Below are 55587 nucleotides of genomic sequence, written 5' to 3'. Positions count from 1 at the left end.
TGTCTCGCGAAGCGCTCCGAAGAAGATGGAGAATCAACGATTGGAAACGCGGAACCCGCGGGATCGATCGCACTGTCATTCGCAGCACCGGCGGCAGTATCGCCGACGTGAACCGGGAAGGAGCATGAGGCGGGATCGAACCCGCCCCACCGACCATGGCATTCGACATCGACAAGTACACCGAGACCTCGGTGAGCGTGCACTGGGACGACCTCGATTTCGAGCGTTTCCGCACCGACCCGATACCGGAAGGCTCGCTGCGCACCCTGCGATATATGACGGATGTGGAGTACCACACCGTGTGTTACACCCGTGATCTGCTCACGACGCCCTCGCACAAGGAGCCGGAGGTGAGTGCGTTCATGACGATGTGGAATCGCGAAGAGTTCTGGCACGGTGAAGCGCTCGCTGCCGTGCTCGCGATTCACGGCATCACCGTCGATTTCGATGAGCTGAAGGCGCGCCGACTCAAGCTGGGCTGGAAGGATCGGCTCGATCCGATCAAACAGTCCGTTCTCGGGTCGCTGGTGGGAAACGACTTCGTCGCAGTGCACATGTCATGGGGCGCGGCGAACGAGCTGTCGGCGATCGCCGCGTACAACCGCATGGCCGAGCTGGAAGAGCATCCCGTGCTCGCCGAATTGCTGCGTCGCATCGCGAAGCAAGAGGCGCGGCACGTCGCGTTCTACACCTCTCAGGCGCGCGACCGTCTGGCGGCGAGCCCCAGGGCTCAGAAGCTCACGCGATTGGCACTGCGAAAGTTCTGGGCTCCGGTCGGCTCGAGCATCATGGAGAAGGCCGAGGTAGTCCACGTGATGAATCATCTGATGAGTGGCCCGGATGGCCGTAGAGCGGCAGTCAAGATCGATGACTCCATCGCCCGCATGCCGGGGCTGGCCGGGCTCACCATAGTCGAGGACTCCCTCGACCGGCTGGGCATCCCGGCCTAGGGCATAGGTACTACCGGCACCTGGGCGTGCGGAACTTCAGCTGGCGATCGTGACGACGGGTTTCGTCGTCGGCTGCTTGGACCCGCCCGCGGGTTCCACGGTGAGCCCGACGATGTCACCGGCACGCATGGTGCCGTGCAGAACGTCCCACTGACCCGACAGGAGTCCGGCCGAGCGGGCGTGACCGTCCCTGATGTACCAGAGCTGGTACGTCTTGCCGGACGGCGCGGCCGCCACGCCGTCCACGATCATGGCGGACTCGCCCAGCGACGGGGACCAGACGAGGGTCGCCGTTCCGCCGCCGGTCACCGTGGCAGTGGATCGCTGCGCGTCGGGCGCAGACGTGATCGACGCGAGAGCGTCGGCCTGCGCCGTGCTCTGCCCAGGCTGCGACACGGCGACTCCCACCGCCGTGCCGCCTGCGAAGAGGATGACGGCCGCGGCGGCCGCAGCGGCCACGACGGCCGGACGGCCGTACCAGCGCCGCTGGGCTTTCCGTTCCGCTTTCGTCGGTGCAGGAGAGCCGCCCTGCACTGCCTCCGCCGAAGCATCCGGAGCGAACTCGGGTGCGACCGGTCCGGGGCTGAAGTTGTCGGCGCTGAAGCTGTCGGGCACGACCCCCTCGGGGCTGGGGCGGTGCTGCGGCGTGATAGCGATCTGCGCCATCAGCCGGGCCTTCAGATCCGTGGGCGGTGCGGCCACCGGTGGCGCGTCATCGAGCGCCCCGGCGACCTTCGCGAACGAGGATGCCTCGGCACGGGCTTCGGGCGAGGCCGCCAGAAGCCGCTCGTAGCGTTCGCGCTCTTCAGGCGACAACGACCGCAGGGCGTGTCCGGCGGCGAGGAGACGGGCGTCGTCGTAGTTCGCGTCGTCGTCTCGTGTGTTGTTCATGCCGTCACCCCCAGTTCGTGTCTGAGCCGAATCATCCCATCGCGGAGCCGTGTCTTCACTGTGCCGACGGGAACGCTCAGCAGTTCGGAGATCTCCGTATGTGTGAACCCGCCGTCGTAGGCGAGCGCGATCGCCTGGCGCTGAACATCCGACAACCGTTCCATCGCTCCGGCCACGCGCTCGCCTTCGACACGGATCTCGGCCGTCTCGGCGACGTAGTCTTCCACGCGGTACTCACGGATGCCCACTCGCAGGTCGCGATCATGCGAGGCCTGCGCGGAGCGGATCCGGTCGATGGCCCGTCGCTTCGCCAATGTCATGATCCAACCGATCGCTCGTCCCCTATTCGGATCGAAGACGTGAGCGGATTGCCAGATCTCGAGAAAGACCTCCTGGGTGACCTCTTCCGCTTGCGACCGGTCGATCACCAGGCGCAGCACGGCGCCGAAGACCCTGGAGGCGACGGCGTCGTACAGCTCCCCGAAAGCCGGCTGATCGCCCGACGCGACCCGCACCATGAGACGGTCGACGGCCTGCGACGGATCGACGGCGTCGCCTCTCGTCACGTCGGCCGACTCAGGATGCATCCCTCCAGCATCCCAGTAACTGCGGCCGATCACAGAACGACAGCATCGGCGGACGACTGTCGTGCGGAGAAGTTCGAGGCCGAACCCACCGAACAGTGCGTCGGCTGACGCAAGGGTTGTGGGGCCGGGTGAAGGGGCGAACCGACTGACATCACGTTGCCCCGTGAGTGCTCCCGAGCTCGTCTCGCTCGAGACCTCGCCCGCGGCTCGATCACCGCGACGCGAGGTCGACGCTGTCCACGACCGAGCCGACGTCGTCGAGGAAGTCGCGTGTGTTGCTGAGGCCGAACACCGTCCGCTGCAGGACGAAGCCGTGCAGCAACGCCATTATCACCCTCGTCGCCCGATCGATCTGGACGTCCTCCGCGACTATTCCTGCCTCCTGACCGCGTCGGAGGGACTCGGCCATGCGTTCGCGCATCGCCTGGAAGCCTTCGTTCGCCCGCTCACGGAGGTCGTCGTTGCGGAGCAACTCGGCCCATGCCTGCACGGCGCAGCGCAGGAGTTCGTCAACGGGCACGGTCTGTCCCGCCGCGTCGGTGATCGTCGCCGCGGTAGCGCGTGCGAGGGATGAGCGCACCAGGTCGCCGATGCTCAGGGCATCGCCGTGCTCGACCGCGCGCTCGAGTGGTTCGAAGATGACGCGGAACGCGTCCCCGGCGATCTCGATGATCAGGTCTTCCTTGCCGGCGAAGTACCGATAGGGCGCCCCGGTCGACACGCCGGCCTCCGCCGCAATGTCGGGCATCGAGGCCTGGTGGAAGCCGTCCCGCGAGAAGCACCGCCTCGCGGCTGCGACGATCATCGCGCGTCTCTCGGCGCGGCGCTCCTCGGTGATGCGGGGCATCCGTCCTCCTTCCGTCCACCTACCGGCCAGTGAATGTTCGTTCATCTTGACACAGGGCCGCGTGAAGTGCATCGTGTTAAGCGAATGACCGTTCACTATGACGTTCGGCACGAGAGCGAGGATTGATATGACGCGGGTTTCCCTCACGATCGGCGGATACCGCTACGAACACACTCGCGCGCTGTTCGACGGCGCGATCCCTATCCAGGGGGTCGATGCGACGTTCGCGACATCGGCCCTCATCTCCGACGTGTTCCACCAGATGGCCGTCGGCGAACTCGACGTCGCGGAGTATGGACTCACCTACTTCCTGCGCAGCTGGGACACCGACGAGTCCCCGTTCCTGGCGCTGCCGATCTTTCCCAACCGCAACTTCCGCCACGAGGCGCTTTTCGTCTCGGAGCGCAGCGGGATCGAGCGCCCGGAAGACCTCGCGGGCAAGACCATCGGCGAGTTCGCGCTCTGGGGGCACGATCCCGGAGTGTGGATGAAGGGCGTGCTCGCCGAAGAGTACGGTGTGAGCCCGCAGCAGTGCCGGTGGGTGATCGGTGGCACAGACATCCCGATCCCGTCGTTCGACTGGATCCCCCAGCCCGTCCCCGAAGGTGTCGACGTACGTCATGCGCCCGACGGCGTGACGCTCGCGTCGATGCTGGAGTCGGGCGAGATCGACGCGTTGCTCTCTGTCGACGTGCCGAAGGCCGTGCTGGAAGGCTCGACCACGATCCGGCGGCTGTTCCCCGACTACCCGGCCGTCGAGCGCGACTACTACGAGCGCACCGGCATCTTCCCGATGATGCACGTCGTCGCGATCCGCAAGGAGGTCGTGGCCGAGCACCCCGAGGTCGCCCGCGCGATCTACGACGCCTTCCTCGCCGGCAAGGACCAGACCGAGAAGTGGTACCTCGACCAGGCGTCGAAGCAGCATATGGGCGTCGTCTCCCCATGGTTCAGCTCCCTTTTCGCCGACAACCGTCGGCTGCTCGGCGACGACTGGTGGCCGTACGGCGTGGCACGCAACCGGAAGGCCGTCGACACGTTCCTGCGCTACCACCACGAGCAGGGGCTGTCGCGGAAACTACTGACCAGCGACGACATCTTCGTCCCGTCTCTGCTGGACACCTGATGCGGGTCATCGGACTGGAAGAGCATCTCGTCACCCCCGAGGTCCTCGCGGCGTGGCGGCGCCTTGACCCCGCCGATCGGGATCTCGCCTTCGTGCCAGCATCGACGGGCGACACCGGACGCCGATTGCTCGATGCCGGTGAAGAGCGTCGCGCCGCGATGGCCGCGTCGGGCGTCGACGTGCAGGTGCTTTCGCTCACGACACCGGGGCTGCAGAATCTGCCCCCTGGCGAGGCGGTCGCGTTGCAGGGCCCGACGAACGACCGGATCGCCGAGATCATCAGGAGCGATCCCGGGCACTTCCAGGGACTCGCGGTCCTCGCGACCGGCGCACCCGAAGCGGCCGCCACGGAGCTCGAACGCGCAGTGCGCGGCCTCGGACTGGACGGGGCGATGCTGTACGGCCGCACCGATGGGGTGAGCCTCGACGATCCCGGGCTCGATCCGCTGTGGGCGACGGCCGCGGCGCTGCACGCACCCCTGCATTTGCACCCGCAGTCGCCGCCGCGCGAGGTGCAGGCCGCCTATTACGCGGGCTTCGACGATCCGGTCTCCGATGGCTTCGCCACACACGGGATCGGGTGGCACTACGATTCCGGCATCCAGTTTCTGCGCATGGTGCTGAGCGGAGTGTTCGACCGGCATCCTGGGCTACAGCTCGTGATCGGCCACTGGGGCGAGCTCGTGCTCTTCTATCTGGAGCGCCTGCAGGACCTCGCCGACATCGCCGGGTTGACCAAGCCACTGCAGGAATACGCTCGGAGCAACCTGTACGTCACGCCGAGCGGTATCCTCAGCACGCGTTACCTGAGATGGGCGAGCGAGGTCATCGGCGTCGACCGAATCCTCTTCGCGACCGACTACCCGTTCGAGCGCACGTCGCTCACCGGCGCGCGCGGGTTTCTCGAGGCGGTGCCGATTCCGGATGCCGATCGCGAAGCGATCGCCTCCCGCAACTGGCAGAGACTGCGAGCGGGAATACGGCGATGAGCGGCGGCTTGCGATTCGGCTCTATGCCATACGACCAGTTCCGTGGTCTCATCGACGGCCGAGTGACGATCGACGGTGCGCCCGTCGCCTCCACGACATCCACGCTCGCGACCGAGATCTTCGAGCGGATGATCGAGCACCACGCGTTCGACGTCGCCGAGCTCGGGTTGACCTACTATCTGCGCACCCTCGACGCCGAGGAGCGGCCATTCGTCGCGCTGCCGATCTTCCCCGCACGTGTCTTCCGCCAGTCATCGGTCTTCGTCAACACCGCGAGCGGGATCGAGCACCCGGCCGATCTGGCCGGAGCTCGAGCGGGAGAGTTCGCAACCTATGGGCACGATGCGGGCGTGTGGGTGAAGGGGATCCTGCGCGATGAGCACGGAGTCGACCCGGGATCGATGCGCTGGGTGATTGGCGGACTCGACCGGCCGATGACGCCCCTCGACTACATCCCATTCAGGCATCCCGATGGCGTCGACGTACGCATGGCGCCGCCGGGGGCTGACCTGAGCGCGATGCTCGAGGCCGGTGAGCTCGACGTGCTCTTCTCGGGCAACGTGCCGCGTCCGATCCTGGAACGCTCGCCGCGCGTCCGGCGGCTCTGGCCGGACTACCGCCACGTCGAGGAGGACTACTACCGCCGCACCGGCATCTTCCCGCCGGCGCATGTGCTGGTGATGCGCAGCGAGCTCGTCGAGGAGCGACCGGGCATCGCCCGGCAGGTCTACGACGCCTGTGCGCGCTCGAAGGCGGAGGCATTGCAACGCGGCACGCTCGGGCGCGTGACCAACTTCGCAACCGACATGCTGCCGTGGGCCAACGACCTCGCCGACCGCGACACCGAGCTCCTCGGCGACGACCCGTGGGCGTACGGTGTTGCGCGCAACCGGAAGGCCGTCGACACGTTCCTGCGCTACCACAGCGAGCAGGGGCTGTCGCCGCGCTTCGCCGTCGATGAGCTGTTCGCACCCGAACTGCTGGACACCTGATGCCCACCTCGACGTATCTGGTCGTCACCCCAGGCGGCCCGCCGATCGGGGCATCCGTGCCGTAGCGGGTGACGCGCTTCCGACCCCGCCTTCTGAGGTCCTGGTGTGCGGGTCAGCGGAACAGGGCGGGTCAGCGGAACAGGGCGTCGTTGTCCGCCACCCAGTCGTGGAACGTTCGGGGCGGGCGGCCGGTGATGCGGGTGCATTCGTGGGAGATGGCCGGGGTCGCCCCGACCGCGCCACGCCAGTCCTTGATGATCTGCCGCACCCATACCGCGGGCATGTGGGGCGTGAGCATCGCGGAGGTCTCCGCTTCCGTCTGCTCGACCACCCGCACCTCACGGCCGATCGTCTTGCCGATGATGTCGACCTGCTGCCGAAGGGTCAGCCGGTCCGGTCCGGTCAGGACGGGCTTGTGCCCGACGAGGGTGTCGCCGGTGAGAGCGGCGACGGCGACGTCGGCGATGTCTGCTTCGTGGATCGGGACCTGCACGGCCTCCGGGTGTGGCAGCGGCACCGCGCTCTGGTCCTTGACACCCCAGCTCCACCGCGCCGCGTTGCTGGCGAATCCGCCCGGTCGCAGGAACGTGTACGCAAGCCCCGACCTCTCGACGGCTTGTTCGACGCGGATGAACCGTGACCCGTTGAAGTCCTCCTCCGCGCCGGGGAGGGTTACCGATGAGCTCGACAGCAACACCACATGGCGCACGCCTGCCGCTGCGACAACGGCCATCAGCTCTTCCGGCTCCGCAAGGTCGGCGTACAGGAATACTCGCTCGACGCCGTCGAGGGCGGGCGCGAACGACGCAGGGTCGTTGAGATCCGCGGCGAACGCCGGCACCCGCGCGGGAAGGGCCAGCTTCTCCGGAGTGCGACTGGTCACCCGCACTTCCACACCACGCTCGAGCAGACCGGCGACGACCGCTCCGCCGACTGCGCCGCTCGCGCCCACGACCAGAACCGACATGACATCCTCCAACCATTCGGGACGAACAACGTTCGCGAACATTGTTCGTAAGAAACAATGATCGTACAGAACAATGATCGTGTCAAGCGATATGATGGGAGCATGGCGTTACGAGCAGAGCCGGTCTCCCGGCGTGACCGTCCTGCGAAGCCGCCGCTATCGCGGCAGTCGATCCTCGACGCCGCGAAGAGGTTGATCCGCGAACGTGGCGTCGACGCGGTCGCGCTCCGCCACGTCGCCGAAGCTGTCGAGACCGGGCCGGCGTCGCTGTACGCCTACTTCGGCAGCCGCGAGGTGCTGCTCGAACACGTTCTCGATGCCGCGTACGCCGAGGTGCAACTCGTCGGCGCCGACGACCGGGACTGGCGGCAAGCCCTGGCCGAAACGATCGTCAACACGATTGAGACCCTTGAGGTCTACCCGGGGCTCGGCGCGGTCGCATTGGGTGCCATCCCCACGCTTCCCGGCGCGCTTCGCCTCGCAGAGCACGAACTCGCCGTCATGGAGACGGGCGGTGTAGACGCTCAGGCGGCGGCGCTGGCGGTGGACCTGATCGCACAGTTCGCCGCAGCGACCGCAATCGAACGCACCGCGCGCCGCGACTCGGATCAGGGCGACAGCGAGCGCGGACGGGTCCGAGTCGCGTATGAAGAAGCCGACCCGGTGCTCTTTCCGCATATCGGTCGATCTTCAGCAGCCTTGACCGATCCGGACGAACGCTCCCGACGGGACTTCGCGATCCGTGTCATCATCACGGGAATCGAGCAGACCGCTACGGCGTAAGCGTTGCGTGGCGGGACTTGACCGCCGACGCAGCAACCATCAGCCGCGTGGTGCGAGGGTGGCCGGCCCATTGATATCGGGTCAACTTGATATCGGGTCAACCCCTTCCACCGCCGCCCGCTGAGCGGCAAGGTCGGAACTGTGACCATCACGAACGGCGGGCTCGACATCCGCGGGCTCATGAGCGAACTCGAGGGTCTGGATGCCGAGGTGCGGTTCGATGCGGGCACGCGCGCCGCGTACTCGATGGACTCGTCGAACTACAAGCACGTACCGATCGGGGTGGTGCTGCCTCGCACCGTCGAGGCGGGAGCGGATGCTGTTCTCGCCTGTTCCCGGTTCGACGCGCCGGTGCTGAGCCGTGGCGGGGGCACGAGCCTCGCCGGCCAGACGTGCAACGAGGGCGTGGTGATCGACTGGTCCAAGCACTGCGACCGCCTGATCGAGGTGAACCGGGCATCCCGAACCGCGATCGTCGAGACCGGGATCGTGCTCGACGAACTCAATCGTGCGGTGAACCCGCTCGGCCTCATGTTCGGGCCGAGGCCCGCGACGCACTCGCACTGCACGCTCGGCGGCATGATCGGCAACAACTCGTGCGGCTCATCCGCGCAGAAGTACGGCAAGACGGGCGACAACGTGCTGGCGCTGGAGATCCTCACGTACGACGGCGACCGCATGTGGGTGCGGCGCGACGACGACGTCGAGCAGGTGATTGCGCAGGGCGGCCCGAAGGGCCGGCTGTACGCAGCGCTGCGCGAGCTGATCGACCGATACGGCAGCGACGTGCGCCGGCGCTTTCCGAAGATCCCGCGCCGCGTCTCCGGGTTCAACCTCGACGCGCTGCTGCCGGAGAACGGCTTCGACGTGCCCGGACTGCTCGTCGGCAGCGAATCCACGCTCGTCACGATGCTGCGCGCCGAACTCGAACTCGTCGAGGTGCCGAAGGCGCGCACCCTCGTCGTGCTCGGCTACCCGAGCATCGAGGACGCCGCGGATGCCGCGCCCCACGCTGCTGAATTCGATCCGATCACGGTCGAGGGACTCGACGGCACGCTGATCGGTTTCCAGCGCACGAAGGGCAAGAACCTCGACGCGCTCGACCTGCTGCCCGACGGCGACGGATACCTCATCGTCGAGGTGCCGGGTGAGACGAAAGTCGAAGCGGATGCCACGGCCGAGAAGATGGTGCGTTCGCTCGGCGGGCGGAGCATCCGCCCCGATGTGCGCCGGTTCGACGACGAGGGGCGGCAGGACGCCATCCGCCGCATCCGCGAAGAGGGACTCGGCGCCGCGACGAACGTGCCTGGGCTGCCCGACATGTGGTCCGGGTGGGAGGACTCCGCGGTGCCGCCGGGCGTGTTCGGCGACTATCTGCGCGAGCTGCGCACGCTGCTCGAACGCTACGGGTACGAGCCTGTCGCACGGTACGGGCACTTCGGACACGGATGCCTGCACATGCGCATACCGTTCCCCTTCGCTTCCGGTGCGGCCGGGGTCGACGAGTACCGCCGGTTCACGCACGAGGCGGCGGAGCTCGTGGTGCGTTTCGGCGGGTCGTTCTCGGGGGAGCACGGTGACGGCCAGGCCCGCGCGCACCTGCTGCCGATGCTGTTCGGCGACCGGGTGATCGAGGGGTTCCAGGAGCTGAAGCGCCTGTTCGATCCGCGCGGACGAATGAACCCGGGCAAGATGGTCGATCCGCAGCCGCACACCGAGGGGTTGCGAATGGGCGAGGGCTACGCGCCCCCGCCAACGGGTCGCCCGCAGCCGGTGAAGCTGCACTTCTCGTATCCGAACGACGACGGCAGCTTCGCCGCGGCCGCGCTGCGCTGCGTGGGCGTCGGCGACTGCCGCGCACACGGCGACGGGGTGATGTGCCCGTCTTATCGCGCGACCGGCGACGAGGAGCACTCCACCCGGGGTCGAGCCAGGCTGCTGTTCGAAATGGTCGAGGGCACGTACCGCACCAACCGCGACACGCCGGTCGACAAGGGCTGGCGCTCGCCGGAGGTGAAGGATGCACTCGACCTCTGCCTGTCGTGCAAGGGCTGCAAGAGCGACTGCCCCGTCGATGTCGACATGGCCACGTACAAGGCGGAGTTCCTGTCCCACTTCTACGCGGGAAGGATTCGCCCGCTCGGCCACTACTCGATGGGCTGGCTGACCGTGTGGGCACGGTTGGCACACCTCGCGCCGCCCATCGTGAACGCGATCTCGCATGCGCCGGTGCTCGGCTCGCTCGTCAAGCGGCTCGCGGGCCTCGATCCGCTGCGGCCGGCACCGCGCTTCGTGCGCCGCCGCTTCACGGACGGGGTGTCTCCGGCGAGCTCGACCGACGAGAACGGCGAGCCCTCCCGTGGGTCGAGCGACCTCGATCGCGGGTGGGGCGACCGTCACCGCGGATGGGGCGACCGTCACCGCGGGTTGAGCTTGTCGAAACCCGGAACAGGTTCGGTTTCGACGAGCTCAACCGGCGGTGAGAGTGGTCATGTCCGCTGCGGCGACTCGAAACCCGGAACAGGTTCGGTTTCGACGAGCTCAACCGGCGGTGAGAGTGGTCATGCCCGCTGCGGCGACTCGAAACCCGGAACAGGTTCGGTTTCGACGAGCTCAACCCACGGTGACAGTCGCCATGCCCTCCACGGTGACAGTCGCCATGCGCTCCACGGTGACAGTCGCGATGCCCCCCACGGCGACGTCGTGCTCTTCGCGGACACGTTCGGCGACAATTTCCAGCCCTCGGTGCTCGAGGCGGCTGCGATCGTGCTGACGGATGCCGGCTATCGGGTTCGCGTTCCGCGCCGTCGCTCCTGCTGCGGGCTCACCCTCATTTCGACCGGTCAACTCACTTCCGCGGCCGCGATGCTCAAAGCGACCGCAGCGCGGCTCGCGGAGGAGCTGACGAACGGCGAGAGGCTCGTGGTGCTGGAGCCCAGTTGCCTCGCGGTGTTCCGCTCCGACGGGCCGGACCTTCTGGGAGGGCGCGAGCTTCTGGGAGGGCGCGGGCTCCTGGAGGGCGATCCGAACATCCGTCTCGTGAAGGAGCGTGCCGTCACGCTCGCCGAGCTGCTCGCAGCCACGGATGGCTGGAAGCCGCCGCATGTCGGCGGGCGCGCGATCGTGCAGCAGCACTGTCACCAGCACGCCGTGCTCGGATTCGATGCCGAGCGAGGCATCCTGCGCGATGCCGGTGTCGAGTTCGACGAATTGGATGGATGCTGCGGCCTGGCCGGCAACTTCGGGTTCGAACCCGGACACCTGCCGGTCTCCGTCGCGGTGGCCGACCACGCGATGCTGCCTGCACTGCGGACCGCGTCGCAGGGAACGTGCGTTATCGCAGACGGCTTCAGCTGCCGCACGCAGGCGGACCAGCTGGGCGCGGCGAACTGGCGCGCAGCCGTGTCCGGTGGGGAAGATCGCGCTCGGCCGGTCCGTGGCGGGAAGGTCCGAGGCCGGGAGGGTGGCGCTGGCCAGGTCCGCGTTCGCGAGGGTCGTGCTGGGCAGGGTCGTGCTGGGCAGGGCCGTGCTGGGCGGGGCCATAGCGAGGAGATCCGCAGCGCCTGCGACGTCGCGCCGCGGGCGCTGCACCTGGCGGAAGTGTTGGCAGCCGCTCTGCCCGGTGGCTTCAGGCCGCGCAGAACGCGACGCGACGCGGTGCCGCAGCAGGTGCAGACGCACGCGATGAGTACTCTGACGGGGCGGAAGTCCTGACACCGTACGAGCCGGTGGCCCCGCGAAGCCGCGATGGTTTGCCGTGTGGGGTGTTCACGTGCGCCGCCGACACTCGTCGAGAAGTCGTGCTGACCGAGATGTGCCCACAGAGAAGGTGGCGCTGGCAGAGATGCGCTCGCAGAGATGTGCTCGCTGGGCAAGGTCGCGCTGGCAGAGATGCGCTCAGCGAGAAGGTCGCGCTGGCAGAGAACTGCTCACCGAGATGTGCTCACAGATGAATGCTGACAGAGATGTGCTCACAGGTGAGTGCTCACAGAGAAGTCGTGCTCACCGAGATACAGCAGGAGCAGCCACCGCTTCGGCGGGAGCGGAGCCCTCGACGCGACCGCGCAGTTCCGCGTGGTCTGCGGCGGTGAGCACCTCGTCGCCCTCGAAGGCGTTCGGCCGGCCCTCGCCCGTTTCGATGAACTCCTTGAGGCTCAGGCGCACGTACATCGACCACGCGTTGGAGCACGCGCCGTAGCACTCGCCCTCCGGTCGAAGGCCCTCGTGCGTGAAGACGATCTCGGTGCTCCCGCCGGCATCGCGGATGTCGAACCGCACAGTCGAGCCGTTCCACTCCTGCTGGTCGTCGACGAAGTCGAGGTAGCTGCCGGTCACCAGCCACGCGATGCGTCGGGCCGGCTCCAGTTCCGTGACGCGGAATCCGCTGTAGTGCAACCCGGGCACCACGTACACGAACTCGTCGCCGACCGAGGTGGTGGACCCGGTGATGCGGCCCCACCATCCGCTGACGTGGTTGATCGCGTCGTATGCCTGCTGCGGCGTCGCATTGACGGTGATGGTGGTCGTGAAGTCGGTGGACATGTCGGTGCTCCCTTGCGTGTGGGTTCGGCGTGCGTGTGGGTTTGGTGTGCGTGTGGGTTTGGAGTGCGCGTCGGTCGGCGTGCGTGTGGGTTCGGCGTGCGTGTGGGTTGGCGCTGGAGGTGCAGGTCGACGGAGGTCGATCATCCGCGAACTCGCTAAGCTTGTGTGATGCAAGTTAGACTAGTCGGATAACTTGCATGACGCAAGCGTTAGGATCGCTGCATGCTCGGCAACACGTACAACACGCAGGTCTGCTCGATCGCCAGGTCGCTCGAACTCGTGGGGGAGCGGTGGAGCCTGCTGATCGTTCGTGACGCACTGTTCGCCCGGGTGACACGGTTCGGGGACTTCCAGCACAACTTGGGTATCGCGACGAACGTGCTTGCTTCCCGCCTCGACGCCTTCGTGGCCGGCGGCATCATGGAGCGCACGGATTCGTCCGAGTACCTGCTCACACCGAAAGGGCGGTCGCTCGCGGTCGCGCTCATCGCGCTCACCGAGTGGGGGGATGCCTGGGCATCTGAGATCGAACCGCCGATCCTGTATCGGCACACCGGGTGCGACGGTGCCGTGCACGCCCAGGCGACGTGTGAACAGTGCGGTGCCATTCCGGCGGATGAGGTGGCCGTGCGGATCGGGCCCGGTATGCCGGATGAGTACCTCGCAGGCCGCCGGGGAGGTTCACGCGCGAGCTGACGGCCCGTCAGAGGTCAAGTCCCGTGTCGTCGAGATCCTTAGGTTTCCGAGGGTGAGTCGCCCTCTCATCGAAAGGGCGTTCTCTGTCGCTCGGCGATCCGTCTCTACTCGCTCGAGGACGCGTCTCTGATCGCTTAAGGGTGCGTCTCTGCTTCGCAGGATGATGCGTGTCGGCTCGCTTGAGGGTGCGTCTCTGCTCGCTTGAGGAAGCGTCTCTGCTCGCACAAGAATGTGCCTTGCGTTTGCCCGAGAATGCCGCTCTGCTCGCCCTATAATGCCTCTCAATTCGCCAAGACGGCAGCTCTGTTCGTTCGAGGAGGTACCCGGCTAGACCTGTTTCTCGTCGTCGACCGATGGCGCGACTCGCGAAGCCGCGCGGCTGCCCAGTACTGCCGCGATGACGAGGCCGGCGAGAAGCGCGACGATCACGATGATGGTGCCGCCGGTGAATGCCGGTACGGCCAGGCCGATCACGGTCACGACGATGCAGACGATCGACGCGATCACGGCGGGGGCGATGCCGGCGCGATGTCCGCGCATCCATGCCTCGTCGGACGCGAACATCGCAGGCAGTCGCAGCCCGGCGATCGAGTTGCGGGGGATGACGCCGACAGCGCACAGGATGATCATCACGGTCAAGCCGATAGCGACAATGGTCAAGATCACGGCGCCGATGAGCATGATCGAACGCTAACACCCTGAGCTTCGCCGCCTGAGCGACGATCGAACCCGGCGTCGGGTCTGCGCGTTGGCCTTGTGGCGTGGGCTTGCGGCGTGGGCTTGAGGAGTTGGGCCTGCAGCGGTGGGCTCGCGGCGTCGGGCGGGCGCGTGCTGTTCGGCCGCGCGCCGTGCCGCCGCGCGTGGGGATGCCGCGTGCCGTGATCTCGAGGATCGGGCTGGCCCGTGCTGTGCCGTCGCGCTTCGGGATGCCGCGTGCTGTGCCGTCGCGCTTCGGGATGCCGCGTGCTGTGCCGTTGTGCGTCGGGATGCCGCGCGCCGTGCCCTCGAGGGTCGGGATGCCGGGTGCCGTGTCGCCGCGCGTCGGGCTGGCGCGCACTCAACTGGCGGTATGCACTGCGTCGAGGAGCGGGTTCTTGCGGTGGAGGAGGATGTCGTCGCGACTGTCGGTGCCACCGGGGGGTCGTAGCCAGTACGCGTGGTGGCCGGTACGTCTGTCGGGTCGCCGGTCGATTCTCCAGTGGTCGTTGTGGAGTCGCAGGTGGCAGGAGCGGCAGAGCAGGATGCCGTCGTCGATGTCGGTTTTGCCGTGGTGGGCGCTCCACTCATCGATGTGGTGGGCCTCGCACCAGTCGGGTGGTCGGTCGCAGTCTGGCCACATGCATCCACCGTCCCGGGCGTTGAGGACGTCGCGTTGGTGGGTGGAGAAGGTGCGCTTGGCTCTCCCGTAGTTGAGGGTGTGCCCATTCTCGTCGTGAACGATCTGGTGGTGGCCGTTGCAGAGGTGTCGTTGCACGGTTTCTGCGGAGACCGGGTCGATCTGTCCCAGCAGCACCCCGAACCCGGCGGTGCCGTGCTGTGGTTCGGCTTCGTGCTGCTGCTCGGGTCCGTTCGCCGGCTCGCCTCCGCCTTTTCTGAACGCGTCGCCGGTGCTCGCGGCGCGCTGGGCGTCACGGCTGGTGGCGGTGTGCATGGTGGCGATCAGGCGAACGGTGGGTCGGGTGGTGCCGAAGAGTCGTCCGGTGTCTTTCCGGGTGGCCAGGGTGATGATGTCGACGAGTGTGTCGGCCATGATCTGCTCGGTGCTTCGTGAGTCTTCAAGAAGCCTCTGCGCCCGGTCCCGGTCGGCTTTGCGGGTGAAGCGTGGTCCGCCGCGGCGCGGGCTGACGACGGCATCGAACGCCGTGCACACGATCTGCGCTGATTCGGGGTCCAGGAGCCCGGTGAGGCGGGTCATCCCGTCGGGTTGGGGGAAGAGTTTCAGGTATCGGGCGTCGCGGCGTTGCTTCTCTAGGTCCGCGACCCCGTTCGGGTCCAGCAGGTCGCGTTCGTTGCGGGCTCTGGCCCATACATCGTCAGCGTGCGCACGAGACGCGTACTGGATCAACCGGCCCACCGCGTTCCGCATCGACTCTTCGGGTGCACCCTCGCCGGGTTCGCCGAGCCCGCGACGGATGCCGTCGGCTGCGTCCACTGAGACCAGCCCGTCGGCGACGGCACGGTCCAATTCGGCGTGCCAGACCTCTGGAGGGGCGTTGGTGCGAGTGCTGTCCGCTCCGCCGTCGCCGCTCGACTCCTCGAGGATGTCGGCGGCGAGGGTCTGCGCGACCTGGGTTCCGACGCGGACGAGTTTGCGGGCATCCGCTCCGGTCGTTCCGGTGGCCTGTTGGATCAGCTTCTCCGGGGTTCGGAACCCTGCCCGGTAGGCGAGCCCGTCGTGCCCGAGTTCACGCCGTGACCGGTGTGCGATCTCCGCCGCGAGCAGCGCGCTGATGGCGTGAAGTCGTTTCGTGGCTTCGGCGACACCGGTCTGCAGCTGCAGGAGCTCCGCGTCGTTCTGCGTGCACGGTTCGATCGCACCCCCTGAGGGTTGCAGTGCGGTGATCGCCGCGATCGCTGCATCGAACGTGAATGCCATGCTTTATCTTATCAACGGTTCACTATATTCGAAAGTGTGTGTGAATAAGTTGTCAGACTCTCGACTGGGGACGGAGAGACACTCGCAGGCAGCGCTCGCATCCTTCGTCGGTTTCTGAAGAAGGGGTTTCAGAAGAAGCAGGTTCAGAAGAAGAAGCAGGTTCAGAAGAAGAAGCAGGTTCAGAAGAAGAAGCGGGTTCAGAAGAAGAAGTGGGTTCAGAAGAAGTGGATTCTGAAGAGGTGGGTTCTGAAGAAGTGGTTTCTGAAGAAGTGGCCGACCGGGCTCGCCGTCGCCCTTCGAGGAGGCGAGCGGTCGAGTCGGAGACTCGTCCTCCAGTAGACGGCGCCCGGATGCGTAGCCTGATGGGGTGCTAACCGAAGTCGCGGACGGCGTTCTGGTTCGCCAGAGCTCGTTCTGTGAGAGCAACGCCGTCGTTCTGATCGGCGAGTCGGGCGTGCTGCTGGTCGATGCGGGCGTCCAAGGTTCTGACTTGGCCGATCTCGCAGACGAACTGGACCGTCTGAATCGGCGCGTCGAGGTGGGATTCTCGACCCATCCGCACTGGGATCATCTGATCTGGCACGCCCGCTTCGGCTCGGCCCCGCGATATGGCACGCACCGATGCGCCCTCGCGGCTCAGGCTCGGCTGACGGATGCCCGCACGAAGGCGGCGCGCATCGCCGAGCAGGTGCCGATCGAGCTCCTCGGCCTGATCGAGGGCTTGGCGGTCGGGGCGGCCCGAATCCCATGGGACGGCCCGAGCGTTCGCATAATCGAGCATCAGGCGCACGCGCCCGGCCATGCGGCACTGCTCATCGACGATCGTCGAGTTCTCATCGCAGGCGACATGCTCTCGGATGTCGAAGTCCCGCTGCTCGATCTCGACTCCGAGGCGCCGATCGAGGACTACCTCGAAGCCTTGCGATTGTTCGACGTGGTGGCGGGCGACATCGATGCTGTCATTCCCGGGCACGGATCCATCGGCGACGGCGAAGAACTGCGTCGACGGATCGCACAGGACCGGGCATACGTGCTGGCCCTGCGCGATGGCCGTGATCCGCACGATCCGAGGGTCGACCCGTCGGCGACGTACGGCCGAGACTGGCTCCCCGCCGAACACCGATCCCAACTGGAGTATGCCCAGGAACGGGCGACTCGCCATCCGTCGTAGCAGTGCGACGAGTTCCCGCTCGGTTCCAGCACTGTGACCTTCGGAAGCGTGGCGCCATCGACGGTCCTCACGCCTCCGATGGACTGCGGTCTCCGCCTCCGTCGGCAGGTTGCTCCGGTTCGGTGCGAGCTCGCCCATCGGCGCTCCGTCGCGGCAGGGATCCGGCGCCGAAGACGAGCGCGGCGAGGATCACGGTGCCGAGCACGAGCATCCCGAAGGCCGTCCCGCTGGCGTCCGGACGTCGGGCGACCGCGATCGTGACGAACCACACGAGGCTGATTCCGCTGGAGACAAGGGCGATGCCGGCCAGCCCCAGGCTTCCCTTGATGCGCGGGATGTTGTTGCCGCCGAAGACGACGATCAACGTGACCAGAAGTGCGCCGACGATGCCGGCCGGAAGCGTGGTCCAGAAGACGCCGTCAATCGAACTCCACCCATCGACTGTGCCGCTTGTGCTCCAGTGGCTGGGAACGCGAACGGGAAGCGCGGGAGAAGTGAGTCGGCTGACGAGCACTGCGAGAGGGGCGATCCAGGACAGCACGGCAGCGACGATGAGTCCGGCCGAGTGGTGATCGCTCTCGTCGGGTGCGGCGATCGAACTCACGACCAGGACTCCTTCAGCACAACGCGCACACTATCCGACATCCGCGCAAGACACTGGACGATCGTCTACTCGTGCCATGAAGGCACTAGTAGTACTCACCAAGTACTAGTAATGGGCATGGCCGGTGTCGAGTTCGTCACTCGACCAGCCGTCGACTGCCCGAGCGGCCGCTGCGCGGGCGTGCGCTCTCGTGGAGTCGACGATCGGCAGGATGCCCGCACCGACGTTCGACGGGCCGAAGAGAACGAGGTCGGTGCAGCCCAAGACCGCGCAGTCCGCACCCTCGCCCGCCAGATACTCGACGGCCTCGCGTAGGAGCGCCAGCGATTCCGGTGTGCTGATGCCGCGAATCGCTTCCGCGTCGATCATCGCGTCGATGTCCGCGATCAAGGCAGGCGGCGGAGTGAGGATGTGTGCACCCAGTCGTTCGGCCGCGCGCTGATACCGGCCGGATTCGGCGGTGCGACGAGTCGAGAGCAGACCCAGCCTGTGGAATCCTTGGTGCGTCGCCTCGCGCGTGGCCGTCTCGAAGATGCTCAGAACCGGAAGCGCGACATCCGTTGCCTCTTCCAAGATGATGCTGCCGCTGTTGGATGTGACGACCAGGAAGTCGGCACCGCCCGAGCACAGAGTCCGTGCGGTGGCCGAGATCAGCTCGGACGCCTCTCGCGAATGCCCATCGTCATCCAGCCCGAAGAACTCGTCGGTGTCGAGGGTTGCGTACAACGTGCGTATCGAATTGACCAGGCCGGGTCGGCTCTCGCTTGCGCCGAACCGTTGGATCTCGCGCAGGTACTCATAGTCGGTCGCGGGCGCGAAGCCGATGATTCCGGGGACGAGTTGCTGAAGACGAGGCACAGGCCAAGCCTTCCAGGTGCTCCGGGCCCTGGCATCGGTGAGCTTGCGCAGAACGACATCGACGAGACCGGTCATGCGCGCCTTCCGCCGGGACACCACGACGAATTTCACGCTTCCGTGATGATCAAGTGCCCGCAGTGCTCAAGTGCGCGGAGTAGAGGGATCGGCCCACGTGCTTCTCGAGCGACACCAGCGTGATCACGCGCAGGCGAAGCGTGTCGCCCTCCCGCACTCGCACCGCGGGCCCGAGGGAAGCGTGTGGGCGATATCCGGCATGCCAGAACGGAGGCTCGATCGCATCGAAGCCGGAAAGGCCGGCCAGCGCGGTCGCCAGCGACTCGTGCAGGGCCCGAAGCGACGGATGCGCCGCCAAGAGCACGGGCACATCCTTCGCCGTTCCGAATCGCTCAGGCGGGCCGAGCTTCACGTCGAACGCGACGAAGCTCTGTGCGGCCCTCTCGATCAGCGCCGGAATCGCCTCGACCGGCTTCGTGTCGACATGGAACGTTCCGACGATCGTGACATGTACCGGCCAGCGAGAGCGGTCGACTTCGACGGGTACCGGCTCAGGAGTGGCGACGATGACGAGGAGCATTTCGTCTACCGCTTCACGGGCCAGGGGAGTGCGCCCGAGCGAATGCGCTGGATGGTCGCGTGCAGCCAGGCCCGTTCGTGACGAAGTTGATCGCGGTAGAAGTGGACCTCGATCATGTGCAGCTCGGAAACGCCGGCGACCTGGTCGAGGACGAGCGTGAGGTGTTCTTCCTCGTGTCGGACGCGGTCGACTCTGCTTTGCAGAGCGGCCGAGGCGGCGATCGGCGTGAGGATTCCGAGGTAGGCGAGCGCGGTCATGAATGCCGTGCGGTCGGCGAGGTCGCCTTCCTGAAGCTCGTGCTCGACCCGCGCCGCCAGGGCGGCCCGTCCCGACGGGGCGAGCTGGAACTCCTGCCGATGAGAGCTGGCCGGCCCGGACTGCAACCACCCACTCTCCACGAGGGTGTTCAGCAGTGTGTAGACGGTCGAGTTCCGCACGCCCATAAAGGCGTAGCGCGTGCGCAGTTCGCTGAACAGCGCGTACGCGTGCCGGGGCTGCTCGGCGAGCAGGCCGAGGATCGGCAGCACGAGCGGGTTGGCGAGCGCATTGGTCGGCACCGTTTCACGGTAGCAGCGCTGGCCGTATACGGCTACACTCGGCGAGTACCCGTATACGGCTAGTAGGGAGTTCGTTGTGCGATTTGGAGTGTGGCCGGGTGTGGTCTCCGCTGATCTGGTTGACCTGACGCCGCTCGAGACACCGTCGGAAGACGTGGAGCGCACGTGTGTCGCGCTGGATCGGTTGCAGGGCGGCGCGGAGGAGTTCGTCGTTCGGTGCTACCGGCACTTCCGGGGAGTGGGAGCGCCCGAGCCGGGCGTGGATGCCGCCCCGGCTGATCCCGGACAATATGGCGGGAAGGGCAGACTGATCGACCTCGTCGCGTGTTACCGCTCGCCGGCGCCCGACACGGTCGGTTTCGCGGAGTTCGTGCGCCAGGCGGTCCGGGATGTCGCCGGCTGGGGCGGCGGCACAGTCCAGGTCGGCGAAGAGCTCAACGTAGCAGCGCCGCTGGATGGCGGGTTCCCCGGCTGCTTCGAGGCGGTCGCCGCGGGCGTCGGAGCAGGCCTCGAGGAACGAGACCTGCTCGGTGCGAACATCGGCATCGGTGTGAATGCGGCCGGGCTCGCCGATCCGGTGTTCTGGGCCCGGATGGTCGACGCGCTCGGGCCGAGCTCCGCCTCGCGGCTCGACTACATCGGCTTGGACATGTTCCCCGACGTCTTCCGTCCGCTCCCGGAAGACAAGGTCGGAGCCGGAGCACAGTTCCTCGTTCGCACGCTGCGAGCGGTCACCCGTGAGGCGGGGATCCCTGACAGCACGCCGATCCACATCACCGAGACCGGCTGGCCCACGGGCAGCAACCGCGACGAAGCGAAGCAGGCACGCATCCTGCAGGCCGTCGCCGAGGCCGTGCTCGCGACCGGGGAAGTGAGCGTGTACGAGTTCTTCTCACTTCGCGACGGCCTCAGCGACGGCAGCTGGCAGAACGGATTCGGCCTCCTCCATGACGACTACACGCCGAAACCGGCGTACGACCTCGTTCGGCGGCTGATCGACGCATCGCCCGCGGTGTGACGACGGGAGCACGTCACCCGTATGGTGAGGGCAAAGGTCGGAGACTCCCAGCGTGGACTCGACTTCGGCGCAACCGTCTACGGAGTCGGTCGCGACGTACCGATGAGCGAGCTCATGCGTCGGCAGTCCGCCTACTACGGGGCGCATGCCGACGATGAACCCATCGACTGACCGCTTCGTGGGTCAGCCGACCCCGCGCAGCACCGCCTCGACGGCGAAGTTCAGCTCCGAACGCGCGTCGGCGGCATCCTGGTCTCCGGCACGCGTCAGACGCGGAAACCGTGCCGAGAGAGCCCCGGCGAGCCAAGGTGGCGGAGGCGCATCGCTGAGGTTGCCGGTGAGCGCCATGTACGAGCGCACCAGGCTGTCCAGCAGGAGTGCGAGGCGCAGCGGATCGGCGACCGCGCTGTCACTGTCGGCGCCGCCGTCGCTCCCGGGTGACACGTCTTCGACGGCGCTGAGACGGACGGTGCCGTCCGCGATCGGCCGGCCGCCGACGGCACCGACCAGTGCATCGATCCAGGCGTAGACGCGCGGCTGGCAGGGCATCCGTTCCGGTCTGACGTCGCTCAGCCACGGATGCTCCGCATATCGATCCGCAAGACGATCCACCCAGGTGCGGCAGCGTTGCCGCCAGTCGTCGTCGGCCAGCTCGGGGGGATCGCCGACCGCGGCATCCACCATCAGCTCAACCAGCGCCGTCTTCGAGTCGACATAACGGTAGAGGGCAGTGGTCGTCACCTCCAGGCGCTCGGCGACTCGGGCGAGCGAAACCCCGTCGAGGCCGGCGTCGTCCGCGAGCGCGACGGCCGTCGCGGTGACCTGGTCGAGCGTCCACCGCGGCTTCGGCCCCCGCACCGTCGGCGCCTCCAGGCCCCACAGCTGCCGAAGCGCGCGATCCTCTTGACTGTGCATGACATTCACTGTACCTTTACTTACTGTGAACGTCATTCACTGAAAGGAATGAATCAATGGGAGCCATCCTCATCACCGGCGCATCCTCCGGCATCGGAGCGCGCACGGCCGAACTGCTCGCCGCCCGTGGCGAGACGATCTACGGCGCGGCACGCAATGTCGAGGCGATCGCCGCGATCCCCGGTGTGACGCCGATCGCACTCGATCTCACGAGCGAGGCATCGATCAGTGATGCCGTCGCCGCCGTCGAGGAGCGCGAAGGTGTCGTCGACGTGCTCGTCAACTGCGCCGGCTACGGCGAGTTCGGCAGCATCGAAGAGACTTCGCTGACGGATGCCCGCCTGCAGCTCGAAGTGAACGTTCTGGGCGCCGTCGGGCTGGTGCAGGCGGTGCTGCCGGGAATGCGCCGAGCGGGCCACGGCCGCATCGTCAACGTCTCCTCGCTCGCCGGCGAGTTCGCCTCGCCGCTCGGCGGCTGGTACCACGCGTCGAAGTTCGCTCTCGAGGCGCTCTCCGACTCGCTGCGCGGCGAGGTCTCGCAGTTCGGCATCGACGTGACCATCGTGCAGCCCAGCTACGTCGATACGGACTGGCACGAGGTCGCCATGACCCGCCTGGAGAAGACGTCTGCGCGCGGGCCGTACTCATCCATGGCGTCGGCGATGCGCCGCTATTTCTCGAGCCCGGCTCTCGCGAAGCAGACTTCCAGTGTGGATGCCGTCGCGTCGCTGATCGCCAAGGCTGCGCTGGTACGTCGCCCCAAGACCCGCTATCGCATCGGGCCCGGCGCCAACGTGGCCGTCGCGCTGGCGACCGTCTTGCCCGACCGCACCTTCGACACCATGACGCGCAAGCAGTTCGGGTACGTGTGACCGGCATCCGAGGACAATCGACGACATGAGGCACAGCGCGGTGGCGGCATGAAGCTCGGCGAGGCGGATGCCCGCGAGCTGCTGGCATCCGCCCGCGTCGCGCGACTCGCGACGGTGCGCGCCGACGGGAGTCCGCACATCGTCCCCGTCACATTCGCCGTGGAGCGCGACCTCGTCTACACCGTCGTGGATCACAAGCCGAAGACCACGAATGCGCTGCTGCGCCTCGACAACATCGCGAGGCATCCGCGGATCGCGTTGCTCGCCGACCATTACAGCGACGACTGGAACGAGCTGTGGTGGGTGCGAGCCGACGGGCAGGCGAGCGTCGTCGCGGATGCGGAAGTGATCAGGCATCCGATCGAGGCGCTCGTCGAACGGTACGAGCAGTACCGCGAACGGCGGCCGGATGGGCCGGTGATCGTGATCCGGGTCGAGCGCTGGAGCGGTTGGTCGGGCTCATAGGCGTCGACTCGCGCGACCCGACCGCATTCACGCCGGCCCGTGGTCATCGCATGCCCCGCCCGGAACCCGCCCGTGTCGTCTACGCGATGCGCTCCGGCGGCCGGGCGACGATGCCCGGAGTCTGGCTCGGCTCGCTGCGGGCGACCGTCACGAAGACGGTGAGCGACGCGAAGAACACCTGAGAGCCCAGGTGTTCGAGCCAGCGGACGGCAGCGTCGAGGGGGAGGTGCCGCGCGGCCACTGCTCGACGCGTGACCCGCGCGAAGCCGAAGACCCGATCGGCTTCGAAGGCGTCCGTGTAGACGGCCGTCACGGGCGTCACCGACTCGAGTCCTAGGCCGGCGTTCTGAACCAGCCGTGGCAGCTCACTGCCGATCCGGGCGTTGCGGATGACCTGGCCTACGACGAACTGCCGATATGCGTCGGCGAGATCGGGATCGGGGTGATCGATGAGGAAGGTACGCCAGTCGGGTTCGGCGAGAACGACGCGCCCACCCGGTCGAAGCACTCTTCGCACCTGGTCGAGCGCGGTCGCCGGGGCGGCGAGGTGCTGCATCGTGCGGTCGACGTACACGCGGTCGATCGAAGCGCTGTCCAACTCGAGCGCGTGCGCGTCGCCGACAAGCAGCCGCAGGCGAGGGTCGCCGTACCGCTCGCGGGCGAGGTCGAGCGCCGTGGCGTCGACGTCGACGCCGGTCACCGAGCCGGCCGGCCCGATCGATTTCAGGAGCGGTCCGAGATCGCCGCCGGTCCCGCAGCCGAGATCGAGGACCGCGTCGCCCTCCTCGATGCCGAGTCGCTCGATCGCCAGCGACTTGTACTTCTTTCCCGCAGCCGAGTCTGCGGCTCGCAGCAGGTAGTCCGAAGGTCGCCCGGTCTCGAACGTCAACCCCGGACCGTTGGCAGGGGCGAGTGACCGGCGTGCGCTCGGGGACGACTCGCCGATTCTCGCCGCACGAGAGCGGATTCGGTGCTGGAGGTTGCGGTCCTTGGTCATGCTGCTCCTTCGCGCCTCGGGAGAAGTCCGCGGCTCTTGATACCTAGAACGCCGAGGCCTAGGATACCTACTTATGGCGAACGATCGGATCAAGGGAAACCTCGACCTCCTCCTGCTCGCTGCCCTCGCCGCGGGACCGGCGCACGGCTACGAGCTCGTGGCGAGCATCCGGCAGCGCAGCCACGGCGAGTTCGTGCTGGCCGAGGGCACGGTTTACCCGGCGCTGCACGGCCTCGAGTCGCGAGGGCTCATCACGAGCTCGTGGCAGGTCGTCGCGGGAAGGCGACGCCGCGTCTACGAGCTCAATAGAGCGGGGCGCGAGGCCCGGGATCGGCAGGCCGCCGACTGGCGGCGATTCACCAGCGGCATGAATCGAGTGTTGGGAGACCCGTCATGAACAGCGACCGCATCGACACCTACCTCGACGACATGCTCGACCGGCTCGAGGGTACGGCGGCCGAACGGCGCCGGATGCTCGCCGAAGCGGAGATGCACCTTCGTGACTCCGCCGCCGCGTTCGAGCGCGACGGAATGGATGCCGACGCCGCGCAGGGCGCAGCGATCGCCGCCTTCGGCGAGGTTCCCGCGATCGCACAGGCATCGAATCGCCGCCGGCCCGCCGAGCTGCTGGCTGCCTTCGTGCGAGCAGCGGCACAGTTGGGCGTGTACGGCTTCGCCGCGATCGGCGTTGCCGCACTCCTAGCACGCGGCCTGGCGCTCGTGACGTCGACGCAGTGGGTTTACGGCGCGCCGGCCGGCTACCGGTTCACCGCTGCGCAGTGCGCGCACTGGCTCGCCGTGCAGCCCGGCGCAACGGACTGTCACGCGGCTGCGGCGATGGAGAGCTCCGACGACTCCTTCCTGTTCGTGCTCGCCGCCGCCATCATCGGATTGATCGTCGCCGGAGTGATCCTCGGGGCGATGCGGCTCGCCCGCCGGCGCCCGGTCGGCGCAGCGCCCCGCCTCCCTCGCAACGTCGTCGCCGCCATCGGGGCGACTGCGTTCCTCGGCGCCGGTATCGCCCTCCTCGTTGCGGGCGCTGCCGATGGCGTCTCCCGGATCGCCTGGGGGCGAGGCGTGCTCTACACAGATGCGGTGGTAGCACTGATCTTCGGCATCGTGTTCCTCGTGCGCTTCCTGCTCACCATCCGTCCCGTCTCTGCCGCCGCAGCATGACGCGCACGCTCACCGTCGTCGTCAGTGGCGCCGTCGGTGTCGGGCTCGGAGCCCTCAGCGGCCGAATCCTGTTCGGCGGCACCGCCTGGAACCTGATCCCGTGGGCGATCGCCGCGATCGCGATCGGCCTCATCGTCTACGATCGCCGGACCGCGCTGCTGGCATCCGCGATCTACGGCTACCTGCTGGTGGCCGCGTTTCTCTACGCCGCGAACACCGGCAACTCGACCGTCGCTGGGCGGATCCTGTTCGCGCTCGCGCTGGCCCTCGTCGGACCCGTCTGCTCGATCACGTTGACGTCGATCGTACGTCTGATCCGCTTCCGAGCCAGTCGGCGCCGGCCATCCGGTCGCTGAGTCGGGTCCGGCCGGCCATCCGGTCGCTGAGTCGCAACCGATCGGCCATCCGGTCGCTGAGTCGCAACCGATCGTCCATCCGGTCCCTGCATCGCAACGGGGTGCAGTCTTTCCGTCGCGTCTGCACTTTCTATGCATTCACGCAACTGTTGTATTGATGCAATAGAATCTCGACGCGTCGGATGCCCGTGCGACAGCGACCGCGGACCAGCGGTGGAAGGACGGCCCATGAACTCGAAGCTCGGCGAGCCCGGTGGTGCCCACCGGTCGCCCGTCGACGCACGTGTCGCGCCCCCAGCCGAGCGGCGGCCGCGCGGTGACGCCGAGGTCGTGCTCACGGCATCCAGAGCGCTGCTGGGCGTCGTGGCGCAGTCCGTCGCTCCGGCGCTCGAGGTCGTGTCTCTGCCGCAGTTCCGCGTGCTCGTGCTGTTGTCGTCGCAGGGGGCGACCCGCGTGGGCGCCCTGGCGGACCGCCTTGGTGCGAACGTGTCGACGTTCAGCCGCTCCGTCGACCGCATGGTGGCAGGCGGATGGGTGGTGCGCACCGGCAACCCGGAGAGCCGGCGGGAAGTGCTCCTCGACCTCACGGATGATGGCCGCTGGCTGGTGGAATCCGTGACGGTGCGGCGGCGGCGTGGCATCCAGGGGGTGCTCGATCGCATGGCAGACACCGAGCGCGCCGGGCTGGCCGACTCGCTCGGCGCCTTCGCCGCGGCTGCCGGTGAGACGGCCGTCGAAGACCTGCTGCCGCTGGGGTTGTGACGTGACTGGTCGTATCCGATGAACGGCTCGAACGGGCAGGTCCGATGAACGGCCCGAGCAACATGAACGGGCCGATGTGGATGCCCGACCAGCCGCTCACGCTCTCGCGGCTGTTCGCCTTCCATCTGCAGCCGATCCCGATCCTGCCGCTCATCGGGCTGGCCATGCTCGCGGCGTACCTGGTAGGCGTGGTCGTTCTGCGGCGACGCGGCGACGCGTGGCCGCTCGGCCGAACACTGTGGTGGGTTCTCGGGGTGGCGACCTGGGAGTTGATGACCGCCACGGGCATCGACGGTTACGGTATGGAGCTCTTCAGCGTGCACATGGTGCAGCACATGGTGATCGGAATGCTGACCCCGATACTGCTGATGCTGGGCGCACCCGTCACGCTGCTGCTGCGCGCCTTGCCGGCCCGCCACGGTCGCAGACGCGGCGCGCGGGGAATGCTGCTCGCTGTGCTGCACTCGCGGGTGGCATCCGTGATCGCGAACCCCGCTGTCACTGTCGCGCTCTTCCTCTTCAGCCTCTATGCGCTTTACTTCACGCCGCTGTTCGACTGGCTGATGGGCACCTGGTGGGGTCACAACCTGATGGTCGTGCACTTCCTGCTGATCGGCATGCTCTACTTCTGGGGCATTCTCGGTGTCGATCCGAGTCCGAGGCGCGGGGGCGGACTGATGGGTGCGTTCGCCCGTCCGGTGCTGCGTGTCACCGAACTGGCGGCGACGGTGCCGTTCCACGCGTTCTTCGGCATCGTGTTCATGATGGCCACCACAGTGCTGGTCAAGTACTTCGCCATGGTGCCGGCCTGGTCGCACACGAGCGCCCTCTCCGAACAGCAGACCGCCGGCGGCATCGCGTGGGGCTTCACCGAACTTCCCACATTGCTCGTGTTAGGCGTGCTTTTCGTGCAGTGGCAGCGCACCGACAGTCGACGCGCCGAGCACGCCGACAAGCGCGCGCGACGGTACGGCGACGCCGAACTGGAGGAGTACAATGCCCGACTCGCGGCGCTGGCGAGCCACGACACCCGTGCTCGCCACGGCACTGTTGCGGGCAGTGTCTCTGTTGCCGCCGGCGTTTCGGTCGGCACTGACGTTTTGGCCGGCACTGAGGCCTTGGCCGGCACCGAGGTTCCGGTCGGCACCGACGTTTCGGCCGGCACTGACGTTTTGGCCGGCACCGACGTTTCGGCAAGCACCGACGCGGAGCCCCGGTGACCGGCGCCGCGATCGGCTACGCCTTCACGCTCGGGCTCGTCGGCCTGCTCAACCCGTGCGGCTTCCCGCTGCTGCCGGCCTATCTCACCATGTTCATCGGCACGCCCGCGGACGCCTGGCACGAACGGCTCTGGGCCGCCCTGCGCGCCGGTCTCTGCGTCACCGCCGGGTTCGTGGCGACGTTCGGCGTGCTGGGGCTCCTCGCCGGATCGCTGTCGGCCGCGCTCGATGCCGCGGCACCGTGGCTCATGCTCGCGATCGGCGGCGTCCTCGTCGTGATCGGCGTGCTGGCAGTGCTCGACCGGGTGCTGCGCTGGCAGGTGGCGCGGCTCCCGTTCCCGGCCGGCCGCGGCCCGCTCGCCATGGCCGGCTTCGGCGTCGCATATGCGACCGGGTCGCTCAGCTGCTCGCTGCCGATCTTCCTCGCCGGTGTCGGGGCATCCTTCTCGTCCGGATCCCTGCTGCAGGGGACGGCGTCATTCCTCGCGTACGCGCTCGGCATGGGCCTCTTCGTCACAGCGGCCTCGGTCGCTGCGGCGTTCGCCGGGGCTGCGGTGCTGAAGGGGCTGCGCGGGGCATCCGTCATGCTGCCGCGTATCGCCGGCGCAGTGTGCGTGGTGCTCGGGCTCTACCTGGCGGGTTACGGAATGCACACGCTCGGCCTGCCCGACCCGCTCGCTTGGGCCATCATCGACGTCGACCGGGTGCAGGCGGCGGTGACCGGATGGCTGGATGCCTCGTGGCTGCCCATCGCGGTCGTCTTCTGCGCCGTGGTGTGCGGCGCGTTGCTCGTGCTCGCGTTGCGCGGTACGGCGGCCCAGCGACGCGATGAAGCGGACTCGAGCCGGATGAACCCGAATCGGGTGGACTCGACTCGAACGGACTCGAAGGAGCGACGCGCATGACCCCGAACGACACCACGGGTCGTCGACGGACGCCGAAGCGCGCGGTTCTCGTCGTGGCCGCCATCGTGCTCGCCGCGGCGATCGTCGCCGTGCTGATCGTCGCCGTGACTGCTGCACCCACGAGAGCGAATGCCTCGACCGACTACCTGCGACCTGGCATGAACAAGCCGACGGCCGACCTGCTCGCGTTCGACCCGATGCGCGGGCTCGGCACCGTGCGGCAGCCCGACTACTCGCTGACCGACGAGAACGGCGCCCGGCTCACGCCCAGCAGATTCCTCGGAAAGATCGTCGTGCTCACGTTCAATGACGACCGCTGCACCGATCTGTGCGCGCTGTTCGCGCAAGACGTGATCGCAGCCGACCGCGACCTCAGCCCGGCGGTGCGGGGTCGTGTCGCGTTCGTCTCGGTCAACGCCAACCCGTACTACCCGGCGCCGTCGGACGTGAAGTCGTGGTCGCAGCAGCACGGGCTCACTGCGCTCCCCAACTGGTACTACGGAACGGCCGGTGCCGCGGTGCTCGCCCGCACCGCGCAGGCTTTCGGCGTTCCGGTGCAACTCGATCCGACGACTCGCACGGTGCAGCACGGCACCGAGATCTTCGTGATCGCGCCGAACGGCGACGAGGTGGACCTCGCCCAGTTCGGCACTGAGGATGCCGACACCGCGCCGTTCGCGCACGGTCTCGCGCTGCTGGCGAACGACGCACTGCCGGCATCCGAGCGCGGGCCCGTCGCCGGCTCTGATCTACCGGCGGCCGTCGCCGGAGGAACGAGTGTAGGGGACACGCCCGCGCCGCTGACCGGTCCGGGACTCACGGGCGGATCGGTGTCGACGGCATCCGACCACGGTCATTACACGGCGATCGACTTCTGGTCGAGCACGTGCACCGCGTGCGCGGTTCAGTTGCCCGCAGCCGAGGCGGAGCACCGCGCCGTAGGCGACAGCGTCGACTTCGTCGGCGTGGATGTCGACGACACGACGACCGCGGGCCGCGCAATCGCCGCCCGCTATGGAATGGACTTCCCGCTCATCGCTGACCGCAAGGGAACGGATGCCGCCCGGTTCCGGGTCGACGGGTTGCCGTACACGGTCATCCTGTCGCCGACGGGCAAGGTGCTGGTGCGGCATCCGGGGCTCTTCACCCAGGCCGAGCTGGACTACGTACTGCACGGCCTGGACACTTCGCTGCCTGCCGATTGAGTCGCTATTCCGCATGCCCCCACTGGATCTCTCCGGCGCCGGCGACCTCCAGCTCGTCCAGCACGGCGATCGTCGCCGCGTCGAGCACGAGGTCGGCGGCCGTGTTGTTCTGATCGAGGTGCGCGGTGCTCGCCGTGCCCGGAATGAGCAGCGTGTTCGGCGTGCGCTGCAGCAGCCACGCGAGTCCAACCTGTGAGGGCGTGGCGCCCAGGCGTTCAGCTGCCGCGAGCACCGCAGGCTGCTCGACCACCTTCGCGTGGCCGGGGAAGGCGCTGCCGAGCGGGAAGTACGGCACCCATGCGATGCCGTCGTCCACGGTGAGGTGCAGCATGTCCTCGAACTCACGGTCGACCAGACTGTAGGCGTTCTGCACGGCGGCGATTCCTGCAGGCAATGAGCGCCGGAAGGTGTCGGTCGTCACAGCGCTCACTCCGATCGCGGCGATGTCGCCGGCGTCGCGCAGCTCGAGCAGCACCGCCAGTTGGTCGTCGAGCGGCACGTTCTGGTCGCCCTCGGCGCGCAGCCCGGGGCCGACCTCTGCCCGGCGCAGATAGACCAGGTCGAGGTGATCGCGCCACAGCGTGAGCAGATTGTTCTGGATGCTCGCCCGCAACTGTTCGGGACGCTGCGCCAGCCGCAAAGGAAACGGTCCCTCCGGGTCGCGCTCCGCGCCGATCTTGGTGGCGACGAACACATCATCACGCTTGCCGACGACGCCGCGGATCACGTCGTTGACGAATCCCGGACCGTAGAAGTCGGCGGTGTCGATGTGGTTCACGCCCGCGTCGAGAGCGTGCTGCAGAACGGATGCCGCGGCATCCGGATCGGCGGAGAGCCGCTCCAGCTGCATGGCGCCGTAGCCGACGCGGGCGACCGCCCGGCCGGCGAGATCGTGAGTGCCGCCGAGTGAGGGGCGAACGGATGTGGAGTCGGTCATGATTTCTCCCTGCGTGAGAATCGACGCGACGTGTTCAGGGCATGCAGTCGAGAGCTGCCGCTCGCGCACGGCGTGCCGCGGCTATTAGTGTGGGATGAAACGGAGGATGCTCCGTTTACAGGAAGCGTAACGGAGGGCCCTCCGCTTGTCCAGAGTCGATCGCGCTACCGTCGCGCCGAAGCGCGCGGACGCTGCCGGGCAGCGCGCCGATGCACCCCAGCACACCGATCCACCCCAGCACACCGATCCAGCCCAGCACACCGATGCGCGCGAGCGCGCTGATGCGGCCGACCGCGCCGATGTGCCCAAGCGGACCGACGCGCCCAAGCAGCGCGCCGACGCCGCGCGCAACCGCGCGCTGCTGATCGACGCAGCCCGCGAAACCTTCGCCGACGCCGACGGCGACTCCCCGGTCTCGCTGGAGGCCATCGCACGGGCGGCCGGCGTCGGCATCGGCACCTTGTACCGCAACTTCCCCACCAGGGAGTCGCTCGTGGAGGCGCTGCACGGCAGCGAGCTCGACGAGGTCGTCGCGTCCGCGACGCCGCTGCTCGAGGGGCGCACGGCCTTCGCCGCGCTGCGCCTCTGGATGGATCGCTATGCCCGCTTCGTCGCCACCAAGCAGGGCATGGCCGACGCGTTGCGCACGGCGATCGCCTCGGGCGCCATCCGCAAGAGCGAGACGCGCGAGCGCATCACCGCGTCGGTCGCCACGCTGCTGCATGCCGGTGCCACCGACGGCACGATCCGGGCGGATGTCGACCCCAGCGACCTCACCGCGATGCTGGTCGGCGTCTTCGTCGCGGCGGGCAACGCCAAGGACACCGACCGTGTCGGCCGCATGCTCGACATCCTGATGGACGGTCTGCGCCCCCAGCACTGACCCCCGATCGGCGGCGCTTTCCGCTTCACGTCGCGAAGTAGGCCCTTTCGGAGCTGCATAAGGGCCGACCTCGCGACGTGATCGGCCGGATGCCCTCTGATGGCCGGCGGTCCTCGGGTGGTAGACCTCCGGCAGTCGTCGTCACGCGTCGCTCGTCAGCGCCTCCAGCTCGGCGCGCAGCGAAGCGAGCTCGATGTCGCGGTCGACCGCATCCAGCGGCGCGGGCGCATCCGGCGTGTACTGCAGCGCATGGTCCACCAGCGACGCGCTCACCTCGTGCCAGGCATCCTGTCGCGCCTGCTCGACCAGCTCGAGCAGGTACTCCTCCTCGCCGGCCTTCTGCCGAAGCGCCGACGCCGCCTCGGTGGCGACCATGAGCCGGTGGCGCACGTTCGCCTCGTCGCCGCGGCGGTAGTCGTGCACGTGCTGGGCCCGGCCGGCCCGGCCGATGGTGCGGGCGAGCTCGTCGGTGAGCCGGTCGGAGGCATCCTGCGACTCGGCCGCGAGCTCCTCGAAGGCGGCGGATGCCTGCGGCACGAACTCCCGCGCGTCGTACGCCCGCGGCGACACGACCGCGTCCACCGCGATGGCGTTCTTGATGCGCAGCCGCACCGCGTACTCCGAGATCATGAGACCTTCGACGACCGACTGCTCCACCGTCGCCTGCTCCCGTACGACCACGGCGGCGTCGTCGTACGGCTTGAGGATGCGTCGCTTGCGCCAGCGTGCGAACCAGCCCACGGCGTCTCCTCTCCGAGAGTCAACGCTACCCGGAGGAGGCTGCCGATACGGTGGGCGGATGGCGGGAACGACGGCGATCGAACGACACCTCGAACTGGCGGGCGGCCGCACGGTGCGCTTCTGGGACACCGGCGTTCCGGCCGGCGCCGACAGCAGCCTCACGCTCATCTGGCACCACGGCACCCCGCAGACCGGCCGTCTCATCGAACCGGTCGTCGATCCGGCTCTCGCGCGGGGCATCCGCGTCGTCTCGTGTGCCCGCGCGGGCTACCCGGGAACGACAGTGATCGAGGGACGCACGGTGCTGGACGCCGCTGCCGACGTGGTTGCCGTCGCCGCCGCGCTCGGGCTCGAACGGTACGTGACGGCGGGCGCGTCCGGCGGCGGTCCGCACGCCTTGGCGTGCGCCGCGCTCGACCCGGAACGCGTCGTCGGCGTGGTCACGCTCGCCGGAATCGCGCCGTTCACGGATGCCTACGACTGGTTCGCCGGAATGGCGTCGCCGGCTGCGCTGCAGGTGGCCCTCGGGGGCGGCCGCGACGAGCGGCGGCGACACGGCGAGACGGCGGAGTTCGACATGGAGAGCTTCGTCGACACGGACTGGGCTGCACTCGAGGCGGAGTGGGGTCCGCTCGGGGCCGACGCGAATCGTGCGTCGGTCGAAGCGACCGCGGGCGGGGAGCCGCCATGGGGCGAGATCGACGACGACATGGCATTCACGAATCCGTGGGGCTTCGACCTTTCGGCGGTCGGATGCCCGACCCTCGTCGTGCAGGGCGGTCGCGACCGCGTCGTCCCGCGCGCCCACGGCCAGTGGCAGGCCGAACATCTGCCGCTTGCACAGTTCTGGCTGCGGCCGAACGACGGCCATGTCTCCGTGTTGCGCGCCCTGCCCGTCGCGCTCGACTGGCTGCGCGACCTGTCGGACCGCTGAGCGGATCAGCGCGGCGAGTTCAGCTCCTCCGCCACCCGCGCCGCCTCTCGCCGGCCGACTTCACGCCCGGCGAGCGCCGATGCGGGACGCGTCGACGGGTCGAGCGGGCTCGTGCCGAACGCCTCCTGTGATGCGGCATCCGCCGACACGATCGACACGGCGGAGTCTGCAAGCGCGTCGAGCTCGGCCGCCGGGATGGAGCCGAGGCCGCCGGCGTCCGGAAGCGCCGGAATGATGATCAGCACGCGGTCACGGCCTGCCGCGAGGTCGGCGTTGGCGATCGTGCGAACGCCACCGTCAACGAACCTGCGGTCCCCGATGGTCACGGGCGGCCACACGCCGGGAACGGCGCAACTGGCCGCGACGGCCGGCAACAGGTCGACGCCGGAGTCGCGATCGAACTTCACGAACTCGCCCGTCCGGGCGTCGACGGTGGTGATCGTCAATGGATGTTCCGGCCACTGAAGTCGCGGAAGTCTCGCTCGCACGGCAGCGAGGCGCTCGGGCTCGGTGACGGTCGACGCACCCAGTGCGAATTCCCCGGCCAGGCGCATCCGCTCGGTCTCCGACCGCGTCGGATCGTTCAGCCGGGCGAACGTCGCGAACAGCTCCTCCATGTCGACCTTCGGGTCGATCTCGGCCGTTTCCGACGAGAGTTGAGCGGCATACAACTCGTCGAGGGGCGCGCCGCTGGCCAGCTGCGTCGCCACGACGGAGCCGGCCGAGGTTCCGATGTACCGCGTCCCGGGATCTCGGATGAGCCGCGCCACCTCGTGGCTCGACTCGAGCAGGCCCGCCACGACCCCGAGTTCCCAGGCGATCCCCGCCACTCCGCCTCCGGCGAAGACGACTGCATCCGACACGTGCACCTCTTTCGTTGACCGTCGGGGCGAGCATAAGGCGAGCCCCCGACACCCTGTCCGCCGCTTCGGCCGAGTCCCTGCGCACCCGGTGGCGGCCCCGCATCGCCTATCCCTCAGGGTTTACCGGGATTCCCGTAGTTGAGTCGTCTAGCCTCCATGTACCGGGGCCCTCGTCGTGACGGCCGGCGCGGGGGCACGGCACGCCCGGCTCACCCCGAACCCGACCACACACACTCACCGCGCGAACATCGACGATGCGGGAGCGCGGAACGACCGGACGAAAGGTGGCGCACATGACGGAACGGCGCACCGTCGGCGACGGCATCCGGCGCACCCGCGCTGCAACGCCTTCACCGCGCGGCATCGCCCGGCACGGGCGCCTGCGCTCGAAACCGTGGGCGACGTTCGGCAAGGTCGTGGCATCCATCGCCGCGGTCGCGGTGGTCAGCGTGCTCGGCATCGCCGGCGTGGCAGCCGCGAACCTGGCAAGCGACACGAAGAAGTCGTTCCACCTGCACGGCGCGGGCTCGCAGGACATCCCGAACATCGCGTCGCTCCAAGGCGGGGTCAACATCCTGGTGGCCGCCTCCGACACCCGAACGGGCCAGGGGGCTTCGTGGGGCACGCTCGCCGACAGTTCCGGCGCCGGCAACAATGACGTGACCATGCTGCTGCACCTCTCGTCAGACCATACGCACGCGATCGTGGTGAGCTACCCGCGCGACCTGATGATCCCGATCCCGGCGTGCGGCAGCAACGGCGCACAGGATCAGGCGCAGTTCAACACGACGCTCTCCGAGGGCGGGATGTCGTGCGTGGCCGACACGGTGACGAAGCTGACGGGCATCAAGATCCCGTTCGCGGCCGAGATCACGTTCGAGGGTGTCGTCGCGATGTCGAACGCGGTCGGCGGCGTGCCGGTGTGCATCGGCGGCAGCGGTATCAACGATCCCAACACCAGCCTCAATCTGCCCGCAGGCGAGGTGACTCTCCAGGGGCAGAACGCTGCTGAGTTCCTGCGCACCAGACACGGCGTCGGCGACGGCTCCGACCTTGCCCGCATCAGCAATCAGCAGGTATTCCTCTCCTCGCTCGTGCGCACGATCATGAGCAACGGAACCCTGACGAATCCGGTGAAGGTCTGGGGTCTTGCGAAGGCCACGACCAGCAACGTGCACCTCTCCGACAACCTGAACGTGACCACGCTCTATCAGATCGCCACCGCTTTGAAGGGTCTGAAGTGGGGCAACATCGCGTTCGTGCGATACCCGACCGTGGCCGATCCGGAGAACACGAACCGTGTCATCCCCGACGACGCCGCCGCTCAGACACTCGACGACGCGATCGTCAACGACCAGTACATCCAGATCACCGGGGGCACCGGCGACGGGTCGGTGACGTCGTCCAGTCAGCCCGCGCAGCAGCCGGCGCCGAGCAGCACTCCGTCATCCGGTGACAAGAAGTCGGGCAAGAAGAGCACCGGATCGGCGACCAACGCGCCCTCTCCGAGCACCACCCCGGTGCCGCTGAGCAGCAACGTGCACGGTCAGACCGCGGCGACGCAGACCTGTTCGAACGGCGCCGGGTAGCGCATCCGTTGCTCAGACGGCCAGTCGCTCGGGCATCTCGAACGCCGCGAAAAGTCCGGATGACTGGAATGCGTCGATGCGGGCGACACCACCGGCCGCGAGAGTGACGACCTGCAGGTTGAGCGGCTCGAAGCAGGGCGTGTCGCGCCGACGATACAGGCCGAACGCCGGGCATCCGTTCGCCGCCGTCGGCACCATGCGGAACGTGCCGCCGCGTGCGAATCCCGTCGCGAGGAACGCGGCAACGGGGTCGCGGCCGGCGAACCATTCCTGCTGCGGCGGCATCTGCAGCAGCACGTCGTCGCACAGAATGCGCGTGAGCGCTTGGATGTCGTGGGTTTCGAAGGCGCGCACGTAGCGATCGAGAAACTCGCGCTTCTGCGGCTCCGACAATTCGTTCGCGTCGTCGCCGTTCGGCGCGACCTCCTCGACGCGTGCGCGGGCACGTTGCAGCGCGCTGTTCACGGCTGCGGGCGTCGTGTCGAGCAGCTCCGCGGCGTCCGAGGCAGAGAAGGCCAGCACGTCGCGGAGCACGAGCACGGCCCGCTGCAACGGGGCGAGATGCTGCAACGCGGCGACGAAGGCGAGGCGGATGCTCTCCCGCTGCTCGATCGCGGCCGCCGGGTCGAACTCGCTCCCGCGGCTGTCGGGGAAGGGCTCCAGCCACGCGATTTCCGAGGCCTGTGTCAGATGGCCGACCTCGGCATCGGAGCTCGGACCCGACAGCTCCGCCGGCAGAACCCGACGTCGCGCATCAGCGAGCACCGTCAGGCAGACGTTCGTCGCGATGCGGTACAGCCACGTGCGCACCGAACCACGCTCGCGATCGTAGGTCTCGGCCGAGCGCCAGGCACGAACCATGGTCTCTTGCACGAGGTCCTGCGCATCGTGGAGTGATCCGGTCATGCGATAGCAGTATGCGATCAGCTCGCGACGGTGCGTCTCGGCGGTCTGCGCCATCAGGTCGGCCTGTAGCGACATGCGTACATGAAAGCACCGCGCGGTCGGAGCCGAAAGGTCAGCGCCAGGCACTTTGAGAATTCTGCGCCGCCACCGATGAATTCACGCCGAATGGTCGGTATCCATCTGTGACCGACACCCGTGAACGGAAGGAACGACCGAGATGACTGCAACACAGCGGTGGACACTCACCGTCGCGTCGCTCGCCTCGCTGATGGTGAGCCTGGACGCCCTCGTGGTCGCGACCGCGCTGAACACGATTCGCGTGCAACTGGGCGCGAGCATCGAAGAACTGGAATGGACGGTGAACGCGTACACCCTGGCGTTCGCGACGCTGCTGCTGACGGCATCCGCGATCGGCGACCGGTTCGGCAGACGCCGCATCATGGTCGTCGGGTTGGTGGTGTTCACTGCGGCGTCCGCAGCGTGTGCGCTGGCGCCGACACCCGGCGTGCTCATCGTCGCGCGCGCCGTGCAAGGCGCAGGTGCCGCCATGGTGATGCCCACCGCCCTGGCGCTGGTGAGCGTTGCGTTCCCGTCGGAGCGCCGCGGTGCCGCCATGGGCATCCTTGCCGGAGTGACCGGAATCGCAGTTCTCGGGGGTCCGGTGATCGGCGGAGCGGTCGTGCAGGGCATCGCCTGGCCGTGGATCTTCTGGCTGAACGTGCCGATCGGCGCCTTGCTCGTTCTCCTTTGCCGGGCGCGCGTGGCCGAGAGCGTCGGACGGCGCCGCGGATGGGATGCCGTCGGTCTGGGCACTTCCGCACTCGGAATCTGTGCGCTCGTGTGGGGTGTGGTGCACTCGACGACCGTCGGGTGGGCATCCCCTTCGGTGCTGGTCGCACTCGCGCTCGGCGTTGTTCTCTTGGCGGCCTTCGTGCTGGTCGAGGGGAGGGCCGCCCACCCGATGCTGCCGCTGCGGCTGTTCGCGCGGCACGGATTCGGCGCGGCCAACGTGGGCGGCCTGCTGTTGTCGGCGTCGATCTTCGGGGCGGCGTTCTTCTTGTCGCAGTATCTGCAGGCCGGCCTGCGCCTCAGCCCGCTGTCCGCCGGGATGCACATGCTGCCGTGGACAGCATCGCTGTTCCTCGTCGCACCGATCGCCGGCGCGCAGGTGAACCGATTCGGTGCGCGAATGCTGGTCTTCGGCGGTCTTTTCGCGCAGGCGCTCGGGTTCGCGTGGGTGGCGCTCGCCGTGGCATCCGGCGGCGGATACCCGGCGATGATCGCGCCCATGGTGCTCGCCGGAATCGGCGTGTCCACGGCGATGCCGGCCGTGCAGAACGCGGCCGTGAGCGCAGTAGAGCCCGGCGACATCGGCACGGCATCCGGCGTCTACAACGCGGTGCGACAGCTGGGCGGGGCGGTCGGGATCGCTGTGCTCGCGTCGGTATTCGCGGGCGTCGGCGGAGACTTCGCGATGACGGCGACGTTGGGCAGAGCGTTCGAGGCGACGATGCTCGTGGCTGCGGCGCTGTCAGTTGTGGGCGCAGGGGCAGGAATGTTCGTGGCAGGGCGCCGGGGTCTCGCAGCCGGAGGCGGCCCCGGGCGAGAGCGCTATCCGCTCGGCGCGACCCGGCTCGAACGTCGTGCTCACCAGTCGCGTCCCGTTGCCGGAGTCTCGTCGACGGATGCCGCCAGCGGCCCCCAGAAGTAGTCGAACGTCTCGTGCGGCCCGGCCATGAACCGCTGCGACATGACCACACCGACGAGATCCCGTGACGGATCGACGTACGCACTGGTGCCGGATCCTCCGGTCCAGCCCCAGCGGCCCGGGGCCGACCACGGATGCGGCCTGCCGGTCTCCACAGATGTGCACCAGCCCCAGCCGACCCCTTGCCCGGCGAGCTCGGTGAGACCGAGCTGCTGACCGGCATCCAGTTGCGACGTGGTCGCCTGCTGCACCAGCTCGGCGGGCACGATGTCGCCCTCCGATATGGCGGTGAGGATGCCCACGAACTCCGGCACCGTCGACACCAGCCCGCCGCCCAGGCTCTCGAACCGGGGCGCCGCCGAGAACCCGCGGTCGTATGTCGTTGCGACCACGAATCCTTCCCCGTGCGCGCGGTACTGGGTCGGAAGCCGCTCCTTCGTGAAGAAGCCGGTGCGTGAGAGTCCGAGCGGGCCCGTGATCTCGCCGAGCAGCAGCTCGTGCAGCGGCTTCTCGCTGACGCGGGAGAGCAGGATGCCCAACACATCCGAGCTCGTGTGGTACATCCACCGCTCACCCGGCTGGTGTGCCAGCGGAAGCGCTGCGACGCGCGCGAGGTACTCGTCGACGCCGAACGGCGGCGGGAGCGGACCGACAGCGAACGGGTTCAGTTCGCGCGAGTACGGCGTGCTCTCGAACTGGAGGCCCATTCCGCTGGTGAACGTCAGCAGGTCGCGCACCGTGATCTCCCGCTCGGCGGGCGCGGTGTCCTCGAGCGCGGCGGCGGGGGAGCGGAGCACTCGGCGGTCGGCGAGCTCGGGCATCCATTCCGCGACCTCGTCGTCGAGGTCGAGCAGCCCGTCGCCGATCAGCTGTGCGGCCAGCGCCATGCCGACGATCTTGCTCAGCGAGGCGATGCGGAACGGGGTGTTCTCGGTCATCGGCACGCTGCCGCGTTCGCCGGCGAAGTCGTAGGTGCCGGTCGCGTAGAACTCGGTCCGGCCGCGGTGGCGCACGCCGGCGACGATGCCGGGAGCCCAGCCGGATGCCACGCGCTCGTCGAGCGAGCGCCACACGTTGTCGAGGTTGAGGGGCATTGGTCCACCTTGCCCGCCTCCCAAACGGGGGTCAAGCCTCGGTCGTTCCCCTGCGTGGTCGGAGTACGCTCCGGTGCACTTCTCAGGAGCGGATCGAACCGCTCACGCTCACGCTCGCGTGACAGCGGCCCGGCCTCGGCGAGCGGCGTCATTCTCTCATGAGAAATGCGCAGGCGGTCTGCGTGCCGGAGTGCTCCACACGGTCCGTTATGATGGTCGTCGTGTGTCCGCGTCGCGGGCGCACGAGGAGACGTCGCATAGTCCGGCCTAGTGCACCACCCTGCTAAGGTGGAGACCCCTCACGGGGTCCGAGGGTTCAAATCCCTCCGTCTCCGCCATGGTCTATGGCCCGAGTTCCGCAGAATGACGCGGAAATCGGGTCCTTTCTGTATCCGGATTCGCCCTTGGACGCTTTTGGCCGCAATCGAACTGAGTCAGTGGAGCCCGGCGGCGATCGGCGCGCATTCGCTGCGGTTCAATGGTCTTGGGCCGATCGTGTCGGAGCGCTGTCGCCACGCGGCCGATGCCGTCGTTGATGAAGTCCAAGTACGTTTCGATGGCCACCGGCTGCGGGGTCGTGTCCAAGCACCCGTTGCGGCGGTCTTGATGTCGGCTCCATAGGAGGCCCCGAGGCGCGTCTGTGTGCGGAGGCCAATCAGAGTCCGGGCGTGGAGCCGATGACCGGTCCGCAGGTTCCTTCCATTTATACCGACGCACTATCCATTTTAAGGCGCAGCTTAACGGCTATATTTTCGCCGGTATTTGGGGTACCTTGACCGCAGGTCTTCCACTTCAGTACGAGGGAGTGCGCATGAAGCTGAGCAGATTCGAGCGCCAGATACGCCGGGGATTGGCGTCTCTAGCCGCGATCGTCCTGGCGTCGTCGTTGGCGGTGGTCTCTGCACCGAGCGCCGCGACAGCGGCACCGGTCGTGAAGACGGCCGCGAGTGGGTCGTCGGGCACGCCGACCCTCGGTGATTATGCGACCCCCTTGGTGGGGCCGCCGGATTCGACTGGTGTGAAACACATCGACACGCCTGCGACGATCGCGAAACTGTCGGCGGCTCACGTAAACACGTACGACTATCTGATCTTCGCCTCGGCGTTGTACGGGCTGAGCACCACGGTGAAGGCGAATCAGATCACCGCCGCCGAGTGGGCGGATCTTCCTGGGTTTGCCTCTGCCGCCGCTGCCGCGAACATCGACGTCTACGTCTATCTCGTCCCGCCGACTGAGGCGTACGCGCCGTATTACCAGCCCGATGGATACAACTATGACAAATGGGCGACCGACATCGCCACGCTCATGCTGAGTCATCCCAACGTCAAGGGCATGGTCATCGATGACTTCGTCTACAACACGGCCGAGTACTGGTCGACGCTGACCACGACGCAGAAGCAAGCACTCGAAGCCAAGGGCGTCAACACGTACTTCACGCCTAACACCGATGTGCCCCCGGACCCGAGCAAACCCGACCAGCTTGTTCAGATCTCGGTGACGAAGATGGTTGCGCAGGCCAAGGCGATTGACTCAGCGTTCACCTTCATGCCCGTCCTCTATTACGAAGACTATGTCGGCAATGGGGCGATTCTCCCCGATTACCGCACGATCGTGAATGGCGTGATATTCCCCTACACGGGCGCCAACAACGTCGGCCCTGGCGATAACACCACCGACAGTTCCAAGGCGACCCCGCAGGGCACCGTGGTCGGGGCACTGACTCACTGCCACGGCGGGAACAACTGTCTTCAGATTTCCTTTCCGTTTCGGACCGCTTCGACTGCAGGGCAGTACGGCGGTGTCAGCAGGTCGGTGGCGATCGGTACAGGTGCGACGAAGACTCTCTCGTTCTGGGAAGACGATGACTTCGTCGCGGCGACAAGCGGTTACCACATGATGCAAGCGCTGGTGAACGGCACCGTCGTTTGGCAGAAGGATGTCGCCAACACGGACGGTCTATGGCACCAGCAGACCGTCGATGTGACCAGCGAGATGGCCGGTCAGACGACGGCCAGCCTCACGTTTCGGGTGTATGAGCAGAAGGGTGTGTCGAGCTTTCATGTCGCGGCGTTCATCGATGACATCTCCGGGACGGGATTCACTGTCAACGACCCGGGCTTCGAGAATCCGACGCTGGCGAACTGGACGGCTGTCTCGAATACCTTGAACTTCACGGAGACCGTGGTATCGAACATGCACACCGACTTCATGACGTACACGCAGAAGTTCTCCAACGAGACCTCTCCCACGTCAGCCGCATACGTCACGGCCGTGCTTGACCAGGTCTCCACGATGATCAAGAACGGGGTGATGGACGGATCGGTCACGTACTGTCTCAACCTCACGGGAACGACCTTGAACGGCACGTCCGATCCTGCGACGTACACGAGCGTCCAGACCGCCTACGGTGCACTCGCCGGATGAGGGGCAGCGTCGGTCAGGCCGGGCTTCGTCTGCTGCACGTCAGCGACACTCATCTGTTCGGGGATGGTTCGCTCCACTACGGCGTCGTCGACACGACGGCCGCTCTCGAGCGAGTACTCGAGCGCGCCGCCGAGGTGGAACGACTCGACGCGGTGGTGCTCTCGGGCGATCTGAGCGAGGACGGCACCGCGGCCTCCTATCGCAAGTTGCAGAGCCTCGTGGGGCCGTGGGCAGCAGATCGTCGGGCCGCCGTCGTCTACGCCATGGGCAATCACGACGATCCGGATGCCTTTTTCACGGTGCTCGGATCCCGGACCGCCGTTCACGAAACTGGTGGGTATCGGATCGTCACGTTGGACTCGTCCGTGCGCGGTGCCGCTTACGGATCGGTTGGAGCGGAGCAGCTCGACTGGCTGGCCGGAGTGCTTGAGGCGCCCGCGGAGGGCGGCACCGTGGTCGTCGTTCACCATCCGCCGACAAGCGCGGTAACTCCCGTGCTCAAGATGCTTGAGCTCGACGACGCGTCGGAGTTGCTTGACGTGCTCGAGGGTCGCGATGTGCGCGTCGTGCTCAGCGGGCATTACCACCACGCGCTTACGACGTGCGAGCGCGGCATCCCGGTTGTCGTGGCGCCGGGGGTGACGAACACGTGCGACGTCATGGCCGGGGATGGTGTGGAGCGCGGCATGATGGGTGCGGGGTTCGCGCTCGTCGATCTCCCGCCGTCGGGCGCGCCCCGCGTCTCAGTCGTGTCGGCATCGGATCGCCGCGACGGAGAGATCGTCTTCGAGCTTGACGCTGCCGGCATTCGCGAGATGGGCGAACGGTTCGCTGTGAGGCGCTGACGCGCCAGCTCATCAGCACGGCGACGCGGTCATCGTCGACTACGGATCGCCGGCCTCGCTCCTCGACCCGTGGGGACGACGGCGAAACGCGGGCCTGAAAGCGAAATGATCCCGGTGATCCCGGAACGCACTCGTGTGGTCCATCCGGCGGCAGGCACGGCGAAGGATCTCCTGATTGGGGTGGCGGGCTATTTCCGCACGTCGTCGAGCGCTGCGGCGAAGGCCTCTACGGTCTGCGTGATGTGGTCGTCGTTGTGACTGGTGGACAGGAACCACAGTCCGCGCGGCACTATGCTCACGCCGCGCTCGAGCAGCGCCCGGTGCAAACGCCCGACGAAGGCCCGGTCGGTAGCCGCATAGTCCCGGTAGTCGTTGATGACTCCGTCGGCTCCCACGTAGGTCTGGAACACAGGTCCGGGGCCCGAGACACTCACCGGAACCCCGGCGTCGGTTCCCGCCGAGACGATACCGTCCATGAGGGCGTGCCCGCGGCGGGTGAGCGCGGGGTAGATGTCGTCGCGTTGCTCGTCGAGCATGCGCAAGGTGGCGTTCGCCGCCGCGATGCTCACCGGGTGTGAGTTGAAGGTGCCGGCGTGCGCGACGTGCCCGGCGCTGATGTCGTCCATGATCTCGCCCCGCCCGACGAGTGCTGACAGTTGCATGCCGCCGGCCATCGCCTTGCCGAAGACGGAGAGGTCGGGGGTGACGCCCAGCAGTTCCTGGGCGCCGCCCGCCGCAACCCGGAAGCCGGTGATGATCTCGTCGAAGATCAGCAACGAGCCGTGGCTCCTCGTGAGGTCGCGGAGCAGTTCGAGGTAGCCGGGCAGGGGGAAGATTGCGCCCGTATTGCACAGAATCGGTTCCAGGATGATCGCTGCCACCTCGGAGCCGTGCTCTGCCATGTACGCGGTCGCGGTCGCCGCGTCGTTGAACGGCAGAACGACGAGGTCGTCTTCCACGTGGGGTGTCAGGCCGGGGCTGCCGGGAACAGTGGCGGGATGCTGACGATCGCCTGCCACTGTCAGGTCCGGGTGCACGCTGAACAGTACGGTGTCGAACCAGCCGTGGTAGTGGCCCTCGAACTTGACGATCTTCCGTCTGCCGGTGTGAGCGCGCGCGAGACGTAGCGCAGCGTGTGCAGCCTCGCTGCCTACGCTGTTGAACCGTACCCGCTCTGCCGAGGGGATCATGCGGCAGAGTCGTTCGGCGACCTCGCTCTCGGCCTCGTGTTGAGCGGAATAACCGAGCCCGCGTGAGAGCTGCGCAGTGACTGCCTCGCGCACGACTTCGGGAGCGTGACCCAGGATGTTCGGACCCTGGCCGAGGACGTAGTCAAGGTAGCGGTTGCCGTCGACGTCCCACAGTTCGGCGCCTCGGGCTCGGTCGACGAACAGTGGCACGGGTTCCATGCGTCGGGCGTCGCTGGAGACTCCTCCGGCAATGCTGCGTTGGGCGCGTTCGTAGAGTTCACGGGTACGGGTAAGGGTTCTGGTCATCGGATTCCTCTCTGCGGCGGGATGACGATCAAGGGGTGGGCACGGCTCGTGCTCCGAGTAGGTGACGCGCCGTCCCGCCGAGCACGGCTCGGCGATCGCTTTCGGTGAGGTCAGCGAATGCGACTCGTCCCAATGCGGGCCGTAAGTCGATGAACGGGAAGTCCGATCCGAAGACGACGCGATCGGCACCGATCGCCGCAACCGTGCGAGAGAGCACTGTGCCGGAGTAGCGAGATCCGCAGATCTCCAGGTGGAGCTGCGGATGTTCCAGCGCCAGTTCGAGCGAGAGTTCGAATCCGGCCGGTGAGGCCCCGCTGTGGCCGAGGAGGATGCGCAGATCGGGATGGCGCCGCGCGACCATCGCGAGCATGGCCGGGTCGTCGAAAGGTGAAGTGGCCCAGGTGTGCGTGAGCACGGGAACTCCTCGTTCCACGGCTGCCCGCCACATCGGCTCGTAGCGCATCCCCGTGACGGGATATTCGTGAAGGTCGGGGTGGATCTTCACACCAACGACGCCGGGGTGCGTCAGGCCTCCAAGCAGGTCCGCCCTCGTCGACAACCATGGATTGAATACGACCCAGCCGCGGAACCGGGTCGGCCACCGGTCAAGCACCTCGACCATCTCCGCGTTGCCAGCGCGCGTATCGTCCTCCAATGCACGCAATGCCGAGATCACCGCGACATGCACGCCCGCCCGGTCCATCACCTCGACCATGTGCGCCGGCTCATGGTCGGGGATGAAGAACCGGCTGAATCTGCCCACGTGCGCGTGGGCGTCCCAGATCTCATAGGCTGCCTGCGCACGGCGTTGCAGTATTGCCAGCGCCAGAGGATTCTCGACCGGAAGCGGATTCACGGCTGCCCCTTCCGCGACCACCCGGTCAACCGTGCGATGGTGCCGGTACCTGCAGCGAGCAGCCCGTTCTCGTCGAGACCGGACAGTAGGAGTCGCGTCACCGACTCCGCCAGGTCGTTGTGTGGGCAGCCTGTAGCGAAGATGAGACGGTCGCCCGTGCGCGCGGCGAGCCATTCCAGACCCTGATGGGAGGAGAAGTTCACCGTGTCGACGTAAACGTTCGTGTGCTTGTCCATGAGCGAGACAAGAGGGCGCAACTCGCGATAGCCCAGCGCTGAGATGACGATGTCGAGTGAAGGATGCTCCTGCGCCAGGGCGTCCGCCGATTGCCACGACAACTGTTCGTGCTCGAACCACACGGGGCGTCTCAGTTCTGCAACAGCTTGCATGGCATCGTGTACCGCCTCGTTGCCGAGCGGGTAGCCGTGACGGCATGGGTGTAGTTCGAAGGCGGCGACGTCGTGTTGCTCCGCAGCGAGCATGGTCGCTTCCAGGTCGAACTCGCCGGTCGCGACAGGCAGTAATTCCCATCGCGCACGGAGGCGCGGGTTTCCGTCGATCTGCCTCACGAGTTCTCGGTTGGAGAGCGCCGGGTCGTGCTGTGCCGCCGTGCTGCCGACGATCGCCCTTTCGATGCCGAAGCGATCCATCTGAGCGAGGAGTCGGTCGACGGTGAGTCGGGGCGCATCGCGATCGGATGCGACGCCGAGGCTCGCGTGGGCATCTATCAGCGGTACAGCTCCGACGGGTGATGCCACGACGTCCACGTCGAGGGCTATCGTGTGGTCGGCTGGACGTGCAGGGCATCCGCGCCGTTCCGGTCGATGCCGGTGAGTCCGAACGGTTCGACGAGTTCGGTGTGTCCGGACTTGATCGAGCGATGCGCCGCCTCCAGAACTGCCGTCACATCCCGTGCGCTCTCGACGTCGATGAGCGGCTGCGCCCCAGTGATGCAACAATCGATGAAGTGCCGTAGAGCATCACGGTAGGCGCCGGCGGGCTCACCGTGCATGGTGCGCTGCAGCATGTTCCTGGGGAATCGGAAGCCGTCCGCGGTGGTGAGTGCGATGCTCTCCTTCTGCCGGTCGAGCTGAATCGTTCCGCCCTCCCCGATCACGGCGACGTAACTGTCGACCACGGTCGGGAAGGTGTTGGGGTAGATCCATGCCGACTCGAACGTGGCGATCGCACCGCGCGAGTATCTGGCCTGGATCTGGATCGCATCGGGTGTCTGGATGCCGCGAGAGGCGAGCAATCCCTCACGGGCCAGCGCTGTAACCGAGATCACTCGGTCATCGAACAGCCACGAGACCAGGTCGATGTCGTGGCTGCTGAGGAACCATGCGCATGTGGTCTTGTCCGCCCAGGTCAGCATTTCGGTGGGCACCATGATCGTGTCGTCCTTGCGGGCGTACCCGAGCACCGGATCCCCTAGTTCATCCATGAGCTCCTTCGCCTGCGCGTAGGCCGGAACCCAGCGATGGTTGTACAGGCACATCGCCACGACGCCGGCGACGCGGACCGCGTGGACCGCGCGGTCCGCGTCGGCTGTCGAGGTGGTGAACGGCTTTTCCACGAGGAAATGCTTGCCGCCCTGTGCTGCCGCTACCATCACGTCACCGTGCAGGTGATCAGGGGTCGTGATGACCACGGCATCCACCCGGTCGGAGTCGCACAGTTGCGCGAAGTCGTCGGCGACCCACACGCCACCTGATCGGTCCAGTTGCCATGCGAAGTTCTCCGCCCCTTGTCTGGTTCGGCTCGCGACCGCTGTGATCTCGACGTCCGGCTCTGCGGCGATCGCATTCGCGATGCCGGTGGCCATGATGCCGGACCCGACGATTCCTACCCGGAGCTTCTGCGGCACGTGTTCCTACCCTCTCGTTGCCTTGCTATTGCCGACGAGGTAGATCGTCAGCCACCTACCGCGGCGGTCCCGCCGGGAGCAAGTGCGGTGGTCCATGAATCGGCCGCGTTCTTCAGCGCCTGCTGTGCTGTGACCGAACCGGACATGAAGGCGCGGATGTCGTCGTCGAACGCCTGACGCAGCGAAGCGTCGTTGCCGGACCCTAGTGAGCCGTCGACGAGCTTCGCGAAGCTGGCGAGCGTGGACTTTCTGGCTGCGTCGGCAACCGGATCGCCCGTCGTCTGCTCGAAGAACGGGTCCTTCAGCGTTGCCGGGGTGGAGGGAAGGATGGCCACGAGCTTGCAGAACGCCAACTGATTCGCGGGACTCGTCACGAACTTCAAGAACTCGGCTGCGGCGGCAGCATGCTTCGATGACTTCGGTACTCCGAAGGTCTGCTGCGAGCTCAGGTAGTAGTCCCCGCTGGGACCCACGGCGCCGTCCGTCACTGCCAATTTGCTGTAGATGCTCGGCGACGACGTCTTGATGTGCGCCGGCGCGGACGATTGGTCGGTGCCGGTGAATGCCAGGTTTCCCGCTGCGATGTTCTGCTCGTAGGTGCGCTCGTTCTCTCCGATCGCGCCCTGAGCGATCGCGCCGGACGTGTAGTACGTCTTGAACGTGTCGAGGATCTTTGCGGTCGCCGCGGTGTTGAAGGCCGCCTTCTTGCGGTCGGCGCTGATCAAGGGCACACCCATGGCCTGGAGCGTCGTGCTGTAGGGCATGATCGTCGTGCCCGCCACGCCCGTTGCGCCGTGTACCTTCTGGGCGAACTCGAGCATCTGCTGGAACGTCTTCGGCGGGCTCTTGCGGTCGAAGCCGGCCTTGTCCACGATGGCGGTGTTCCACAGCGCGAGCGCCCTGCCTCCGCCGTTGTACCAGGGAATGGCAGGCAGAGAACCGCTCCTCTGCTTAAGCGGACTGACCAGCTTCGGCGAGTAGACGGAGAGCTCCTTGACCGTGAAGAACTCATTGAGGTCCGTCATCTGGTCCGCGAACAGGCCGACAGTGTCAGAGGTGTAGTTCACGAGGTCAGGAGTCTGGCCGCTGGCGATCGCCGCGAGCAGCTTGGTGGTGATGTCGGTGCCGGGAACGTCGACCCACTCGATCGTCACCTTCGGATACCTGCTCTGGTACGCGTCGATCAGCCCCTGGATGTAACTACCGAAGTTGGTCTTGAGATTGACCGTCCAGAACTGAACGCTCCCCGAGAACTTCGGGCCCGCATCGGTCGCCGTCGGCCGCGGTTTCGCGACACTTGTACCCACGCAGCCCACCAGCCCGAAGGCGGTCGCCGTACCCACCACGGCGACGCCTATCGCCTGTCGGCGTGTCATCGTCTGCGCCATTGCAGTCTCCTCAATCTTGATCGCGATCTTGGTGCTGTCCGAAAACACGCATCCGGACGCTCCCTATGATGACCGGCTCGTTCTGTTCCTGTCAACAATAATCTGTGACAGCTGTGACCGATTATTGGTTCTTGTCGTTGATTGTGATTGACATCACAAGCGTCACATGGTTCTCTGTTGAGCGACGGTTCGGTGTCCGAAATTGGACCCTCTGATGGCCTCACGTACGCCATAGCTACAGGGTTCAGGTCATGCGAGCCAACGGATCAGCGCGAACGCAGGGAGCCAATGGTGGCGTTGACAGTGTCTTCAGCGGCGCGAAGCGCGCGCAGACTGTCGCCGGCGAGGAGCCGCCAACTGCGATCAGGTCGCGTGGTGGGCCAGAAGTGGTTCACGCCTTACCTCTTCATGTTGCCGGGCTTCGCGCTCTTCCTGCTGATGTTCGCGTGGCCGGCGTTCGTCACGTTCCAGCTTTCATTCTCGAGATACGACATCGTGCACCCGGCGGTGTGGATAGGTTTCGGCAACTTCGCGCAGATGGCGGACGATCCCCAGTTCTGGCATGCGCTGCTGAACACCTTCCTGTTCCTGCTCGTGTACCTGCCGTTGGTGGTCATCGTGCCGCTGCTGCTGGCGATGCTGGTGAACCTGAAGGTTCCGGGCATCCACGCATTCCGCATGATCTACTACCTGCCCGTGGTGACCTCCATGATCGCTGTGGCGATCGCGTGGAGGTATCTCTTCAACCAACAGGGCGTGCTGAATTGGATCGTCGGCCTGTTCGTTCCCAGCGGTAAGGGAATCGACTGGCTGCTCGACACCCACTGGGCTCTGCCGTCGATAGCGATCGTCGAAGCCTGGAAGGCGATGGGACTGTACATGATCATCTACCTGGCGGGGCTGCAGTCGGTACCGGCCGACCTGACCGACGCTGCACGAGTGGACGGGGCGAGTGCCGCTCAGCGCTTCTGGCATGTGACGACGCCCTCGATGCTGCCCTACCTCGGCGTGGCTCTAACCCTCGGCATGCTCGGCGCGATGCAGGCCTTCGATTCCATCTACGTGCTGACACAGGGTGGGCCACAGGACACGACTCTCACTCTCGCGTACTACGTGTGGAAGACCGCGTTCCAGAACTACAACATGGGCTACGCCAGCGCCGTCGGTCTCGTGATGTGGGCGATCATGATCGTTCTCGCTCTGCTCAATCAGATGATCACTCGTCGGCGGGATTCCTGAAATGACGAAAGTCTCCGCTCCCCGCGATGCGCGTCGCAATGGGGGAATGCTGCGCGCCGGCACGCTTGTTACCGCGAATCCTACGGTCAGTGATCAGGTGAGTGCCCCGGATGATGCGATACCCCGGGCGTCCCGCACCCGTTTGCCGCGTCGTCGGCGCGGGTGGCTCTCCCGCCGAGCGTTGCTCTATCTGCTGCTGTCCGTCGTCGGGTTGGTCTTCGTCATGCCGTTCGTCATCCTGTTGTCGACGGCACTCAAGCCGTCCACACAGGCGTTGTACACGACGCCGCCGAACATCGTGCCCTGGCCGCCGGTGCTCACGGCGTTCGCTGCAGCGTGGACGACCGTGCCCTTGGTTCTCTATTTCCTGAACTCGGTGCTGCTCGTCGTCATTACTGTCGTGCCGTATCTGGTGGTCTCGGCACTGACCGCCTACCCGCTGGCCAGGATCACGTTCCGAGGCCGCGGAGTCTTCTTCATCATGTTCCTCTCGACGATGTTCCTCCCGGGAGAACTCCTGCTCATCCCCCGCTATCTGGTGCTGTCGCAGCTAGGACTGACGAACACGTTCATCGGCGTCGCCCTGCCGGGAATCCTCAGCGCGCTCGGCATCTTCCTGCTCAGACAGTCATTCGCTCAGATCCCGAACGAGGTCGTCGAGGCTGCGCGCCTTGATGGCTGCAGCGAGTGGCGCATCTTCTGGAACGTGTGCCTGCCACTGGTTCGACCCACGATCGCGGTGCTGACGATTCTCGGGTTCATCTCGGTGTGGAACAGCTTCATCTGGCCGCTTGTCGTCCTGACCTCGCCGACCAAATATCCGTTGTCGCTGGGCATCGCCTACCTGGCGGGATTCGCCGGCAATGACGACCGCACGCTCGCCGCCGGAACCGTGATGTCGTTGATCCCGATCGTGATCGTCTTCCTCACGATGCAGCGGCACATCATGGTCAGCCTGGCCGGCGCGGTCAAGGGCTGACGGCTTGCCACTTCGTGCGGGTCGCCTCGTGTTGTGACGTGCGACCGATCACCGATCGTTCGAGCTGTCCGATTCAGGCGGGATCACCAATCGGAACTGCCTTCGCGGCCTTCCGCGGCCACCTGTGACATTGACCGGGAGACGCCACGCCCGACCGGACTCGGCGAGACGATTGAGCAGCCGACGCGCCGTACGCTCCGAGACCCCAAGAAGATCCGCAGCATCGATGACATCGACGATGTCGCTGCCCCGATCTCTCCTGTTGAGTTCGGCCAGTAGGTGAGCGGCCCGGTCGTCGAACGACTCTTCACCTGTGCCGTTCTCGGCCACCGGAAGGTCGGCGCTCTCCTCGTCGGCGTTCTTGAGATCGTGGAAGGCGCGACGCTCGGCATCCAGCGGGCGCTCACCCACACCAACGCCCACGTTCACGCTCATTCCGGTCTCGTGCCGAACCCGTTGCGCGATCACCGTTGCGGGTGCCGTCGCCGAGATCCGCTGCAACAGACCGTGTGTCGCGCCTAGGAGAAATCCATCGGATTCCAGAGCCCTCAACGACATACCCGTTTCCAAGCACAGGGTTGTCAGGCTTGCCCGAACGAGTGTGCGCGCCTGATCTCGCGCTAAAGCATCGGATGTGGTGGGGGATGCCGCTGAGGAGGACCAGTTGAACGCGACGACGACTTGAGCCGGCTTCGTATCGCCGAGAACCCGCGCCGCCCCGAGAAGGGCGGCGGAGTGAACGCCGGCACGGATGCTCGCATCCGTAGGACGCAGCAGCTCGGCGACGATCCCTTCGCTGGAAAGCTCGCGAGCAACGCTCGGAAGTGACGTGAGCGCTGCACTACAGCTCGGCGCCGAAGCCCGATGGAATCGCAGGTAGCTCGTGATGCCGGCGCCGGCCTTGTACGGCCGCATCTTCACCTCACTGGGATCGATGTCGGCCTCGGCAAGCGCCCGTGCGAGCTCAGCTTCCGAGAACGAGTCCACCGAGATCCGGCCGAGGTCAGCTACTCCGCGTCGCACGAGTCGTAGCAATGCTGCATGTAGCGCCGAGCCCGCCACCGACAGGTACGTCGCAGGCACAGCCAGCGCACCCGCGGCCCGCGCAATGTCATACGAGAGTGGTCCTGCGAAAAGTGCCGCGTCGATGTCGTCGCCGTTCGCCGCGACGAGCCCAGCCGCTTCCTCCTCGTGTTCGTACACGAGAGGAACAAGCTGGATGCGCACGCCGTCGTCGAGCCAACCATCCGCAGTCCGCAAGACTCGTGTGACCAAAGCGTTGGATGCGACAATGCCGACGCTCACCAGCGTGGCGGAATCGTCCGTCGCGGTCAGCCCCGACATGGATCAAACCCTACCCGGCAGGAGACATCGCACATCGTCGCGCAGAGCATCTGCACACTCGTCACGTCGGCGAAGCCCTACGCCTGCCGCAGCGGGGTCAGCATCTCACCGAGACCCTGCGCCCAGGCCCGCATGACGTCACCGTCATGGAGGAAGCGTTGCGGTCGTTGGCCTGCGCCCACCCCAGCGGGAGTCCCTGTGCTGATGACATCACCTGGGTGAAGAGTCATGAAACGGGAAATGGAAAGAACGAGTTCGACGACGCCGAAGATCATGTTGGACGTGCTCGAGTTCTGGAACGCAATGCCATTCACGTCCAGGCCGAGCGGGATCGACTGGGGGTCGGCCACCTCGTCCGCGGTGACGAAGTACGGTCCCATCGGAAAGAAGGTCGCACAGTTCTTGCCCTTGTCCCATTGGCTGCCGAGTTCGAGTTGGAAATGTCGTTCCGACACGTCATTGCAGAGCACGTATCCGGCGATCGCAGAGCGAGCCTCCTCGGGATCTGTGGCATACGCAGTCTCACGGCCGATCACGATCCCCAGTTCGACCTCCCAATCGGTCTTCCGGCTCCCACGAGGAATCATCACCGCGTCGTGTGGGCCCACCACGGTGTCCGTGGCCTTGAGGAAGAGGATCGGCTCCGTCGGCAGTGGGTTCCCGCCCTCGCGAGCATGGTCCGCATAGTTCAATCCGACGCACACGATCTTGCCGGGCATGAGGGGCGCGCCCAGTCGCACCGTGTCGAGGTGGACCTTGCGGCGCTCTACTCCCGGCTCCTGTGAAGCCATGCGATGCGCCTTGATGGTGTCCGCGCCCCGCCTCAGTAGGGAGCCGATGTCACTGGTCTCGATGTCGCCGAGATCGATCGCGGTGTGATCGTCGACCATCACGGCCGGATGCTCTCGGCCCGGTTCTCCTGTTCGCACGAACTTCACGTGGTAAGTCCTCGTCTTCATGTCGGTTGATGCCGGGCGCATGGCGTCACAGGCAGTCCTCGCATACTACTAGCCCTTCCGATAATGTAATTATATCCGCCGTAAAATCCTTCGGGTCTCGTGATGTAGTCGCCGATGACGACACGAGAAGACATCGAGGCATCCATGACACCGACATCGACCATCGAGAACGCTGCGCACATCGACTTGGAACGTGTCAGGCATCTCAGCGACGCCGAGCTGGCCAGTGCCCTGGGCTACAGCCCGATCACACCGATCGGCATACTGCGCTCCGATGTGCGATCGAGCATCTCTCCCGGGCTGTGGAACGTGCAGGCCCGCATGCAACGCCTGACCGAGGCCGAACGTCGAGCCCTCGTCGCGGATGCGGAGCGACTGCTCGACGAGGTCGATGTGACCGGAAGTTCGCTTGGTCGCTCGGCTCGATACGGCTGGCACTACCTGACCTGGATGCTGCCGCTCGCACGTGCTTGGGCTGCAACCGGTGATCCGCGGTTCTCACGGCGATTCTGCGTTCTGTTCACAGAGTGGGACGAGCGCCGAGACGACGTCACTGGTGAGTGGGAATCGCTGGATCCGATCTGGTATTCGCTAGGAATCGCAGGGCGGAGCCCGATCATCCTCGAGGCGCTCGAACTTATCGGGCAGCACCTGCCCGATCCCGTCTGGTCTCGCATGGTGAAGGTGCTCATCGGCGGGGCGCGGTGGTCTTCCGATGAGCACGCTGCCTACCGCACCGGCAATTGGCAGCTCGCCTGCCTTGCCCGGCTCTACCAGGTGGCGATGGCACTTCCGGACGCCGTGGAATCTTGCGAGTGGCGTCGGCGTGCGCTAGAGCGCCTGGCCGAACACCTGGAGGACGACTTCACCGAGGACGGCGGGCACTCGGAGAGATCAACCGGGTACCACGCCATGGTCCTTGGTCTGCTGCAGACGTGCGCGGCGATCGGCCTGTCATCAGGCGACGAGACACTCACGGCGGATCCCCGGTTCCAGAGCCTCCACGCCTGGCTCGGTGAGATGACCCTGGCTCAGGGCTTTACGCTTCCCTTCCAGGACACGAGCATCGATTGGCCTGGTCTCGCGATGCTGCGCGGTGCCGCTCTGTGCGCGGATGCCGACCTCGCTGGACTCGCCCGGTCCTGGCTGGACGACCGGTGGGAACTCGAGCGAAGCCTGCTGCCGGAAGCATTGCGAGCGCGACTGCCCGAGGCAACCGGATCCCGCGCCAGCGAGCGCGAATCGCTGCACCTGACCGGGTCGAAATATGTTGCGCTCCGCGCGCCCGGCACCGCAGGCCAGCTTGCTCTCACGTTCAACTACGGTCCGCGCATTACTCACGAGCTCGAGTCGCATTCCCACTTCGCGGCGCTCGACTTCGTACTTTCCGACCGTAGCGGCGTGCTCCTGTGGGAGGCGGGCGGACCGCAGAGCTACGACGACCCGCGCTACCACGACTGGTTCCAATCCACTCGCGCCCACAACACCGTGGTCGTTGGCGAGCAGAACATCGCATCCGCACATCAGGCGACACTTGACCATCTCGACCTGGGCGGCGAAGTCGAAGTCATCCGTGGCCACCACGACGGCTACACGATTCGAATCGGGCGGACGATCTCGTTCGTGCGATGCGATCCCTCCTACATGATCGTCGACGACGTCCTGGCCAGCGATGCGGATGCGGTGCTGTGGCTGCACGCCATCGATCCGTGGATCCCACCCACGATTCCATCGGATTCGCCCTGGTGGGCAACCGCTGACGGTCGAGTTCGTCTTCGATTCCTCGACCGCGTCCGCGGCATCACCCCCCTACACGCAGGCACAGCACGAATCGTGCGCCCTAACGCTGCAGAGGCGAACGAAGAACCGCTCGACAGCCTCAAAGCCGCGTTCGCACGACGCTTGCGGACGATCATCGTGCCCGAAGGTGCCGGAGAGTTACCCTCGGTCGTCGCCTCACCGGTCGGATTCAACATCGCGTGGACGAATCGGATCGACACGTACACGGACGACGACGCCAACTCCTCCACCCTCCATCTGGGAAAGTGAACCGGTGTCCCCCCACAATGCCCGCAATCGCTGTCAGCGAGGAGTTCATATCGGATCACGCTCGCCCTGGCGGTGACGCGCTCAGCGACGTCGCGACGCGCGAGCCGAATCGGGCCTCTACGGGTCGGCATCTGATCCCACGGTGTCAGAGGGCGCCGGCCGCATTCTGGCCGCAATTGAGCAAGAACTAGCGTAGCTACCATCATCAGACGCAACCCGAGAACGTTGAGAGCTTCTCGCCGACGGCTTCGCGATCGTCGCCACTCGGATCGGGGACGAACTCTTCGGCGACGTCGAGGGGCCGCTGATCTTCCGGGATCATGTGACCGGAAAGTGACACCTCTGGGTGGACCAGTATTCGGTGAGCCCGCAGGGCTACATTCCATTCGTTTCGGATGACCCGGCCTCGGGGGACTGGACTCCCCTCGCCGTCGATGAGTTCTCGCTGCCCGCGGGAACCAAGCACGGCGTCGTGCTGCCGTTGCGCGACGGCGAGTGGGATCGCCTTGCCGCCGCGTACCTGTGAGGCTCAGTACGTGATCTTCACCCTGCCGCCGGCCCGGTCGACCGCCGCAGAACCACCTTTGCCGGCGTCGGCCTCCGCTCGGTCTGCTCGCCGGTCATGAGTGCCAGGAGCTGGCGGAAGGTGTCGCGCCCCTCCTCCTCGAGGCCGAGCTGGATCGTCGTGAGGGGAGGCCGCACGTAGGCGGCTTCGGGGATGTCGTCCATGCCGGTGACCGAGACATCCTCCGGAACGCCAAGTCCCAGCTCGCTCAATGCGAGGATGGCGCCGATCGCCATCTGGTCGTTCGCGGCGACGATGGCGGTCGATGAGAGGCCGGA

At 66.8% G+C, this 55587-nt stretch carries 57 protein-coding genes and 1 tRNA gene (2 of these 58 only partly in view); 31 read left to right on the top strand and 27 right to left on the bottom strand.

What is annotated here, in order from left to right:
- Together ACYVDK_RS18000 and ACYVDK_RS17995 are read left to right on the top strand one after the other, a co-directional pair.
- On the top strand, positions 1-128 hold the end of the coding sequence (locus ACYVDK_RS18000; protein ID WP_460524334.1) for an SDR family oxidoreductase. It extends 2209 nt beyond the left edge of the window; 128 of the gene's 2337 nt are visible here — the last part of the coding sequence; its start codon lies beyond the left edge, outside the window; the stop codon is at positions 126-128.
- A 27-nt stretch (positions 129-155) separates the two neighbouring features.
- The gene (locus ACYVDK_RS17995; RefSeq protein WP_460524332.1) at positions 156-950 is read left to right on the top strand and encodes a ferritin-like domain-containing protein; all 795 of its coding nucleotides are present in this window, start codon (positions 156-158) and stop codon (positions 948-950) included.
- A gap of 36 nt (positions 951-986) precedes the next feature.
- On the opposite strand, the gene ACYVDK_RS17990 is transcribed toward ACYVDK_RS17995, so the two are convergent.
- The 3 genes from ACYVDK_RS17990 to ACYVDK_RS17980 all read right to left on the bottom strand — a co-directional run bounded on the left by ACYVDK_RS17990 (position 987) and on the right by ACYVDK_RS17980 (position 3275).
- Complete coding sequence (locus ACYVDK_RS17990; protein ID WP_460524330.1) at positions 987-1841, bottom strand: anti-sigma factor; 855 nt, start codon at positions 1839-1841, stop codon at positions 987-989.
- Positions 1838-2428 (bottom strand): sigma-70 family RNA polymerase sigma factor, encoded by a 591-nt coding sequence (gene sigK, locus ACYVDK_RS17985; RefSeq protein ID WP_460524328.1) that lies wholly within the window; start codon positions 2426-2428, stop codon positions 1838-1840. The genes ACYVDK_RS17990 and sigK overlap by 4 nt, the downstream gene beginning before the upstream one ends.
- A gap of 211 nt (positions 2429-2639) precedes the next feature.
- Complete coding sequence (locus ACYVDK_RS17980; RefSeq protein WP_460524326.1) at positions 2640-3275, bottom strand: TetR/AcrR family transcriptional regulator; 636 nt, start codon at positions 3273-3275, stop codon at positions 2640-2642.
- 127 nt (positions 3276-3402) lie between these two features.
- On the opposite strand from ACYVDK_RS17980, the gene ACYVDK_RS17975 reads away from it, so the two are divergent.
- The 3 genes from ACYVDK_RS17975 to ACYVDK_RS17965 are packed head-to-tail and all read left to right on the top strand — an operon-like array spanning position 3403 to position 6382.
- Positions 3403-4401 carry a substrate-binding domain-containing protein gene (locus ACYVDK_RS17975; protein WP_460524324.1) on the top strand — a complete coding sequence of 333 codons (999 nt, stop codon included), beginning with the start codon at positions 3403-3405 and terminating at the stop codon, positions 4399-4401.
- Positions 4401-5390 carry an amidohydrolase family protein gene (locus ACYVDK_RS17970; protein WP_460524322.1) on the top strand — a complete coding sequence of 330 codons (990 nt, stop codon included), beginning with the start codon at positions 4401-4403 and terminating at the stop codon, positions 5388-5390. Before ACYVDK_RS17975 ends, ACYVDK_RS17970 begins: the two co-directional genes overlap by 1 nt.
- Entirely contained in the window at positions 5387-6382 is a 996-nt protein-coding gene (locus tag ACYVDK_RS17965) for a substrate-binding domain-containing protein (protein ID WP_460524320.1), read from the top strand. The genes ACYVDK_RS17970 and ACYVDK_RS17965 overlap by 4 nt, the downstream gene beginning before the upstream one ends.
- A 130-nt stretch (positions 6383-6512) precedes the next feature.
- Here ACYVDK_RS17965 and ACYVDK_RS17960 read toward each other — a convergent pair whose 3' ends face one another.
- Complete coding sequence (locus ACYVDK_RS17960) at positions 6513-7349, bottom strand: SDR family oxidoreductase (protein WP_460524318.1); 837 nt, start codon at positions 7347-7349, stop codon at positions 6513-6515.
- 102 nt (positions 7350-7451) lie between these two features.
- Here ACYVDK_RS17960 and ACYVDK_RS17955 point away from each other — a divergent pair, with 102 nt between their 5' ends.
- Positions 7452-8132 carry a TetR/AcrR family transcriptional regulator gene (locus tag ACYVDK_RS17955; RefSeq protein WP_460524316.1) on the top strand — a complete coding sequence of 227 codons (681 nt, stop codon included), beginning with the start codon at positions 7452-7454 and terminating at the stop codon, positions 8130-8132.
- Between the two features lie 141 nt (positions 8133-8273).
- Complete coding sequence (locus ACYVDK_RS17950) at positions 8274-11846, top strand: FAD-binding and (Fe-S)-binding domain-containing protein (protein WP_460524314.1); 3573 nt, start codon at positions 8274-8276, stop codon at positions 11844-11846.
- A 288-nt stretch (positions 11847-12134) separates the two neighbouring features.
- On the opposite strand, the gene ACYVDK_RS17945 is transcribed toward ACYVDK_RS17950, so the two are convergent.
- Positions 12135-12674 (bottom strand): SRPBCC family protein, encoded by a 540-nt coding sequence (locus ACYVDK_RS17945; RefSeq protein WP_460524312.1) that lies wholly within the window; start codon positions 12672-12674, stop codon positions 12135-12137.
- A gap of 222 nt (positions 12675-12896) precedes the next feature.
- Between ACYVDK_RS17945 and ACYVDK_RS17940 the strand changes: the two genes are divergently transcribed.
- On the top strand, positions 12897-13370 hold the full coding sequence (locus tag ACYVDK_RS17940; RefSeq protein ID WP_460524310.1) for a winged helix-turn-helix transcriptional regulator: 474 nt from the start codon (positions 12897-12899) through the stop codon (positions 13368-13370).
- Positions 13371-13697: 327 nt separating this feature from the next.
- Here ACYVDK_RS17940 and ACYVDK_RS17935 read toward each other — a convergent pair whose 3' ends face one another.
- On the bottom strand, positions 13698-14051 hold the full coding sequence (locus ACYVDK_RS17935; RefSeq protein WP_460524308.1) for an SdpI family protein: 354 nt from the start codon (positions 14049-14051) through the stop codon (positions 13698-13700).
- 376 nt (positions 14052-14427) lie between these two features.
- Positions 14428-15966 (bottom strand): HNH endonuclease signature motif containing protein, encoded by a 1539-nt coding sequence (locus tag ACYVDK_RS17930; protein ID WP_460524306.1) that lies wholly within the window; start codon positions 15964-15966, stop codon positions 14428-14430.
- A 367-nt stretch (positions 15967-16333) separates the two neighbouring features.
- Here ACYVDK_RS17930 and ACYVDK_RS17925 point away from each other — a divergent pair, with 367 nt between their 5' ends.
- Positions 16334-17137, top strand: coding sequence for an MBL fold metallo-hydrolase (locus ACYVDK_RS17925; RefSeq protein ID WP_460524304.1), 804 nt, complete (start codon positions 16334-16336; stop codon positions 17135-17137).
- Positions 17138-17204: 67 nt separating this feature from the next.
- Here the strand turns inward: ACYVDK_RS17925 and ACYVDK_RS17920 are convergent, their stop codons facing one another.
- From ACYVDK_RS17920 to ACYVDK_RS17905, 4 genes are all read right to left on the bottom strand, one after another.
- A complete protein-coding gene (locus ACYVDK_RS17920) occupies positions 17205-17741 on the bottom strand; it encodes an SdpI family protein (RefSeq protein ID WP_460524302.1) in 537 nt (178 codons plus the stop codon).
- A 105-nt stretch (positions 17742-17846) separates the two neighbouring features.
- Positions 17847-18674 carry an aspartate/glutamate racemase family protein gene (locus ACYVDK_RS17915; protein WP_460524300.1) on the bottom strand — a complete coding sequence of 276 codons (828 nt, stop codon included), beginning with the start codon at positions 18672-18674 and terminating at the stop codon, positions 17847-17849.
- A gap of 49 nt (positions 18675-18723) precedes the next feature.
- A complete protein-coding gene (locus tag ACYVDK_RS17910) occupies positions 18724-19194 on the bottom strand; it encodes a 2'-5' RNA ligase family protein (protein WP_460524298.1) in 471 nt (156 codons plus the stop codon).
- A gap of 5 nt (positions 19195-19199) precedes the next feature.
- Complete coding sequence (locus ACYVDK_RS17905; RefSeq protein ID WP_460524296.1) at positions 19200-19751, bottom strand: PadR family transcriptional regulator; 552 nt, start codon at positions 19749-19751, stop codon at positions 19200-19202.
- A gap of 100 nt (positions 19752-19851) precedes the next feature.
- On the opposite strand from ACYVDK_RS17905, the gene ACYVDK_RS17900 reads away from it, so the two are divergent.
- Together ACYVDK_RS17900 and ACYVDK_RS17895 are read left to right on the top strand one after the other, a co-directional pair.
- A complete protein-coding gene (locus ACYVDK_RS17900) occupies positions 19852-20769 on the top strand; it encodes a hypothetical protein (RefSeq protein ID WP_460524294.1) in 918 nt (305 codons plus the stop codon).
- A gap of 21 nt (positions 20770-20790) precedes the next feature.
- Complete coding sequence (locus ACYVDK_RS17895; protein WP_460524292.1) at positions 20791-20940, top strand: hypothetical protein; 150 nt, start codon at positions 20791-20793, stop codon at positions 20938-20940.
- 12 nt (positions 20941-20952) lie between these two features.
- Here ACYVDK_RS17895 and ACYVDK_RS17890 read toward each other — a convergent pair whose 3' ends face one another.
- A complete protein-coding gene (locus ACYVDK_RS17890) occupies positions 20953-21684 on the bottom strand; it encodes a TetR/AcrR family transcriptional regulator (RefSeq protein ID WP_460524290.1) in 732 nt (243 codons plus the stop codon).
- 56 nt (positions 21685-21740) lie between these two features.
- Here ACYVDK_RS17890 and ACYVDK_RS17885 point away from each other — a divergent pair, with 56 nt between their 5' ends.
- Both ACYVDK_RS17885 and ACYVDK_RS17880 read left to right on the top strand, forming a co-directional pair.
- Positions 21741-22556 (top strand): oxidoreductase, encoded by an 816-nt coding sequence (locus tag ACYVDK_RS17885; RefSeq protein ID WP_460524288.1) that lies wholly within the window; start codon positions 21741-21743, stop codon positions 22554-22556.
- Between the two features lie 48 nt (positions 22557-22604).
- Positions 22605-23021, top strand: a complete 417-nt coding sequence (locus ACYVDK_RS17880; protein WP_460524286.1) for a PNPOx family protein — start codon at positions 22605-22607, stop codon at positions 23019-23021.
- Between the two features lie 79 nt (positions 23022-23100).
- Here ACYVDK_RS17880 and ACYVDK_RS17875 read toward each other — a convergent pair whose 3' ends face one another.
- Complete coding sequence (locus ACYVDK_RS17875) at positions 23101-24018, bottom strand: methyltransferase domain-containing protein (protein ID WP_460524284.1); 918 nt, start codon at positions 24016-24018, stop codon at positions 23101-23103.
- Between the two features lie 73 nt (positions 24019-24091).
- Between ACYVDK_RS17875 and ACYVDK_RS17870 the strand changes: the two genes are divergently transcribed.
- The 7 genes from ACYVDK_RS17870 to ACYVDK_RS17840 all read left to right on the top strand — a co-directional run bounded on the left by ACYVDK_RS17870 (position 24092) and on the right by ACYVDK_RS17840 (position 29642).
- Positions 24092-24415, top strand: coding sequence for a PadR family transcriptional regulator (locus ACYVDK_RS17870; protein ID WP_460524282.1), 324 nt, complete (start codon positions 24092-24094; stop codon positions 24413-24415).
- Positions 24412-25194, top strand: coding sequence for a permease prefix domain 1-containing protein (locus tag ACYVDK_RS17865; protein ID WP_460524280.1), 783 nt, complete (start codon positions 24412-24414; stop codon positions 25192-25194). Before ACYVDK_RS17870 ends, ACYVDK_RS17865 begins: the two co-directional genes overlap by 4 nt.
- Positions 25191-25550: a hypothetical protein gene (locus ACYVDK_RS17860; RefSeq protein ID WP_460524278.1), complete on the top strand. Its 360-nt coding sequence runs from the start codon at positions 25191-25193 to the stop codon at positions 25548-25550. The genes ACYVDK_RS17865 and ACYVDK_RS17860 overlap by 4 nt, the downstream gene beginning before the upstream one ends.
- 228 nt (positions 25551-25778) lie before the next feature.
- Positions 25779-26312 carry a MarR family transcriptional regulator gene (locus tag ACYVDK_RS17855; RefSeq protein WP_460524276.1) on the top strand — a complete coding sequence of 178 codons (534 nt, stop codon included), beginning with the start codon at positions 25779-25781 and terminating at the stop codon, positions 26310-26312.
- 44 nt (positions 26313-26356) lie between these two features.
- The gene (locus ACYVDK_RS17850; RefSeq protein WP_460524274.1) at positions 26357-27532 is read left to right on the top strand and encodes a cytochrome c oxidase assembly protein; all 1176 of its coding nucleotides are present in this window, start codon (positions 26357-26359) and stop codon (positions 27530-27532) included.
- Entirely contained in the window at positions 27529-28437 is a 909-nt protein-coding gene (locus ACYVDK_RS17845; protein ID WP_460524272.1) for a cytochrome c biogenesis CcdA family protein, read from the top strand. Before ACYVDK_RS17850 ends, ACYVDK_RS17845 begins: the two co-directional genes overlap by 4 nt.
- Positions 28434-29642, top strand: a complete 1209-nt coding sequence (locus ACYVDK_RS17840) for a redoxin domain-containing protein (RefSeq protein WP_460524270.1) — start codon at positions 28434-28436, stop codon at positions 29640-29642. Before ACYVDK_RS17845 ends, ACYVDK_RS17840 begins: the two co-directional genes overlap by 4 nt.
- 4 nt (positions 29643-29646) lie before the next feature.
- Here the strand turns inward: ACYVDK_RS17840 and ACYVDK_RS17835 are convergent, their stop codons facing one another.
- Entirely contained in the window at positions 29647-30579 is a 933-nt protein-coding gene (locus ACYVDK_RS17835; protein ID WP_460524268.1) for an aldo/keto reductase, read from the bottom strand.
- A gap of 145 nt (positions 30580-30724) precedes the next feature.
- On the opposite strand from ACYVDK_RS17835, the gene ACYVDK_RS17830 reads away from it, so the two are divergent.
- Complete coding sequence (locus ACYVDK_RS17830; RefSeq protein WP_460524265.1) at positions 30725-31462, top strand: TetR/AcrR family transcriptional regulator; 738 nt, start codon at positions 30725-30727, stop codon at positions 31460-31462.
- Positions 31463-31603: 141 nt separating this feature from the next.
- On the opposite strand, the gene ACYVDK_RS17825 is transcribed toward ACYVDK_RS17830, so the two are convergent.
- Complete coding sequence (locus ACYVDK_RS17825; protein WP_460524263.1) at positions 31604-32203, bottom strand: hypothetical protein; 600 nt, start codon at positions 32201-32203, stop codon at positions 31604-31606.
- A 58-nt stretch (positions 32204-32261) separates the two neighbouring features.
- Between ACYVDK_RS17825 and ACYVDK_RS17820 the strand changes: the two genes are divergently transcribed.
- A complete protein-coding gene (locus tag ACYVDK_RS17820) occupies positions 32262-33137 on the top strand; it encodes an alpha/beta fold hydrolase (RefSeq protein WP_460524261.1) in 876 nt (291 codons plus the stop codon).
- Positions 33138-33142: 5 nt separating this feature from the next.
- Here ACYVDK_RS17820 and ACYVDK_RS17815 read toward each other — a convergent pair whose 3' ends face one another.
- Entirely contained in the window at positions 33143-34000 is an 858-nt protein-coding gene (locus ACYVDK_RS17815; protein ID WP_460524259.1) for a patatin-like phospholipase family protein, read from the bottom strand.
- 293 nt (positions 34001-34293) lie between these two features.
- Between ACYVDK_RS17815 and ACYVDK_RS17810 the strand changes: the two genes are divergently transcribed.
- Positions 34294-35589, top strand: a complete 1296-nt coding sequence (locus ACYVDK_RS17810) for an LCP family protein (RefSeq protein WP_460524257.1) — start codon at positions 34294-34296, stop codon at positions 35587-35589.
- 12 nt (positions 35590-35601) lie between these two features.
- On the opposite strand, the gene ACYVDK_RS17805 is transcribed toward ACYVDK_RS17810, so the two are convergent.
- Positions 35602-36570, bottom strand: a complete 969-nt coding sequence (locus tag ACYVDK_RS17805; protein ID WP_460524255.1) for a sigma-70 family RNA polymerase sigma factor — start codon at positions 36568-36570, stop codon at positions 35602-35604.
- A 142-nt stretch (positions 36571-36712) separates the two neighbouring features.
- Between ACYVDK_RS17805 and ACYVDK_RS17800 the strand changes: the two genes are divergently transcribed.
- Positions 36713-38206, top strand: a complete 1494-nt coding sequence (locus ACYVDK_RS17800) for an MFS transporter (protein ID WP_460524253.1) — start codon at positions 36713-36715, stop codon at positions 38204-38206.
- Here the strand turns inward: ACYVDK_RS17800 and ACYVDK_RS17795 are convergent.
- On the bottom strand, positions 38143-39297 hold the full coding sequence (locus tag ACYVDK_RS17795; RefSeq protein ID WP_460524251.1) for a serine hydrolase domain-containing protein: 1155 nt from the start codon (positions 39295-39297) through the stop codon (positions 38143-38145). The genes ACYVDK_RS17800 and ACYVDK_RS17795 overlap by 64 nt on opposite strands.
- 246 nt (positions 39298-39543) lie before the next feature.
- On the opposite strand from ACYVDK_RS17795, the gene ACYVDK_RS17790 reads away from it, so the two are divergent.
- Positions 39544-39635 (top strand) — tRNA-Ser (locus ACYVDK_RS17790).
- Between the two features lie 454 nt (positions 39636-40089).
- Here ACYVDK_RS17790 and ACYVDK_RS17785 read toward each other — a convergent pair.
- Positions 40090-40260, bottom strand: coding sequence for a hypothetical protein (locus ACYVDK_RS17785; RefSeq protein ID WP_460524249.1), 171 nt, complete (start codon positions 40258-40260; stop codon positions 40090-40092).
- 55 nt (positions 40261-40315) lie between these two features.
- Here ACYVDK_RS17785 and ACYVDK_RS17780 point away from each other — a divergent pair, with 55 nt between their 5' ends.
- Together ACYVDK_RS17780 and ACYVDK_RS17775 are read left to right on the top strand one after the other, a co-directional pair.
- Positions 40316-41722, top strand: coding sequence for a hypothetical protein (locus ACYVDK_RS17780; protein ID WP_460524247.1), 1407 nt, complete (start codon positions 40316-40318; stop codon positions 41720-41722).
- Positions 41719-42567 carry a metallophosphoesterase family protein gene (locus tag ACYVDK_RS17775; RefSeq protein ID WP_460524245.1) on the top strand — a complete coding sequence of 283 codons (849 nt, stop codon included), beginning with the start codon at positions 41719-41721 and terminating at the stop codon, positions 42565-42567. Before ACYVDK_RS17780 ends, ACYVDK_RS17775 begins: the two co-directional genes overlap by 4 nt.
- Positions 42568-42755: 188 nt before the next feature.
- On the opposite strand, the gene ACYVDK_RS17770 is transcribed toward ACYVDK_RS17775, so the two are convergent.
- From ACYVDK_RS17770 to ACYVDK_RS17750, 5 genes are read right to left on the bottom strand one after another with little or no spacing between them, the layout of a single operon-like run.
- A complete protein-coding gene (locus tag ACYVDK_RS17770; RefSeq protein WP_460524243.1) occupies positions 42756-44063 on the bottom strand; it encodes an aspartate aminotransferase family protein in 1308 nt (435 codons plus the stop codon).
- Between the two features lie 28 nt (positions 44064-44091).
- Positions 44092-44919 (bottom strand): amidohydrolase family protein, encoded by an 828-nt coding sequence (locus ACYVDK_RS17765; protein WP_460524241.1) that lies wholly within the window; start codon positions 44917-44919, stop codon positions 44092-44094.
- Positions 44916-45677, bottom strand: coding sequence for an amidohydrolase family protein (locus ACYVDK_RS17760; RefSeq protein ID WP_460524239.1), 762 nt, complete (start codon positions 45675-45677; stop codon positions 44916-44918). Before ACYVDK_RS17760 ends, ACYVDK_RS17765 begins: the two co-directional genes overlap by 4 nt.
- 17 nt (positions 45678-45694) lie before the next feature.
- Positions 45695-46786, bottom strand: coding sequence for a Gfo/Idh/MocA family protein (locus tag ACYVDK_RS17755; RefSeq protein WP_460524237.1), 1092 nt, complete (start codon positions 46784-46786; stop codon positions 45695-45697).
- Between the two features lie 47 nt (positions 46787-46833).
- Positions 46834-48174: an ABC transporter substrate-binding protein gene (locus ACYVDK_RS17750; RefSeq protein WP_460524235.1), complete on the bottom strand. Its 1341-nt coding sequence runs from the start codon at positions 48172-48174 to the stop codon at positions 46834-46836.
- Positions 48175-48549: 375 nt separating this feature from the next.
- Between ACYVDK_RS17750 and ACYVDK_RS17745 the strand changes: the two genes are divergently transcribed.
- Together ACYVDK_RS17745 and ACYVDK_RS17740 are read left to right on the top strand one after the other, a co-directional pair.
- Positions 48550-49413, top strand: coding sequence for a carbohydrate ABC transporter permease (locus ACYVDK_RS17745; RefSeq protein WP_460524233.1), 864 nt, complete (start codon positions 48550-48552; stop codon positions 49411-49413).
- 97 nt (positions 49414-49510) lie between these two features.
- A complete protein-coding gene (locus tag ACYVDK_RS17740) occupies positions 49511-50392 on the top strand; it encodes a carbohydrate ABC transporter permease (RefSeq protein ID WP_460524231.1) in 882 nt (293 codons plus the stop codon).
- A gap of 48 nt (positions 50393-50440) precedes the next feature.
- Here the strand turns inward: ACYVDK_RS17740 and ACYVDK_RS17735 are convergent, their stop codons facing one another.
- Positions 50441-51736 (bottom strand): hypothetical protein, encoded by a 1296-nt coding sequence (locus ACYVDK_RS17735; protein ID WP_460524229.1) that lies wholly within the window; start codon positions 51734-51736, stop codon positions 50441-50443.
- 77 nt (positions 51737-51813) lie between these two features.
- Entirely contained in the window at positions 51814-52674 is an 861-nt protein-coding gene (locus tag ACYVDK_RS17730) for a fumarylacetoacetate hydrolase family protein (protein ID WP_460524227.1), read from the bottom strand.
- Between the two features lie 135 nt (positions 52675-52809).
- On the opposite strand from ACYVDK_RS17730, the gene ACYVDK_RS17725 reads away from it, so the two are divergent.
- Positions 52810-54744, top strand: coding sequence for a heparinase II/III domain-containing protein (locus tag ACYVDK_RS17725; RefSeq protein ID WP_460524225.1), 1935 nt, complete (start codon positions 52810-52812; stop codon positions 54742-54744).
- A 346-nt stretch (positions 54745-55090) separates the two neighbouring features.
- A complete protein-coding gene (locus ACYVDK_RS17720; protein WP_460524223.1) occupies positions 55091-55270 on the top strand; it encodes a glycoside hydrolase family protein in 180 nt (59 codons plus the stop codon).
- 17 nt (positions 55271-55287) lie between these two features.
- On the opposite strand, the gene ACYVDK_RS17715 is transcribed toward ACYVDK_RS17720, so the two are convergent.
- Positions 55288-55587, bottom strand: partial view of a LacI family DNA-binding transcriptional regulator gene (locus ACYVDK_RS17715; RefSeq protein WP_460524221.1) — the 3' portion only. 720 nt of this gene lie beyond the right edge of the window; only the last 300 of its 1020 coding nucleotides appear in the window; its start codon lies off the right edge, out of view — the gene reads right to left on this strand; the stop codon is at positions 55288-55290.

The organism is Humibacter antri (genome assembly GCF_054777235.1).
The sequence above is the reverse complement of the archived record's forward strand: the minus strand, read 5'-3'. Positions and strand labels throughout refer to the sequence as shown.

Bases quoted from the DNA above. Each gene is read 5' to 3' on its own strand.
- ACYVDK_RS17855 (WP_460524276.1), top strand. From the start codon at position 25,779: ATGAACTCGAAGCTCGGCGAGCCCGGTGGTGCCCACCGGTCGCCCGTC.
- ACYVDK_RS17930 (WP_460524306.1), bottom strand. From the start codon at position 15,966: ATGGCATTCACGTTCGATGCAGCGATCGCGGCGATCACCGCACTGCAA.
- ACYVDK_RS17980 (WP_460524326.1), bottom strand. From the start codon at position 3,275: ATGCCCCGCATCACCGAGGAGCGCCGCGCCGAGAGACGCGCGATGATC.
- ACYVDK_RS17960 (WP_460524318.1), bottom strand. From the start codon at position 7,349: ATGTCGGTTCTGGTCGTGGGCGCGAGCGGCGCAGTCGGCGGAGCGGTC.
- ACYVDK_RS17770 (WP_460524243.1), bottom strand. From the start codon at position 44,063: ATGACCAGAACCCTTACCCGTACCCGTGAACTCTACGAACGCGCCCAA.
- sigK (WP_460524328.1), bottom strand. From the start codon at position 2,428: ATGCATCCTGAGTCGGCCGACGTGACGAGAGGCGACGCCGTCGATCCG.
- ACYVDK_RS17945 (WP_460524312.1), bottom strand. From the start codon at position 12,674: ATGTCCACCGACTTCACGACCACCATCACCGTCAATGCGACGCCGCAG.
- ACYVDK_RS17865 (WP_460524280.1), top strand. From the start codon at position 24,412: ATGAACAGCGACCGCATCGACACCTACCTCGACGACATGCTCGACCGG.
- ACYVDK_RS17895 (WP_460524292.1), top strand. From the start codon at position 20,791: ATGGTGAGGGCAAAGGTCGGAGACTCCCAGCGTGGACTCGACTTCGGC.
- ACYVDK_RS17955 (WP_460524316.1), top strand. From the start codon at position 7,452: ATGGCGTTACGAGCAGAGCCGGTCTCCCGGCGTGACCGTCCTGCGAAG.
- ACYVDK_RS17975 (WP_460524324.1), top strand. From the start codon at position 3,403: ATGACGCGGGTTTCCCTCACGATCGGCGGATACCGCTACGAACACACT.
- ACYVDK_RS17800 (WP_460524253.1), top strand. From the start codon at position 36,713: ATGACTGCAACACAGCGGTGGACACTCACCGTCGCGTCGCTCGCCTCG.
- ACYVDK_RS17810 (WP_460524257.1), top strand. From the start codon at position 34,294: ATGACGGAACGGCGCACCGTCGGCGACGGCATCCGGCGCACCCGCGCT.
- ACYVDK_RS17970 (WP_460524322.1), top strand. From the start codon at position 4,401: ATGCGGGTCATCGGACTGGAAGAGCATCTCGTCACCCCCGAGGTCCTC.
- ACYVDK_RS17940 (WP_460524310.1), top strand. From the start codon at position 12,897: ATGCTCGGCAACACGTACAACACGCAGGTCTGCTCGATCGCCAGGTCG.
- ACYVDK_RS17860 (WP_460524278.1), top strand. From the start codon at position 25,191: ATGACGCGCACGCTCACCGTCGTCGTCAGTGGCGCCGTCGGTGTCGGG.
- ACYVDK_RS17910 (WP_460524298.1), bottom strand. From the start codon at position 19,194: ATGCTCCTCGTCATCGTCGCCACTCCTGAGCCGGTACCCGTCGAAGTC.
- ACYVDK_RS17795 (WP_460524251.1), bottom strand. From the start codon at position 39,297: ATGCCCCTCAACCTCGACAACGTGTGGCGCTCGCTCGACGAGCGCGTG.
- ACYVDK_RS17935 (WP_460524308.1), bottom strand. From the start codon at position 14,051: ATGCTCATCGGCGCCGTGATCTTGACCATTGTCGCTATCGGCTTGACC.
- ACYVDK_RS17725 (WP_460524225.1), top strand. From the start codon at position 52,810: ATGACGACACGAGAAGACATCGAGGCATCCATGACACCGACATCGACC.
- ACYVDK_RS17870 (WP_460524282.1), top strand. From the start codon at position 24,092: ATGGCGAACGATCGGATCAAGGGAAACCTCGACCTCCTCCTGCTCGCT.
- ACYVDK_RS17890 (WP_460524290.1), bottom strand. From the start codon at position 21,684: ATGCACAGTCAAGAGGATCGCGCGCTTCGGCAGCTGTGGGGCCTGGAG.
- ACYVDK_RS17995 (WP_460524332.1), top strand. From the start codon at position 156: ATGGCATTCGACATCGACAAGTACACCGAGACCTCGGTGAGCGTGCAC.
- ACYVDK_RS17735 (WP_460524229.1), bottom strand. From the start codon at position 51,736: ATGTCGGGGCTGACCGCGACGGACGATTCCGCCACGCTGGTGAGCGTC.
- ACYVDK_RS17915 (WP_460524300.1), bottom strand. From the start codon at position 18,674: ATGACCGGTCTCGTCGATGTCGTTCTGCGCAAGCTCACCGATGCCAGG.
- ACYVDK_RS17750 (WP_460524235.1), bottom strand. From the start codon at position 48,174: ATGGCGCAGACGATGACACGCCGACAGGCGATAGGCGTCGCCGTGGTG.
- ACYVDK_RS17880 (WP_460524286.1), top strand. From the start codon at position 22,605: ATGAAGCTCGGCGAGGCGGATGCCCGCGAGCTGCTGGCATCCGCCCGC.
- ACYVDK_RS17990 (WP_460524330.1), bottom strand. From the start codon at position 1,841: ATGAACAACACACGAGACGACGACGCGAACTACGACGACGCCCGTCTC.
- ACYVDK_RS17820 (WP_460524261.1), top strand. From the start codon at position 32,262: ATGGCGGGAACGACGGCGATCGAACGACACCTCGAACTGGCGGGCGGC.
- ACYVDK_RS17875 (WP_460524284.1), bottom strand. From the start codon at position 24,018: ATGACCAAGGACCGCAACCTCCAGCACCGAATCCGCTCTCGTGCGGCG.
- ACYVDK_RS17840 (WP_460524270.1), top strand. From the start codon at position 28,434: ATGACCCCGAACGACACCACGGGTCGTCGACGGACGCCGAAGCGCGCG.
- ACYVDK_RS17885 (WP_460524288.1), top strand. From the start codon at position 21,741: ATGGGAGCCATCCTCATCACCGGCGCATCCTCCGGCATCGGAGCGCGC.
- ACYVDK_RS17850 (WP_460524274.1), top strand. From the start codon at position 26,357: ATGAACGGCCCGAGCAACATGAACGGGCCGATGTGGATGCCCGACCAG.
- ACYVDK_RS17835 (WP_460524268.1), bottom strand. From the start codon at position 30,579: ATGACCGACTCCACATCCGTTCGCCCCTCACTCGGCGGCACTCACGAT.
- ACYVDK_RS17775 (WP_460524245.1), top strand. From the start codon at position 41,719: ATGAGGGGCAGCGTCGGTCAGGCCGGGCTTCGTCTGCTGCACGTCAGC.
- ACYVDK_RS17805 (WP_460524255.1), bottom strand. From the start codon at position 36,570: ATGTCGCTACAGGCCGACCTGATGGCGCAGACCGCCGAGACGCACCGT.
- ACYVDK_RS17965 (WP_460524320.1), top strand. From the start codon at position 5,387: ATGAGCGGCGGCTTGCGATTCGGCTCTATGCCATACGACCAGTTCCGT.